Origin of the sequence: Paenibacillus zeirhizosphaerae (genome assembly GCF_030705605.1) — a bacterium.
Classification (GTDB): Bacteria; Bacillota; Bacilli; order Paenibacillales; family Paenibacillaceae; genus Paenibacillus; species Paenibacillus zeirhizosphaerae.
Window position 1 is genome coordinate 115344 of the sequence record NZ_JAPCKK010000034.1, and the last position, 57671, is coordinate 173014.

General features: G+C 50.8%; 53 protein-coding genes and 2 pseudogenes (2 of these 55 cut by a window edge). 13 read left to right on the plus strand and 42 right to left on the minus strand.

Annotated features, from left to right (window positions below):
- Positions 1-2328: the 3' portion of a DEAD/DEAH box helicase gene (locus OIN60_RS21790; RefSeq protein ID WP_305756975.1), read on the plus strand. 618 nt of this gene lie to the left of the window's left edge; the window shows 2328 of its 2946 coding nt (coding positions 619-2946); its start codon lies beyond the left edge, outside the window; the stop codon is at positions 2326-2328.
- Positions 2329-2401: 73 nt separating this feature from the next.
- On the opposite strand, the gene OIN60_RS21795 is transcribed toward OIN60_RS21790, so the two are convergent.
- The 6 genes from OIN60_RS21795 to rfbH all read right to left on the minus strand — a co-directional run bounded on the left by OIN60_RS21795 (position 2402) and on the right by rfbH (position 8816).
- Positions 2402-3043, minus strand: a complete 642-nt coding sequence (locus OIN60_RS21795; protein ID WP_305756976.1) for a hypothetical protein — start codon at positions 3041-3043, stop codon at positions 2402-2404.
- A gap of 219 nt (positions 3044-3262) precedes the next feature.
- Complete coding sequence (locus OIN60_RS21800; RefSeq protein ID WP_305756977.1) at positions 3263-3688, minus strand: hypothetical protein; 426 nt, start codon at positions 3686-3688, stop codon at positions 3263-3265.
- Positions 3689-3808: 120 nt separating this feature from the next.
- Entirely contained in the window at positions 3809-5578 is a 1770-nt protein-coding gene (locus tag OIN60_RS21805) for a thiamine pyrophosphate-binding protein (protein ID WP_305756978.1), read from the minus strand.
- A 30-nt stretch (positions 5579-5608) separates the two neighbouring features.
- On the minus strand, positions 5609-6697 hold the full coding sequence (gene rfbG / locus OIN60_RS21810) for a CDP-glucose 4,6-dehydratase (RefSeq protein WP_305756979.1): 1089 nt from the start codon (positions 6695-6697) through the stop codon (positions 5609-5611).
- Positions 6698-6711: 14 nt separating this feature from the next.
- On the minus strand, positions 6712-7491 hold the full coding sequence (gene rfbF, locus OIN60_RS21815; RefSeq protein WP_305756980.1) for a glucose-1-phosphate cytidylyltransferase: 780 nt from the start codon (positions 7489-7491) through the stop codon (positions 6712-6714).
- Positions 7488-8816 (minus strand): lipopolysaccharide biosynthesis protein RfbH, encoded by a 1329-nt coding sequence (rfbH, locus tag OIN60_RS21820; RefSeq protein WP_305756981.1) that lies wholly within the window; start codon positions 8814-8816, stop codon positions 7488-7490. Before rfbH ends, rfbF begins: the two co-directional genes overlap by 4 nt.
- 453 nt (positions 8817-9269) lie before the next feature.
- Here rfbH and OIN60_RS21825 point away from each other — a divergent pair, with 453 nt between their 5' ends.
- Positions 9270-9785, plus strand: coding sequence for a hypothetical protein (locus OIN60_RS21825; protein WP_305756982.1), 516 nt, complete (start codon positions 9270-9272; stop codon positions 9783-9785).
- 16 nt (positions 9786-9801) lie between these two features.
- On the opposite strand, the gene OIN60_RS21830 is transcribed toward OIN60_RS21825, so the two are convergent.
- From OIN60_RS21830 to OIN60_RS21840, 3 genes are all read right to left on the minus strand, one after another.
- A complete protein-coding gene (locus OIN60_RS21830) occupies positions 9802-10914 on the minus strand; it encodes a glycosyltransferase (protein ID WP_305756983.1) in 1113 nt (370 codons plus the stop codon).
- Between the two features lie 108 nt (positions 10915-11022).
- Positions 11023-11886, minus strand: a complete 864-nt coding sequence (locus OIN60_RS21835) for a glycosyltransferase family 2 protein (RefSeq protein WP_305756984.1) — start codon at positions 11884-11886, stop codon at positions 11023-11025.
- 254 nt (positions 11887-12140) lie between these two features.
- A complete protein-coding gene (locus tag OIN60_RS21840) occupies positions 12141-13256 on the minus strand; it encodes a TPR domain-containing glycosyltransferase (protein WP_305756985.1) in 1116 nt (371 codons plus the stop codon).
- Positions 13257-13792: 536 nt separating this feature from the next.
- On the opposite strand from OIN60_RS21840, the pseudogene OIN60_RS21845 reads away from it, so the two are divergent.
- Positions 13793-14165 (plus strand): annotated as a pseudogene (locus tag OIN60_RS21845) (Rpn family recombination-promoting nuclease/putative transposase); the annotation flags it as partial.
- A 293-nt stretch (positions 14166-14458) separates the two neighbouring features.
- On the opposite strand, the gene OIN60_RS21850 reads toward OIN60_RS21845, so the two are convergent.
- The 3 genes from OIN60_RS21850 to OIN60_RS21860 form a co-directional block, all read right to left on the minus strand.
- Positions 14459-15058, minus strand: coding sequence for a hypothetical protein (locus tag OIN60_RS21850; RefSeq protein WP_305756986.1), 600 nt, complete (start codon positions 15056-15058; stop codon positions 14459-14461).
- A gap of 246 nt (positions 15059-15304) precedes the next feature.
- A complete protein-coding gene (locus tag OIN60_RS21855) occupies positions 15305-16705 on the minus strand; it encodes a helix-turn-helix domain-containing protein (protein ID WP_305756987.1) in 1401 nt (466 codons plus the stop codon).
- A gap of 138 nt (positions 16706-16843) precedes the next feature.
- The gene (locus OIN60_RS21860) at positions 16844-17290 is read right to left on the minus strand and encodes a MerR family transcriptional regulator (RefSeq protein WP_305756988.1); all 447 of its coding nucleotides are present in this window, start codon (positions 17288-17290) and stop codon (positions 16844-16846) included.
- 174 nt (positions 17291-17464) lie between these two features.
- On the opposite strand from OIN60_RS21860, the gene OIN60_RS21865 reads away from it, so the two are divergent.
- Positions 17465-18316: an aldo/keto reductase gene (locus OIN60_RS21865; RefSeq protein ID WP_305756989.1), complete on the plus strand. Its 852-nt coding sequence runs from the start codon at positions 17465-17467 to the stop codon at positions 18314-18316.
- A gap of 141 nt (positions 18317-18457) precedes the next feature.
- On the opposite strand, the gene OIN60_RS21870 is transcribed toward OIN60_RS21865, so the two are convergent.
- From OIN60_RS21870 to OIN60_RS21880, 3 genes are all read right to left on the minus strand, one after another.
- On the minus strand, positions 18458-20014 hold the full coding sequence (locus OIN60_RS21870) for a recombinase family protein (protein WP_305756990.1): 1557 nt from the start codon (positions 20012-20014) through the stop codon (positions 18458-18460).
- Positions 20015-20148: 134 nt separating this feature from the next.
- Positions 20149-20328, minus strand: coding sequence for a hypothetical protein (locus OIN60_RS21875; RefSeq protein ID WP_305756991.1), 180 nt, complete (start codon positions 20326-20328; stop codon positions 20149-20151).
- 334 nt (positions 20329-20662) lie between these two features.
- Positions 20663-22210 carry a recombinase family protein gene (locus OIN60_RS21880; protein ID WP_305756992.1) on the minus strand — a complete coding sequence of 516 codons (1548 nt, stop codon included), beginning with the start codon at positions 22208-22210 and terminating at the stop codon, positions 20663-20665.
- Positions 22211-22628: 418 nt separating this feature from the next.
- Here OIN60_RS21880 and OIN60_RS21885 point away from each other — a divergent pair, with 418 nt between their 5' ends.
- Positions 22629-23015 (plus strand): coiled-coil domain-containing protein, encoded by a 387-nt coding sequence (locus OIN60_RS21885; protein WP_305756993.1) that lies wholly within the window; start codon positions 22629-22631, stop codon positions 23013-23015.
- A 534-nt stretch (positions 23016-23549) separates the two neighbouring features.
- Here the strand turns inward: OIN60_RS21885 and OIN60_RS21890 are convergent.
- A complete protein-coding gene (locus OIN60_RS21890; protein ID WP_305756994.1) occupies positions 23550-23810 on the minus strand; it encodes a hypothetical protein in 261 nt (86 codons plus the stop codon).
- 812 nt (positions 23811-24622) lie between these two features.
- Between OIN60_RS21890 and OIN60_RS21895 the strand changes: the two genes are divergently transcribed.
- Positions 24623-24865, plus strand: a complete 243-nt coding sequence (locus tag OIN60_RS21895; RefSeq protein WP_305756995.1) for a hypothetical protein — start codon at positions 24623-24625, stop codon at positions 24863-24865.
- Complete coding sequence (locus tag OIN60_RS21900; RefSeq protein ID WP_305756996.1) at positions 24862-25278, plus strand: type II toxin-antitoxin system VapC family toxin; 417 nt, start codon at positions 24862-24864, stop codon at positions 25276-25278. The genes OIN60_RS21895 and OIN60_RS21900 overlap by 4 nt, the downstream gene beginning before the upstream one ends.
- A gap of 281 nt (positions 25279-25559) precedes the next feature.
- Here OIN60_RS21900 and OIN60_RS21905 read toward each other — a convergent pair whose 3' ends face one another.
- Entirely contained in the window at positions 25560-25835 is a 276-nt protein-coding gene (locus tag OIN60_RS21905; RefSeq protein WP_305756997.1) for a hypothetical protein, read from the minus strand.
- A gap of 177 nt (positions 25836-26012) precedes the next feature.
- Between OIN60_RS21905 and OIN60_RS21910 the strand changes: the two genes are divergently transcribed.
- On the plus strand, positions 26013-26153 hold the full coding sequence (locus tag OIN60_RS21910; RefSeq protein ID WP_305756998.1) for a hypothetical protein: 141 nt from the start codon (positions 26013-26015) through the stop codon (positions 26151-26153).
- A gap of 1305 nt (positions 26154-27458) precedes the next feature.
- On the opposite strand, the gene OIN60_RS21915 is transcribed toward OIN60_RS21910, so the two are convergent.
- Together OIN60_RS21915 and OIN60_RS21920 are read right to left on the minus strand one after the other, a co-directional pair.
- Positions 27459-27746 (minus strand): hypothetical protein, encoded by a 288-nt coding sequence (locus OIN60_RS21915; protein WP_305756999.1) that lies wholly within the window; start codon positions 27744-27746, stop codon positions 27459-27461.
- A 111-nt stretch (positions 27747-27857) separates the two neighbouring features.
- Positions 27858-28295 (minus strand): hypothetical protein, encoded by a 438-nt coding sequence (locus OIN60_RS21920; RefSeq protein ID WP_305757000.1) that lies wholly within the window; start codon positions 28293-28295, stop codon positions 27858-27860.
- Positions 28296-28482: 187 nt separating this feature from the next.
- On the opposite strand from OIN60_RS21920, the gene OIN60_RS21925 reads away from it, so the two are divergent.
- Positions 28483-28830, plus strand: a complete 348-nt coding sequence (locus OIN60_RS21925) for a helix-turn-helix domain-containing protein (protein ID WP_305757108.1) — start codon at positions 28483-28485, stop codon at positions 28828-28830.
- Between the two features lie 213 nt (positions 28831-29043).
- On the opposite strand, the gene OIN60_RS21930 is transcribed toward OIN60_RS21925, so the two are convergent.
- The 5 genes from OIN60_RS21930 to OIN60_RS21950 form a co-directional block, all read right to left on the minus strand.
- A complete protein-coding gene (locus OIN60_RS21930; protein ID WP_305757001.1) occupies positions 29044-29235 on the minus strand; it encodes a hypothetical protein in 192 nt (63 codons plus the stop codon).
- Positions 29236-29362: 127 nt separating this feature from the next.
- On the minus strand, positions 29363-29608 hold the full coding sequence (locus OIN60_RS21935) for a transposase (RefSeq protein ID WP_305757002.1): 246 nt from the start codon (positions 29606-29608) through the stop codon (positions 29363-29365).
- Positions 29609-29775: 167 nt separating this feature from the next.
- Positions 29776-30201 carry a hypothetical protein gene (locus OIN60_RS21940; RefSeq protein WP_305757003.1) on the minus strand — a complete coding sequence of 142 codons (426 nt, stop codon included), beginning with the start codon at positions 30199-30201 and terminating at the stop codon, positions 29776-29778.
- A 446-nt stretch (positions 30202-30647) separates the two neighbouring features.
- On the minus strand, positions 30648-31061 hold the full coding sequence (locus OIN60_RS21945; protein WP_305757004.1) for a hypothetical protein: 414 nt from the start codon (positions 31059-31061) through the stop codon (positions 30648-30650).
- 673 nt (positions 31062-31734) lie between these two features.
- Entirely contained in the window at positions 31735-32031 is a 297-nt protein-coding gene (locus tag OIN60_RS21950; RefSeq protein ID WP_305757005.1) for a DUF6809 family protein, read from the minus strand.
- A 193-nt stretch (positions 32032-32224) separates the two neighbouring features.
- Between OIN60_RS21950 and OIN60_RS21955 the strand changes: the two genes are divergently transcribed.
- Positions 32225-32449: a helix-turn-helix domain-containing protein gene (locus OIN60_RS21955; protein ID WP_305757006.1), complete on the plus strand. Its 225-nt coding sequence runs from the start codon at positions 32225-32227 to the stop codon at positions 32447-32449.
- A 225-nt stretch (positions 32450-32674) separates the two neighbouring features.
- Here the strand turns inward: OIN60_RS21955 and OIN60_RS21960 are convergent, their stop codons facing one another.
- The 4 genes from OIN60_RS21960 to OIN60_RS21975 all read right to left on the minus strand — a co-directional run bounded on the left by OIN60_RS21960 (position 32675) and on the right by OIN60_RS21975 (position 34820).
- Positions 32675-33151: a hypothetical protein gene (locus OIN60_RS21960; RefSeq protein WP_305757007.1), complete on the minus strand. Its 477-nt coding sequence runs from the start codon at positions 33149-33151 to the stop codon at positions 32675-32677.
- A gap of 671 nt (positions 33152-33822) precedes the next feature.
- Positions 33823-34038 carry a type II toxin-antitoxin system death-on-curing family toxin gene (locus tag OIN60_RS21965; RefSeq protein ID WP_370872592.1) on the minus strand — a complete coding sequence of 72 codons (216 nt, stop codon included), beginning with the start codon at positions 34036-34038 and terminating at the stop codon, positions 33823-33825.
- A 171-nt stretch (positions 34039-34209) separates the two neighbouring features.
- Positions 34210-34338: a hypothetical protein gene (locus tag OIN60_RS21970; protein ID WP_305757009.1), complete on the minus strand. Its 129-nt coding sequence runs from the start codon at positions 34336-34338 to the stop codon at positions 34210-34212.
- A gap of 305 nt (positions 34339-34643) precedes the next feature.
- The gene (locus tag OIN60_RS21975) at positions 34644-34820 is read right to left on the minus strand and encodes a helix-turn-helix domain-containing protein (protein ID WP_305757010.1); all 177 of its coding nucleotides are present in this window, start codon (positions 34818-34820) and stop codon (positions 34644-34646) included.
- A 505-nt stretch (positions 34821-35325) separates the two neighbouring features.
- Between OIN60_RS21975 and OIN60_RS21980 the strand changes: the two genes are divergently transcribed.
- Positions 35326-36671 (plus strand): IS3 family transposase gene (locus OIN60_RS21980; RefSeq protein ID WP_305757011.1). Its coding sequence is split into 2 segments (ribosomal slippage): positions 35326-35767 and positions 35767-36671, totalling 1347 coding nucleotides; the frame shifts between segments, so codons are not numbered across the junction.
- A 312-nt stretch (positions 36672-36983) separates the two neighbouring features.
- Here the strand turns inward: OIN60_RS21980 and OIN60_RS21985 are convergent.
- Positions 36984-38111 (minus strand): glycosyltransferase family 2 protein, encoded by a 1128-nt coding sequence (locus tag OIN60_RS21985; RefSeq protein WP_305757012.1) that lies wholly within the window; start codon positions 38109-38111, stop codon positions 36984-36986.
- Positions 38112-39194: 1083 nt separating this feature from the next.
- A complete protein-coding gene (locus OIN60_RS21990) occupies positions 39195-39491 on the minus strand; it encodes a DUF6809 family protein (protein WP_305757013.1) in 297 nt (98 codons plus the stop codon).
- Positions 39492-39681: 190 nt separating this feature from the next.
- On the opposite strand from OIN60_RS21990, the gene OIN60_RS21995 reads away from it, so the two are divergent.
- A complete protein-coding gene (locus OIN60_RS21995) occupies positions 39682-39906 on the plus strand; it encodes a helix-turn-helix domain-containing protein (RefSeq protein ID WP_305757014.1) in 225 nt (74 codons plus the stop codon).
- Between the two features lie 210 nt (positions 39907-40116).
- On the opposite strand, the gene OIN60_RS22000 is transcribed toward OIN60_RS21995, so the two are convergent.
- From OIN60_RS22000 to OIN60_RS22010, 3 genes and pseudogenes are all read right to left on the minus strand, one after another.
- Complete coding sequence (locus tag OIN60_RS22000) at positions 40117-40566, minus strand: hypothetical protein (RefSeq protein WP_305757015.1); 450 nt, start codon at positions 40564-40566, stop codon at positions 40117-40119.
- A gap of 435 nt (positions 40567-41001) precedes the next feature.
- On the minus strand, positions 41002-41157 hold the full coding sequence (locus OIN60_RS22005; protein ID WP_305757016.1) for a hypothetical protein: 156 nt from the start codon (positions 41155-41157) through the stop codon (positions 41002-41004).
- Positions 41158-41202: 45 nt separating this feature from the next.
- Positions 41203-42489, minus strand: a pseudogene (locus OIN60_RS22010) (alpha-helical endospore appendage domain-containing protein); the annotation flags it as partial.
- Positions 42490-43392: 903 nt separating this feature from the next.
- Here OIN60_RS22010 and OIN60_RS22015 point away from each other — a divergent pair.
- The gene (locus OIN60_RS22015) at positions 43393-43731 is read left to right on the plus strand and encodes a helix-turn-helix domain-containing protein (protein ID WP_305757109.1); all 339 of its coding nucleotides are present in this window, start codon (positions 43393-43395) and stop codon (positions 43729-43731) included.
- Positions 43732-44216: 485 nt separating this feature from the next.
- Here the strand turns inward: OIN60_RS22015 and OIN60_RS22020 are convergent, their stop codons facing one another.
- The 9 genes from OIN60_RS22020 to OIN60_RS22060 form a co-directional block, all read right to left on the minus strand.
- Entirely contained in the window at positions 44217-45362 is a 1146-nt protein-coding gene (locus tag OIN60_RS22020; RefSeq protein ID WP_305757017.1) for a glycosyltransferase family 2 protein, read from the minus strand.
- A gap of 96 nt (positions 45363-45458) precedes the next feature.
- The gene (locus OIN60_RS22025; protein WP_305757018.1) at positions 45459-47573 is read right to left on the minus strand and encodes an alpha-helical endospore appendage domain-containing protein; all 2115 of its coding nucleotides are present in this window, start codon (positions 47571-47573) and stop codon (positions 45459-45461) included.
- A gap of 393 nt (positions 47574-47966) precedes the next feature.
- Positions 47967-50990 carry an alpha-helical endospore appendage domain-containing protein gene (locus tag OIN60_RS22030; protein ID WP_305757019.1) on the minus strand — a complete coding sequence of 1008 codons (3024 nt, stop codon included), beginning with the start codon at positions 50988-50990 and terminating at the stop codon, positions 47967-47969.
- Positions 50991-51167: 177 nt separating this feature from the next.
- Positions 51168-52628 (minus strand): glycosyltransferase, encoded by a 1461-nt coding sequence (locus OIN60_RS22035; protein ID WP_305757020.1) that lies wholly within the window; start codon positions 52626-52628, stop codon positions 51168-51170.
- A gap of 136 nt (positions 52629-52764) precedes the next feature.
- The gene (locus OIN60_RS22040) at positions 52765-53622 is read right to left on the minus strand and encodes a helix-turn-helix domain-containing protein (protein WP_305757021.1); all 858 of its coding nucleotides are present in this window, start codon (positions 53620-53622) and stop codon (positions 52765-52767) included.
- A gap of 34 nt (positions 53623-53656) precedes the next feature.
- The gene (locus OIN60_RS22045) at positions 53657-54826 is read right to left on the minus strand and encodes a hypothetical protein (RefSeq protein ID WP_305757022.1); all 1170 of its coding nucleotides are present in this window, start codon (positions 54824-54826) and stop codon (positions 53657-53659) included.
- Positions 54813-55292, minus strand: a complete 480-nt coding sequence (locus tag OIN60_RS22050; protein ID WP_305757023.1) for an alpha-helical endospore appendage domain-containing protein — start codon at positions 55290-55292, stop codon at positions 54813-54815. The genes OIN60_RS22045 and OIN60_RS22050 overlap by 14 nt, the downstream gene beginning before the upstream one ends.
- Positions 55293-55310: 18 nt before the next feature.
- Entirely contained in the window at positions 55311-56546 is a 1236-nt protein-coding gene (locus OIN60_RS22055; protein ID WP_305757024.1) for a glycosyltransferase, read from the minus strand.
- A 164-nt stretch (positions 56547-56710) separates the two neighbouring features.
- Positions 56711-57671, minus strand: the 3' portion of a protein-coding gene (locus tag OIN60_RS22060) for an alpha-helical endospore appendage domain-containing protein (RefSeq protein WP_305757025.1). 188 nt of this gene lie beyond the right edge of the window; the window shows 961 of its 1149 coding nt (coding positions 189-1149); the start codon falls outside the window, past its right edge; the stop codon is at positions 56711-56713.

The window sequence follows — 57671 nt, forward strand, 5'->3', positions numbered from 1 at the left end:
TTCCGGCCGCTGCTGCAGCTGCTTGAGCCGGATGATGAAGAATGGCAGTGGCGGCTGCGGCTGGTGCTGCAGGACAAGCTTGATCCGGCCAGCCTCGTGCCGATCCAACTGGGCGAAGACGGGCAAGCGGCCGGAGAATGGCCGGACCGTTGGACAGGCCATGTGCGGGACCGCTCGCCAGCCTGGCTGGCCGGCCTGCGCGCCAACCTGGCCGGAGAGCAGCTATCCGGCGGAGGAGACGGCGGGGTCCTCGGCAAGCCGCTATCGGATGAGGCCGCCTGGAGATTCCTGACGGCCGACAGCCGCCGCCTGCTGGAGGCCGGATGGCAGGTGCTGCTCCCAGCCTGGTGGGAGGCCGCCTCCCGCAAGAAGCCCCGGCTGCGGGCCAAGCTGCGCTCCGAAGAGCGCGACAGCCAGGGCAAATCACTCTTCGGCCTGGATTCGATTATCAGCTTCGACTGGCGCATTGCCGTGGGAGATGCGGACCTGACCGAGGAGGAGTTCGCTGAGCTCTCCGCCCGCAACGAGCGCCTGGTCCGCTTCAGGGACCAGTGGATTACGCTGGACCCGGCCCTGCTGGAGCAGATCCGGCGCATCATGGAGGGCGTGGACAGCTCGCAGGGCCTATCCTTCCAGGATGTGCTGCACCTTCACCTGCTGGAGAACGAGGAGCAGCCACGGCGGTACGGACCCAAGAGACAGGAGCCCGACAAGGATGACGAGCCGGTCAAGCTGGAGGTGGAGCTCGACGGGTATTTGCAGCAGCTTCTCAGCCGACTTGAGCGCAGGACCGAAGGGCCGCAGCCGTCCGTTCCGGTTGGCTTGCAGGCCGAGCTGCGTTCCTACCAGCTTGAGGGGTATAGCTGGCTTGCATTCCTGCGGCAGCTTGGATTGGGAGCATGCCTGGCGGATGATATGGGCCTCGGCAAAACGATTCAGTTCATCACCTACCTGCTGCATCTGCGCGAGACGGCGGAGCCGAACACGGCCCTCCCCGCCCTCCTCATCTGCCCCACCTCGGTGCTCGGCAACTGGCAGAAGGAGCTGAGCCGGTTCGCTCCCTCACTTCAGGTGATGCTGCATTACGGAAGCAGGCGGTCCGGCGGAGAAGCATTTGCGGAGCAAATCCGGCAGGCGGACATCGTCCTGACCACCTATGCTACCGCCACGCTGGATCAGGAGCTGCTGCAATCGTTCACCTGGGAGTCGATCTGTCTGGACGAAGCGCAGAATATCAAGAACGCCCAGACCAAGCAGTCCGCCGCCGTGCGCAGCCTGTCCGCCCGCCACCGGATCGCCTTGACGGGCACCCCTGTCGAGAATCGGCTGGCGGAGCTGTGGTCCATTTACGACTTCATCAATCCGGGCTATCTGGGCAGTCTGAAGGGCTTTACGACCCGCTTCATTCAGCCGATTGAGAAGGATCACGACGAACAGCGGACGCAGGACCTGCAGCGGCTGGTCAAGCCGTTCATGCTGCGCCGCAAGAAGAAGGACCCAGCTATACAGCTTGATCTGCCGGACAAAAATGAAATGAAAACCTACATTCATCTGACGCCTGAGCAGAGTGCTCTCTATGACCAGACGGTGCAGCAGCTTATGGAACGGATGAAGGAGCTGGAAGGCATGGAACGGAAAGGGGCAATCCTGTCCGCGCTCACACAGCTCAAGCAGCTCTGTGACCATCCGGTGCTGTTCACCAAGGAAACGGTACAGGAGCAGGAACCTGCCGGTGGCGGCGAGTCCGGGGATACAGCGAGCCTGATCAGCCGCTCCTCCAAGCTGGAGCGCCTTGTGGCTATGGTGAAGGAGCTGCGTGAAGAAGGCGAGCGGTGCCTGATTTTCACACAGTATATCGGGATGGGGGTGATGCTGCAGAGCGTGCTTGGCCAGGAGCTGCAGGAGTCTGTGCTCTATTTGAACGGCGGCACCTCCAAGACCGCCCGCGACCGCATGATTGAGCAGTTCCAATCCCATGACCTGCCAGCGAAGGAGCAGCCGAACGTATTTATCCTGTCTATCAAGGCAGGCGGTGTCGGTCTGAACCTGACTGCAGCCAACCATGTCTTCCACTTCGACCGCTGGTGGAACCCGGCCGTTGAGAATCAGGCGACAGACCGGGCTTACCGGATGGGACAAACCAAGGATGTGCAGGTGTACAAGTTTATTGCGCTGGGCACACTGGAGGAACGGATTGACGAGATGCTGGAGAGCAAGCAGCAGCTCAGCGATCAGGTCATCTCCAGCACGGAAGGCTGGATTACCGAGCTGTCGAATGAGGAGCTGCAGGACCTCTTCACACTCCGCCGGGAGTGGACCGCCGATTGAACAGCAAAAAGAACTCTCCGGACCCGGAGAGTTCTTGCATTTTTTATCCCTACATTTACAGGTAGCTGTCCCTTCACTGGTTCCCTCTATGTAGCCACTTTTTTCGATCAACATAATACTTGTTGGTAACGGTGTAAGCCCATCCTAATGGAGATAAGTGAGTTCCTTTGGAGTAATCCAACAATACCGGATTATTGCAATTTTTACATCCTGATATTTTCTGTAATCGATCTCGGCGGAAATAATACTCGGCTCCACACTTACATTCAACATGGTGTAGGGTGTCGCCCTCTTTTTCTAATTCTTCAGGGTAATCATTGCGAATTCCGTCGACATATTTCGGTGTAATTAATGGAAGAATTTCTTTATTATCCGTCCCTATTAAATAAGAGCTTGTTGAATGGTGTGTGGCAGGGCTTGTCGTTGCAGGCTCTGATTTGACTACTCTCTTATCTGCCTTGAATCCTACCGACTCATAAGCCGCTGCAGCTTCGCCCGTTACAGGAAAAGGCTTAGTGAAGAATTCCGTATGACCATCCCCGACGTGCCAATGAGAAATATTGCTTGGATTTAACCCTACTCTACCATCACTACTTATAAAGTTAGCGGTGCTCTCCCAGCACCTTTTCCAGAGCTCCAGGTCCTCTCTAGATAAGTAAACCGCTTGCTTTACGCCCCCGCCAATATAGATAAACAGTACATTCAAATCGGCCATATACACCTCCTAGTAAGTGCTTGCCACTAAGTGCTTGCCACATCCCATAAACAGCTTCGCCCGCAGTAACCATACAGGAGCTTGCATCCTAATCATAACTTACCTTAGCTCCAAGTCCAGAGTTTCTTTTCTCCAGCTCTTCTACTATTTCGCCTTCCCACACAAAAAAACCAGCCGCCGAAGGATATTCGGCGGCTCGCGTTGATGAAGGAACGTTCATTATCTCTTTTTCATACGATTGCTTGTGAGCTTGCTTCCCAGCTTGCTGGCTGGTTTGCTGGATGTTCTGCTCTTTATTTTTGCTTTGGGATTGCTAACGCTGGCCTTGCGGCTTACAGCGGATGTTTTCTTAGCCTTCTTGTTCCGGTAGCTATTGATGCTGGCGGGTCCAGGGACCCCTACGGGAGGAGTGAAAGTCCCAGGGTTCTGAGGAGCCGCTACTTCTTCTCTTACGGTGTACACATAACAATGCTGATACACAGGGCAGCAATGGGTTTTTTTCACAATCTCAATCGGATGAATGACCTTCACCAATTGTTGCTTGTAAATGTTCTGATACTGAGTTTTCGGTGGATCTATAATCGTCTGGTCCGGGCATTTTCCGTTGCTGCAGTTGTTCGAGCCATGACCGTAGTAACCGGACATGTAATTCACCTCCCCTTTCGTTATACAGCATTATATGTGGGTAAAAGAGGAGGGGCTTGTTTGTTTGTCTATCTATTGCAAAATAGTTGGTAGGCCATTATTCGCTTGCCCGGCGAGGGGTCATTCCTTCGATTCCAGCTTGATCTTCATCAGAGCTCTCAGCTCGCTCCGATCCAGGAACGGATACATATCCTCAATCGGCCGGTTCACGGCCAGCTTCGGGTGTACCTCCGTATCGGTTTCCAGGTTGACCTCCACGAGATAAGGTCCCGGAAGCTCCAACGCTTCGCTAATGATGTCCTTGGCCTCCTCAAACCTCATGATCCGCCTCGCGGGGATGCCATAGGCCTCCGACACCTTCATCAGATCGGGACAGCCGTAGCCTTCGACTGTGGATTGCCGTCGTCCGTCCAGAGCCATATCCTGAAATTGCCGAACCATGCCCAGGTGATGATTATTCATCACGAAAATTTTCAACGGCAGCCGATTTTGCACAATCGTGTGCAGCTCCTGAATGTTCACCTGAAAGCCGCCGTCACCCACAATGACAACCACTCTGCTGTCCGGTTCACACAGCGCGGCTCCGATTCCCGCAGGAAGGGCAAATCCCATGGCCCCCATGCCACCTGCGTTCAGCAGGCGCTGTCCCTGCTTTAATTGAAAGGATTGACTGGCCCACATCTGATGCTGACCGACATCAAGCACAATCAGATCCTTCTCTTCGCAGCAGACAGACAGGAGCTGAACGAACTGATTCGGATCGATGATGCCGGGCTTCATCGGTCTCACGCCGCTTGGGTAGCGCAGCATATAATCCTCAATTGTCCGCCGCCATGCCGCATATTTGCGCTTCGGTGCCTGGGGCACCTGCTTGTTCATCTCCTGCAGAAACAGCTTGACGTCAGCATGAATCACAACATCTGCGCGGACCTTGGCATTCAGCTCGGTTGGATCAATATCGACATGAACCTTCCTCGCTCCACGCGCAAAGGTAGCTGGCTTCGTTCCCGTCTGACGGGTATCCAGCCTGGAGCCGAGAATCAACAACAGGTCACAGGTCGCCACTGCCAAATTGCTGTAGCGGTTCCCGTAGGAGCCGATTAACCCCACGCTTAAGGGATGGCTGCTTGGCAGGGCATCCAATCCGAGTAAGGAGCTGACCACGGGGATAGCGCTCTTATCCACGAACTCCCGCAGCTCGGACGTCGCGTTCCCCACCCGGACGCCTCCCCCGACCAGCACAAGGGGGCGCTTCGCCTCGGCCAGCAGGCCAAGCACCTCCTCCAATTCCGGGATTTCGCCGGCGCTCGCATAATCCTCATATTGGAGGTGCTCCTCACTGCCGAAAAAGCTCTCCAGCTCATCCGGCTCGATCTCCGCACGCTGCACATTCATCGGCAGATCCAGCAGGACTGGACCCGGACGGCCATGCCGCGCGAGGAACACCGCCTTTTCGAGCTCATACCGGATTTTCTTTTCGTCGATCAGGAGCTTCGCGAATTTGGTAATCGGCTTAACGATGCTGACGATATCCGTCTCCTGGAAGCCGATTTGTCGGACAGGCCGATCAAACTTATATTCATACGTATTGACTTGACCGGTAATAAACAGGGTGGGAACAGAATCAAAATAACAGCTTCCGATCCCAGTCAGCAAATTCAGCGCTCCGGGACCTCTGGTCGCCATCGCCACCCCAAGCTTGCCGTTAATCCGCCCGTAGCCTTCGGCCGCGAAGGCGGCGGCCTGCTCATGATGCATCGATACCGTCTGGATGTCGTCGGCATCCATCGTGGAATCGATCAGATGGACGATGGCGCTGCCTGTCATTTCGAAGATATGCTTGACACCTTGACGGCTGATGAAATCGATGACGTAATCGGACAATTTCATCCTAGTCCTCCTCTACACAGATGCCTTACCCTAAATCGCCGCCATATACGCTTCAATCTGATCCACACAGGCCTGCCGCATATTTTCGTGCCGCTGATAGGCTTGGTACCACTCTACCGTATACTTGAGGCCTGTAAGGGTATCCCATCGTGGAGACCAGCCGAGATGCCGTTTCGCCTTCGCACTGTCCAATTTCAGGTTAAGGGCTTCGTGCGGGGCCGCCTCGGTATCGACCTGGTAAAAATTATCCTTGCCCCACAGCCTCCCCATCTCTCTGACCAGCCATTCCACATTCCGTTCGTTGTCTTCGTTCGGACCAAAATTCCACGCGCCACCGTAGGTATTCCCGTGCGTCACCATCGATTGAACGAGCTGCAGATATCCGCTTAACGGTTCAAGCACATGCTGCCATGGGCGAATCGCCGCCGGATTCCGCAGCATGAGTGGATCGTCCCCGGTTAAAGCGCGCACACAATCCGGCACAATGCGATTATCCGACCAATCTCCGCCCCCGATCACATTGCCGGCTCTAGCCGTCGCAACCACCGGCAGCGGAGCCGGATATGTATCGGGATTGAAATAGCTGCTGCGGTAAGCGGCCGTCACCATTTCGGAGCATGCCTTGCTGTTGGAATACGGATCGTAGCCGCCAAGTCTGTCATGCTCACGGTAGCCCCACACCCATTCCTGGTTCTCGTAGCATTTATCCGTGGTCACATTGAGGACGGCGCGCAGCTTTCCATTCAGCTCCGAGGCTTGCCGAACGGCTTCCAGAACGTTCACCGTCCCCATCACATTCACTTCAAATGTCTCAACCGGATACTCGTATGAATATTGCACCAAGGGCTGGGCCGCCATATGAATGACGATATCCGGCTCGGCCGTAAGCATCGTCTCCAGCAGGTGCCCGCGGTTGCGCACATCGCCGGTCACGGACAGACAGATGTCTCCGACCCCGGCCTCCGTGAACAAGTTGGGCTCTCCCTTCGGTTCCAGCGCATAGCCGGTGACCTCTGCCCCCATATGGTGCAGCCACAGAGTGAGCCAACTGCCCTTAAACCCCGTATGCCCGGTAATCAAAACCTTCTTGCCGTTCCAGAAGCTGCTAGATACTGCCATGACGGTGTGCCCCCTTAGTTTTTTTTCCAAGGAGCCTGCCCGCTTTTCCATAGCCCCTCCAGATAATTTTTGTCACGGAGGGTATCCATCGGGTGCCAGAAGCCGGTATGCCGGTATGCCATCAGCTCGCCAGAGGCGGCCAGTGTTTCAAGCGGTTCCTTCTCCCACACCGTCGAATCGCCCTCAATATGATTAAAAACAGCAGGCTCAAGCACAAAAAAACCCGCATTAATCCAGCCGCCATCCCCCTGCGGCTTCTCCTTGAACCCTAGTACCTCCGAATGCTCCCCCATCTCCAGCATCCCGAATCGGCCGGTGGGCTGCGTGGCGGACACGGTTGCGGTTTTTCCATGAGATCGGTGGTATTCGAGCAGCTCGGTGATGTTAATATCAGCAAGGCCGTCCCCATAGGTCAGCATAAAAGTAGAATTGTCCACATATTTCTGAATACGTCTAATTCTTCCCCCGGTCATCGTATCCTGACCTGTATCCACAAGGGTGACCTTCCACGGGTCCAGATACTGATTATGAACTATGATCTCGTTCGTCGTTTGATTGCCGTAATCAATCGTGACATCCGAGCCGTATAAATAATAATGGGCAAAATATTCCTTAATGACGTTGGCCTTGTAGCCAAGACAAATGATAAATTCATTCTGACCGTAATGGGAAAAGATCCGCATAATATGCCACAGCAGCGGCCGATCTCCGATCTCAATCATCGGCTTCGGCTTCAGATGTGTCTCTTCGCTGATCCGGGTGCCGTAGCCGCCTGCCAGAATCACGACCTTCATACGGTTGCACCCCCGCTCTTCAATATTTTTCCAATCGTATCTGCCGTATACTGCAGCATCTCCTGGGTTAATCCCGGATACACGCCGACCCAGAAGGTATTGTTCATGATGATGTCCGTATGGGTCAGCTCACCGACCACACGATGAGGAATGTTCTTGTAAGCAGGCTGACGCAGAATATTGCCCGCGAACAGCAGCCGGGTGCCGATACGGAGCTCCTCAAGCTTCTGCACCAGCACATTTCGGGAGACCGGAGCCTCTTTCCGCAGCGTCATCGGGAAACCGAACCAGCTAGGGTCGCTGTTCGGCGTAGCTTCGGGCAGAATCAGGAATTCCTCAAGCGGCTTCAAGGCCTGCATCAGAAAATTAAAGTTCTCTTTGCGCTGATCGACGAAGCCCGGCAGCTTCTTCAACTGCGCCACCCCGACAGCCGCCTGCATATCCGTCACCTTCAGGTTATATCCGATATGGCTATACGTATATTTATGATCATAGCCGGCTGGAAGATCGCCAAGCTGCCAGTCGAAGCGTTTACCGCAGGTATTGTCTACCCCCGCATTGCACCAGCAGTCTCTGCCCCAATCGCGGAAGGACTCGACAATCTTCTTCAGTCTTGGGGAGGATGTCAGCACCGCGCCGCCTTCGCCCATCGTAATATGATGCGCCGGGTAGAAGCTGACGGTAGCCAGATCGCCGAAGGAGCCGACATTCTGCCCGTTGTAGACCGAGCCTACCGCGTCACAGGTGTCCTCGATTAACCAGAGATTATACTTATCCGCGACCCGCTTCACTTCCTCGAGATTAAACGGATTGCCGAGCGTGTGCGCAATAAAAATAGCCTTCGTCTTCGGGCTGATTGCGTCTTCCAGAAGCGTCGTATCGATGTTATACGTGGGAATATCGACATCCAGAAATACCGGAACCGCCCCGTTCTGGAGAATCGGGTTAATGGTGGTCGGGAAGCCGGCAGCCACGGAGATCACTTCGCTCCCAGGCTCAATTCTTCGGTCCCCGAGACGCGGAGAGGTCAGCGTAGAGAAGGCCAGCAGATTGGCGCTGGATCCCGAGTTGGTCAGCATGGCATACCGGTTATTCATGATACTTGCGAACTCTTTTTCAAAGGCTTGAGCATACCGGTGTGTCGTTAATACAAAATCCAAGGAAGCATCCAGCAGGTTCGCCAGCTCGTCGCTATCAAACACCTTGCCGCTGACCGGGATATAATCCACGCCAGGTCGAAACACCTTCTTAGACCACTTCAGGTCATGGTATTCCGCGCTTAATTCCAGAATTTTATTGCGCAGATCCCTTTCGGATACAGACATCTAAATAATCCTCCCCTATTTACAGCTTTATTGCACTCTTCTACTTATATCTATATGTGCCCGTAGGCAAATGATGTGTCACTGAAATTTATGAGCGCAAGCCGAAGCATAATTTCCCAACTGGCGAATATGATGTAGCAAAGCGGACAGGCGAAGCGAGAATAGACACCGGCTGATCAAAGATTCGGTGAAGATCCCGATTCATTTTGCGTTTCGGGATGAACACCTTTACTATAGATGACCACTGTACGATAGACCGGCGGAAGTCGCGCGCCCTCCGGTATCTGGCGTACAGGTGCTGTCACTTATTCATGCTTGTTGGCTGGAAATAACATGAGCCTGCCGCTCAGGCGGCAGGCTTCGTTGGAATGAAGAAAGGGGTCACATAGCGTGAATATATCAAAGCAGACCGGAACATAATACACCTACTACCTGATCAAGGAGATGGCTATTATGATGCAGTGGCTCAAATTCGTGGTTATGGGGATTCTGTTCTGGCTCATTGCCACAGCCTTCTTCCGGCTGCTCGGTCCGTACGTGCTGCTCGGCCTGCAAGAGACATATTTCATTACATTCCTGCTCCTTCTGCTGTCCGTTATATTGCTGCTCGTCGCCGGGATATCCCTGTTTGTCAGACTGCGAATGTACCGTGACAGAGGCTCCGCCACACGTTTCGGATTCTGGCTGGCTTTGAGCGGACTGGTGATGAACGGCTTCATTTTTATGTATCGGTCTTATGTATTTCCAGCCTTCACTCCCGAGCAGCATGAATCCTATATCATCTGTATTATCTTCGGATGCGCATTGGCGCTGTGGGTCCCTTCCCTGATGGATCGCCTGATTCGTGCGCCTCGTGAGCCCAAGATCACGTTCCAGGCAAACGTCGATCCTGAGACTCATTCCGCTTCCGAGGCCAAACCGGACATTCCCCCACGGGATGCCGATATTTTGGACGAACCGAAGCCGTGAATGAACCCTGGCATGCTCACGAAAGTCCGGATGAAGCATTCGCCTTCTCCCGGAAGCGGACTCCCGCATTGCCGACCATCAGACTCGCCAGTGTAAAATACAGGTCCGTTTCCTGCGGATTTTCGGCAGTGCTGTACGCCGAACCGAGCTCCAGGCACGTTAAAAAAGTACCGTATCCCGCTATGGTCGGATATTCCTCGGCCGGACCGGTGCTCAGCGCTTTCCGCAACAATTGGATGGCCTTGTCGCTTTCCCCCGTTGCCCTGCAGCCGAGCGCCATGAGATGATACAGATCCGTGAATCCGGGATATAGAGCAATGCTTTCTATACTGTGCCGGATCAAGTCGGAATAACGCTTCATTTCGGCCAATGCCAGCAGCCTGTATTTGTGCGCACTCGCCACCAACGGCTTCGGCAAACCGGGGGATCGATTCAGGAATGCATTAAAGTGATTGAGAGCCTCTTCAAAGCTTTGAATTCTGCACAGCTCAATGCCCAGATAATAAGGATATATCGGATAATCAGGGTGCTCCGCCATGGCTTGAAGCAGCAGCGATATATTTCGTTGCGCCTTCTCCTGACGGGTGGCATTCTGGGACAAGTAACCGTAATGATGGATATGTATATCCACCTGCGCCAGTATCAGATTGGGCTTGAATCTCAGCATACTGGGCATAATCTGTTCGTGAACTCTTCCTTCAAAGCGATATTGCGGCCGGTTCCGAACCATGCGATGCAGAACGAGGCATTCCATTCCCCTTTCAAGATGACTGCAGAGGATGAATTGCAGGCCTTCGATCCCCTGCTCCCGGATAGCGTCCCGGGTCAGGAGCTCTTTCAGTTTGTTCGCCCCATTCACATCCAGCTCTTCATCGGCATCCAGCCAGAGAATCCAATCCCCTGTCGCCTCATCCAGCCCACGATTACGGGCGTCCGAAAAGCTGTCCTGCCACGGCATCTGAATCACTTTAGCGCCGAAGGTCTTCGCAATCGCGATCGTATCATCCGTCGATCCGGTATCCACAATAATGATCTCATCCACAATAGGCTGGACGCTGCTGAGGCATCTCGGAAGATTCTTCTCCTCATTCCTGACGATCATACATAACGATATGCTTGGTTGATCCATAACCCACCTCATTTGGCATTGTGTTAGGACCTTAGACTCCACTTGATCGCGGAGTCTGAGATCCTTCAAAGAGCCTTAAGTCTATTTCCAGGCTTAACGGTGGTAAGATTATTGGACATCACCGTCGGCCGCATCCGTGATATCTGTTGCATCTGTTGGGGCCTCAACCTCTACTTCCGTGTCCGCCGGTAATTCTGCAAGCAGGTAAAAATTATGCTCGACATTCTTCTCCACAAAGTCTTCTGCCGTATCCACAAACGTGAGCGCCCCGTAAATACGTCGATTGTCGATATACTGGGGAATCCCGGCATTTCTCAGCCCCTGACTGAAGATAACATACTCAAAGCGAGCGCTATCATCGTCATAACGCGCATAGGGCAGAACTTCCTTGCGGATTAAATACGTACAATGAATGACATCCACCTGAATCAACCCTATGATCGCTCTATAAAGAATCTGAAAGTACGGGTCTGACGGTATATAATAACCGTTGGCATCGGTCAGATGGTGAAAATTGGAGTAGTTGCTTTCCTGGACCTCGGCCACCTTTAACAAGGGCGCTACCGCCGGCAGGCCGGTGTTCATCAAGCTTTCAAGCGTGTCCGGCGCAATGAAATTGTCGCAGTCCACGACTGCATAATGAGTCCCTCTCTCCATCGCCCACTGTATCGATTCCATCCTGATTCTTCCCAGAACCTTAAGCTTGAGAGCATTCCAATCATGAGGGCTGTATTCCTGCACTGGTTCTTCCACATCGCCGTCATCGAAGTAGACCTCATGATAATCGTCTTTTACACGATCGACCCAGTTTTTTAAGATCTCCGCCGTATGATCGTTATTGTTGTTCGTCCGGATATAGAGATTAATACTTGAGGAAGGGTATGTTTGCCGTTCAATCATTTTCAAATACAGAGGTAACACATGCGCTTTGTCCTTAGCCAGTATAGCTAGGGTCAATAATTCCTGGGTCATTCAATGATCTCTCCTTAGTTAAGATACGATAACGCCTGATGGATGGCCGCTCTAAGAGGCTATTATCTTATACAGATTATGCCAAGGATGGATGAATGTTCACGGGATTTAACTCATGGGATCTGTCATCCTATTTTATTTTGGGGAGACTCGTCTCATACCTACATATGACCGCAAATAGCCAAAGATCACGTGTTGCGGATGCCGTGACAACAGCAAAAGGCCACTGCCTCGCCGCAGGGCCCGCATCGTACTTAGTTTTTGCTTTCAGCATTCCATGGCTCTTGAAATCTGATCCCCGCATGGCTAACCATTAAGCTCACCAGGGTAAAATACAGGTCCGCTCCCAGCGGATTTCCGATAGATTCATACAATAAAGCGAGATCCCGGCACGTTAAATAAGTGCCATGCCCCGCCACAGTCGGATATTCCTCCCCAGCCGGACCGACGCTCAGCGCCTGCCGCAGCGAAGAAATAGCTTTATCCGTTGCCCCCAGTTGGTTCCAGCCGATTGCCTCCAAATGGTATAGATCCGGGAAATCCGGAAATTCCGTGATGCTGTCCCTGCTTAGCCGGACCAAGTCAGAATAACGCTTCATGGCGTCCAGTACAATGAGTCTGTATTTGTGGGCACTTGACAGGATCTGCTTGGGAACCTGAACCATATGCTCCAAAGCCCTATTCAAGTTGGAGAGTGCTCCCTCCAAATCATTAATTCTGTATAACTCAATAGCCAGATAGTAAGGATAGTGCGGGAAATCCGGATGCTCCGATATGGCTTGACGAAGCAGCGATATATTTCGCTCGATTTTATCCTGACGGATAATATTTCTGGCCAGGTATCCGTGATGATGGATATGAATATCCACTTGCCCAAGCTGCACATCTGGTCTGGCTTCCACCATGCTTGGCAGAATCTGTTCATGAACCCTGCCTTCAAAGCGGTATTCCGGTCGGTTCCGAACCATTCGGTGGAGACGGTTGTACTCCACGCCTCCCCCTTCCAGATGATTGCAGAACACAAATTGAAGGCCTTCGATCCTCTGCTCCCGGACGGCATCCCGGGTCAGCAAATCCTTGAGCTTGTCGGCTTCATCCACATCCATCTCTTCATCGGCATCCAGCCAGAGAATCCAGTCCCCGGTTGCTTCTTCGAAGCCTCGGTTGCGGGCGTCCGAGAAGCTGTCCTGCCATGGCATCTGAATCACCTTGGCTCCGAAGGCCTTCGCAATCGCAACGGTATCATCCGTTGATCCGGTATCCACAATGATGATCTCATCCACAATGCGCATCACACTGCTGAGACATTTCGGCAGATATTCTGCTTCATTCTTGACAATCATACATAATGAGATGCTTGGTTGATCCATAACCCACCTCTTTATCATTCATGCATACATTTGATACTACATTCTATGAACAGCAATAGGGAAGGTTCCGCCCACCCGTGCTAAATTGACACGCTCAATCCAAAAAGCATGAGTCAAGGGAATTCCGGTATCCTTTTACTCATGCTTATTCATACGCTGCTTCTTACATATTCATACTTTAATCCGCATTCGGACAGGTCCGCTAAAGGAGATTTTTACCGCGTTGGTGATCGTCAACCTTCAGTATACGGTGTTCGACCCTCTTGAATAAACTGATGAAGGCTAGGGCCATTAAGCGATAATTCGGTTCATTCAACTCAACACCGTTTCCCCTCGGTCTGACTACGCTCTTATGCTGTACCGGTTCCCTGTGCTCCCCCATGATGTTGCTCCTTCCCTGCGTTGTCGTACAGTGTATGAGCAGAGACATGTCTGAATTCCCAGGGCCGGCACCTCCTTCATGATTCTTAGAAATGATTTCGTCTTTAAACGCATTTTTGGCAATGAAGAAAATAAAGATGTACTACCCCCCTTTTTTGTGCGATATTGAAGCGCATTTCATGAAATTGTCCAAGCTGGAGGATCGGTCTGTTCCTGAAAGGGGCCGACAAATTGAATTCGGAGGTGCTCAAGATGAATGAACCCACATTGAAAAATGCTATGGATACGCTGGAGTTTCTTAGCCAGGATCAGGAGACGCGCAGACGATATGAGGAGCGGCAGAAGTATTTGCATGCTGAAGCCTCCACGATCGAATGGGCTACGGAAAAAGGGAAAGCGGAAGGAGAACAAAAGAAAACCATGGAAATCGCCAGAAATATGCTCGCTTTGGGCATGGAGGTCCCCATCATCGCCAAAGCAAGCGGACTCTCCGAGGCCGAGGTCCAATCACTTAAGCCCCTTCCCTAATTGCTTCACTCTTATATAGCCCATGCAAATCCTGGATCTATGGTTGACCCGCACCCTCTGAATAAGCCAAGGGTACAACGTGGTATGAACCCGTTGTACCCTTGGCTTTTGTCCCAAATTATGGATGATCCAGCAGAAACACTTTATGGAACAGATTCACTGAAACGTTTACGTTGAACTAAAACATTTCACTGAGGTGGTTTACTCTGGAGGACTGAACTGGCTGCTATCCATCTGTTGAAGTCAACAGCAAAAAAGAACCCTGATAAGCCAAGGTTCTTGGTCTACTTTCCTCAACGGATATAACGTTCTCGACTGATTGATCGTACAGAAGACAATACATCGAACATTCGATCGTGCTGTTCAACCGTTGCTGCGATCTCATTGATGGCCTCGGCGCTTTTTGCTACCTGCTCGAAGATTAGGTCAATTTTATTTTCAATCTTTGCCAAATCTTCTTTAGTAGCCATATTAGCTAAATCTTCTTTGGTAGCCATATTAGCCAAGTCTTCCTTAGTAGCCATACCAGATGCCATATTAGCCAAGTCTTCCTTGGTGGCCATACCGGATGCCATATTAGCCAAGTCTTCCTTGGTAGCCATACCGGATGCCATATTAGCCAGGTCTTCCTTGGTGGCCATACCGGATGCCATATTAGCCAGGTCTTCCTTGGTGGCCATACCGGATGCCATATTAGCCAGGTCTTCCTTAGTGGTCATACCGGATGCCATATTAGCCAGGTCTTCCTTAGTGGTCATACCGGCCAAGTCTTCCTTGGAAGCCATACCAGATGCCATATGAGTCAAGTCTTCCTTGGTGGCCATACCGGCCAAATCTTCTTTTACGACCATCGCAGATTCGAGATACTCCAGCTTCTGGAGTATCTGTGTCAATATCTCCTCGTTCACGGAAACCGCCTCCTGGGTAGAATTATAACATATGCGACAGCGTTGTTGCATTCCAAATCGCTCTGTAATGCGAGGTTAGTTGCAACGAATGGGCTTCAGTCCGCGGCAAAAAAAGACCAGCTAGGATCGCTGGCCCCCAATGAACTATATAGATTCTCTTATGCTCCGCCGTTGTGCTCAAGTGGTTGGATAACCGTTCCCGTACCTTGAATCCCGTTAACTAGAATAAGGCTAGTGACTACTAACAGCAAAGCGATGATTTTTTTCATTTCGATACACCTCTCTAAAAAGAATTTGGTATGCTACCTGTGTTTCGGAAGCTGCATATTCTCTAAAGCTTTCAAACAGACCCACACACTTGATAATAATGGTCTCATTGCTAATGATAGACGACTTTTGCAAACATTCCAATAAATATTTAAAGCCAACCTTATACTGGCCTTGTTGCAAAAAGTACTTCGACAGCTCACTCAGCAAACGAGAATATCGTTCTGCTTTGAATCTCTTGCTGTAGATCACGGTCCCCTCCAATTGCTCGCCCAAGGACTTGATTTCCAATTCAAAGCGCAGAAGAATATCGTCAATGTTCACATTGCTTCTGTTAGCTGCATCCACAATATTCAATAATGACAAAAGAAATTCATCTTTATTGGTTTCAAAGTAGTCCACATAGTCGTAAAGTACACTGAAATCTCCGGAAAATAATGTAGATACATAAAAATTCGCTTTGGCCCACCCTTGAAATAGCCTCTTCCAATGCTCGGTGTCCTCGTCACGCTCCTTGACCCAGCTTAAATCATCATATCTTGAAGCAAACTCTAGAGCCTGCTCATAGTCCCCTCGTTCTTCACAGACAGAGCCGCGCAGCAAATCACTATAGACAATATACACAAACAGCGGTCTACTCAGCTTAGAATAAGGGTCTTCCCCTCTACGATGCTGCCGACGCTCCGCAAAGTAGTGCATTCTTCCCCTGGTCCCCATCAGCTCGGCTATCTTATCCACCTTGTCCCACTCACGCAGGGAACGGTAGACATTGGCCAGATCCTTGAGCGCATCCAGTTGCAGTACTTCGTCCAGCCGTTCTATGTAGGGTTCGAATTGGGCTGCTACCTGCAAGTTGTGCGTCTGATCTTCACCCAGCCTGATCGTGAACAAACGATATTGACAGAGCGCCAGACGTTCGGAATGCTGGGAATGCTCCGTTACCGCCACACCTTCATATAGAATGGCAGCAGCAGCCTTTTTCCCTTCCTGCAGCAGCTCTTCCGCAGCCTCAAACAGCACGGGACAATACACAACACTGTCCAGCAGCCAATCGGTGATCTGTTGAATGTAATCCAGCTTGTTCAATTCCGCGCATCTGAAAATAAAAGGCCTAAGTCTCCTCCAATTCGGCTGGGCTGCAGCTATGTTCTCTTCTATGTATAGCTCGTAGAAATAGCCTTCATGGAGTCCCATGAGCTCGGTGATCCGGTCAAGCTGGCTTACCGCCATGATCCTCCCGCCGGTGATGACCATACTAAGAGTCCCTACATTCAATCCCGTTCTGCGTCCCACATCACTAAGCGTTAGCTTTTCGCTTTCCATGAACTTTTCGACTTCTGAGCGTATCGTGGTTGTCTGACCCAATCTAACCACCCCTTAATCCTTTACTAAACAAAGCTGGAATATTACTCCTGTATGGACTAGTATACTGCTTTCTGGTATGCGTGTATATATTTTTCAGGCATTTTTATCTGAATTTTCGCCAAAAATATCTTAATTAAGTTATTTTTTCGCGTCGGACGAGTAAAATACATCACTATGCATATGCCGGATTTTGTCCCAGTTGCCGGGGTTGGTCGTGTCTGGAGAGCGGTGCTCCAGAATGGCCTGATAGAGCGCGGTTTTTTGTTCCAAATGGGCAACGTGCTGTTTGGCTTCTTCGAGCTTAACGAGCGCCGCTTCTTTGTGCTCCATCATGAGAGCGGAGCGTTGCGGAATGGTCGAATCCCCTTCGAGACAGAGATCGATGTACGTTTTGATGACTTCAATCGGCATCCCGGATTGCTTGAGGCATTTGATGCCATGCAGCCAGTTGATCGATTCTTCGTCGAACATCCGAATGTTGTTGCGATTGCGCTGTACGCTCGGCACCAGACCTTTATCCGTGTAAAAGCGTACAGCGTGTTCAGTGAGTCCCGTTATTTGGGCGGCTTCTTTAACCGTATGCATGTGTAATCCTCCTTGGAAAAAACTTTTTCAAAGACCGCTTGCCTTCGTGTAACACGAAGGAGCTAGACTTATTGTAATGCAAATCGGCCGTAAGCGGAATCCCTGCTGCAGTGCCCAATTCCTGGGACGCGAGGCCGTTTGCCTTTATATATTTGAATCATGGGAGGAATTACGATGCGAACTGTAACCTTGAATAACGGAGTAAAAATGCCGCTCATCGGCTTCGGTGTCTACCAGATTCCCGATGCTGAAGAATGCGAGAACGCCGTATATGAAGCGCTGATGGCCGGTTATCGCCTGATCGACACCGCCGCCGGTTACCTGAACGAGGAAGCGGTCGGACGCGCGATCAAGCGCAGCGGTATTCCGCGTGAAGAGCTGTTCATCACGACCAAGCTCTGGGTTCAGGATGCCGGCTACGAGAGTGCCAAGCTGGCGTTTGCCAAATCCTTGAAGAAGCTACAGCTCGACTATCTCGATCTGTACCTAATTCACCAGCCGTTCGGCGATTACTACGGCGCGTGGCGCGCGATGGAAGACCTGTACCGGGAAGGCAAGATCAAGGCGATTGGCGTCAGCAACTTCCTGCCCGACCGTCTGATGGACCTCATCGTGCATAACGAAATCGTGCCCGCCGTCAACCAGGTCGAAACGCACCCGTTCTACCAGCAGCTCGAGAGCGCTGCTTTTATGAAAGAGCAGGGAGTGCAGCACCAGTCGTGGGCGCCGTTCGCTGAAGGACGCAACAACATGTTCGGCAACGAAGTGCTGGCCTCGATCGCGGAAAAACACAACAAGTCCGTCGCCCAGGTCGTGCTGCGCTGGCTTGTTCAGCGTGAAGTCGTTGTTATTCCAAAATCGGTGAGCAAAGAGCGGATCGTCGAAAACTTCGACATTTTCGATTTTGAGCTGAGCGCGGACGATCTCGAACGGATTTCAGCCCTTGATACGCGGGAAAGTCTTTTCTTATCGTATCACGATCCGAAATTCGTCAAGATGCTGGGCACCTTGAGAGTCGATCTGTAACCTTGGATCAAACCGTAAATTCTTCGCGCATTTATCCTCATATCTATATTAAGAAAGGACAGGGCGGCGCGCCTGTCCTTTCTTATCTATTATTTGTAAACCTTATCATGAGACACGCTTAATTGGAGTCATTCAAGCGGTCTAAAAATATTCGATCGTATAACCGAAGGGATGGGCTTGGCGTTCCTTGTTCTTGGTGGACAGCTTCCGTATGTCTTCCGGCATGATCCTCATATAGTGGATTCGTTTCACGAATTGCTTCAAGGTCTCGTTCTGCTCTTCTACCCTCTGGTCTTGGAATTGTTCGAGCCGTCGGATGATGTGCGACAGGCGATCCGTATGGAATAGGATATCGATATCCTGGATTTTCTTCATCAGCTTGTATTTCATCATGAGCAGCGCCTGACGTTGCTCCGTCAAGGTCTGCTTCTTGAGCTTGAGCTCTTCGTGCGTGTAGATCTCTGCCAGCAGCAGCTCCATCAGGTTCGTCTGCTGCCGCTCATTCTCCTGAAGCTGGGCTTCAATCAAGGTCAGATGCTTCTGAATATTCCTGCATTCGGCCTCCTTCTCTTGCTGCTGGATAAGCTGAAGCTGATCGGCCAGCCGCTGCTTGTGGCCCTGGAGCTTCGATACCACCTCTTCTTCCAGGAACTCCAGCTTCATGCCCCGGTTATCACATCTTGCTGTGCCGTCAGGCAGTAGACTACCGCAAGGATTGATCGTGTACACCCCGTGTTTCTCCCTGCGGATCACAAGCTTTCTTCCACATACGCCGCAGAACAGCAGGTCCTTGAGCATCGTGAGTCCGGTCTTGCGGGCCGGCTTCTCGCGGATGGGTATGGTCTGTACTCTGCGTTCCGCCCGTTCCCGGTTCGCTTGCTCCCACTCGTCTGGCGTAATGATCACCGAGTGAGCGTGCTCCGCTGTGACCGTGTCCAATATCTTATATCTGTACTCCCCGTTCTCCTTGATGCGCTTGCGGTTCTGAAATACCACAGTTCCCTTGTACACCGGATTCTGAATGATTCGCTTGATCGTGGCCGTCTGGAAAGCATTCGCCTGCTTGGGCTTGTAGCCTTCACGATTCAAGATGTCCACAATCTTGCGGCTGCCAAAGCCCTCGTTATACAGCTTGAAAATGTACCGTACCACGGCCGCCTCCGGCTCGTAAATTTCCAGCCTCTTCGTTACCGGGTTCCGCCGATATCCGTAAGCAGGCTTGCCGCCCACATGCTCTCCCCGTCTGGCGCGCTGCATTTTATTGACCTTGTTCCTGCGGCCGATCATCTCATATTCCAGGGAGGCGAATAATGAGCTGACATCATACAAGAGCCGATCCTCCTGCGAGTTGGACAGGTCGAACGTCTGGGAAGGCGTAATGATTGGAATATCGTAATCGATGCAGAGCTGCTTGATCTGCTGCGACACCAGCCCATTCCGGGACAGACGGTCCAGAGACACGGCAAAAATCGCTTGATAGCGTTCGATATGGTCGATGAGCTTCTGCAATTGGGGCCGCTGCTCCAGATCATGCTTGCCCCCACTCACAATTTCTTCGTAGAGATCAAATTTGTATTCGTGTTCACGACAAAATGCCTGCATGAGTTCACGATGGTTCTGCAGTGTGTCTTCGTTCTCTCCCTTATCACGTGAAATACGCAGGTAGGTTGCTCCAAATTTCCCGGTTATGTCGTTCAAGATGGGTGCCTCCTAACTGTAGTGCCTGTATTCCCCCCTATGCAGGGAGTCTTACACGCGCAGTCGAAATGACGCAAAAACGTAATTTCAACTACTCAAGGGATGGCTATACGTTATGCCTGAACACGCTACCGCTAAGGAGGATTTGTATTCTGCTGCTGATCGTCAGCCTCGCGTGTCCGATGCTCATCCTTCTCAAATAACTCCTTGAAAGCCTCGGCCATTAACCGATAATTGGGTTCATTCCGTTCAGCACCATGCCCTTTCGGTCTGATCTCATCTTGATGCGGTCTCGGTCTCCTGTGCTTCATCATACGGCTGCTCCTTCCCTGCGTTATGGTTCAACGTATATCCTCAGAAGGATTCTGGGTTAGGTTACTACTAACTCTATTCATTCAGAATCTGGAAAATGATACCTTTTTATCTTGGGACTGGCTGTAGAATTCAGAAAACATGGCTATGAATGCCCCTTTTGTGGCACACAGGTGTTCTGAGGGGGAGGGACAAAATCTTTTAAATTTTAAAAAGATTTAAGGAAATAAATAGTTTCCTTGCCATCAGACTCTTATTTTACCAAATGAGGGTGAAGGACTCGCCATGCGCAAGAAAAAAGGGAACCGCCCGCTCATGGCTGTCCCCCTCATCCCATCATATATATTCAATCGTGTACTCAAAAGGATATTGCTCCCGTTCCTTGCTCCGCATGGGCTTGGCCCTGATCTCTTCCGGCATGACCCTTGTGTAGTGGATTCGACGGATAAACTGCTTCAAGGTGTCGTTCTGTTCCTCCACCGTCCTGTGCGAGAACCTGTCGAGCATGTCGATGATATAATACAGTTGCTCCCTGCGGGAGATCACCATGGTGTTCTGATTCCGCTGCTGAAGCTCCGTTCGGGTCTGCTGCAGCAGCTCTTGCTGCCGCAGCAAGGCTTGTCTCTTCTTCACAAGCTCCTCATGCGAGAAAATCTCCGTCCATGCCGGGTCCGCCAGTATAAGCTGGTGTCTCTGATTGAGCTCAAGCTCCTGCTCTACATGGGCCAGATGCTCTTGAAGCTCGCTCCAGATATCCTGGAATTCATGCTCTACGAGATGTTCGAGCTCTTGCTGTAGCTGTTGTTTATGTACCTGGAGCCTCCGCAGGATCTCTGCCTCCATATAGCCGAGCTTCATGCCTTGATTATTACACTTCTGCTGGCGGTCGGGCATCACATATTGGCAGGGCTTGATCACATACCCCCCGTTTCGTTCCTTGCGCATGGCGAGCTTCCTTCCGCATATCCCGCAGAAGAGCAGATCCTTCAGCATGGTTGTGCCGGTCTTGCGGGCGGGCTTCTCACGGATCTCGGTCGAAGGGTGCTCCATGTCCTCCTGGTTCACCTGCTCCCATTGATCGGGAGGAATGATTGCAGGGTGAGCGCTCTCGGCAATGATGGTCTCCAGCACCTTCCAGGTGTAATGGCCGTCTTCCTTGAGGCGCTTGCGGTCCCGAAACACCACGCTCCCTTTATAGACCGGATTCTGAAGCATTCGCTTGATGGTGGAGGGTTGAAAGGAAGCCGCTGACTGCGGTCTGTAGCCCTCCTCGTTCAACTGCTCCGCAATCCTGCGGGAGCTCTTGCCTTCACGGTGCAGCTTGAACATGTATCGCACGACTTCAGCTTCGGGCTCGTAAATCTCCAGCCTTTTGCTGTCCGGGTTGCGCCTGTAGCCGTATGCGGGCTTGCCCGCCATATATTCTCCCCGCCGGGCACGCTGTATCTTATTGAGCTTGTTCCGGCTGCCAATCATCTCGTATTCCATCACCGCGAACATGGAGCTTACATCGTACAACAAGCGGTCCTCCTGTGAATTGCACAGGTCGAAGGTCTGGTAAGGTGTGATGATTTTGATATCGTGATCCATGCACAATTGCTTGATCTGCTGCGAGATCATTCCGTTCCGGGACAGACGGTCCAGGGAGACAACCAGGATGGCCCGGTAGCGTTCGATGTTGGCGATTAGCTTCTGCAATTGGGGACGGGCATCCAGATTGTGCTTGCCGCCACTTACAATTTCTTCATAAATTTCATACCTGTAGCCGTTCTGTCGGCCATATTCAAGCATGCTTTCACGGTGGTTCTGCAAGGTGTCTTCATCCTCGCCCTTGTCGCGTGATATTCGCAGGTATAACGCTCCCAGGATTTCAGTTCCCCCCATGAATGATTCCCCCTCTCTACACTGCTCACTACACTTCTTACTACACTGCTCACTACTATCATGTATGTACCACACGGAGGTATAAGAACTGCTGGCTTGCTCTGGCTTGCTCTGGAGTGCGTGAGTTGTTGTTGTAAGGGGGAGCAAAATGTCCAATTGACCGGGGGGAGGTTTTTCGTGCGTGGGTGAGACGCTCCGAGAACGAAGCATTCCTACAATCGCTGTTGACCCTTCGGGCCAAAGGCGACCGCTCCGCTTTTCCGGAATTGCTTCGTCCTCTCCGCTGCTTTTGAGCTTTTGGAAGCCCTCGATCCCTTGCTCCCGGGTCACATCCCGTGTTCGTGGCTCCTTGCGTGTGATTTGAATATGTCGTTGTATGGCTATATATGCGGTGTTATAATAAATTGAGGTGATATGCTTGGACGAAAAGGTACTTGAAATTCTCAGTCAAATGCAAGCACAAATGAGCGGGTTACAGAATCAAATGTCTCAAATGATTGGGCGAATGGACAGCATAGAGTCCAGAATGGGCAACATGGAGTCCAAAATGGAACGTATGGAATCCAGAATGGACAATATGGAGTCTAAAATGGAACGTATGGAAGACGACATTTCGAGTATCAAAGGAACCGTCAGCCGAATTGAAGCGCACCAGCATGACGACCTGGTTGCAACGCTGGAACGAATCGACAAGCGTGTCGAACAGATTTCGGAATGGAAAGAAGAAACCGACAATGTTGTTGATCTACTTGCTCAAAGAACAACAAGACTTCAAGCCAAAATGAAACTAAATTCCTCATATTAACGAGGGATTTTTTGTTTGGCATCCAATCTGCCCACAAGTTATTCAACGTCACAGCAGGATAACAGGGAATTTCTCCTTTCATCCACCGAGACAGCCAATTCACCAACCCTGCACGAGCTCTCGATAGTTCTGGAGCGGATTCCCCACATTTCTGAGGAAACAGCTCCTTTTGATCTTTAACTAGCTTTTGGCTTACTACGTTCAAGTCATTCGCCGTCACGTTCGGACCGGCAGATCCTGTCGTTGTTATACGATGTGTATCAGATACGTTCGCTAGTATACCTAAAGACGGGCGTCCAGTCTGTTCACCGGATTCGTGTAAGGACTGAACGCCGGTAGCTTAATGAGTCGCATACACCTGCATTTTATGTGAATCAATTATGAGTCCTGCTGTTTGAATGAAATCAAAGCCAAGGATACCGTCAATTTCTATGCCATAATCCATAGCGCCGATTTCAATCTTACATTCGGACACTGTCCAATCACCTAAAACCACAACATCGAACCACTTTGTAAAAACAATTTCCGTTCCACCTACACCATGTATAATGGCTGTCCGACCCATTTTTCTTCAATTTTCAAGTCCGGACGTGATGTATGCAAAAAATAAATTTCTTTCCCTGGTTGATCCCTGTGTAATTGCTTGTATCGTTTCATTGCATCTAGCGAGTCTTCATAACGATCAATGACGATCACCGAATCAATGAACCGGAACCCGCCTTCCGAATAAGCTTCGGCAGCCTCGAATACGACCCATTCTTCAGGAAACTTTTCTTGAACCTCTTCCCATTGCATCCCAATCCCTCCCGCCTTGAATTGACAGCCTGAAAACCGCTACCTTAGCACGGCAATGGAAAAAGAAGATGGATTTATCTAAATTCTCTAGGACTGTGCGGTAGAAGCGACTTTGAACGATATTTCGTACAAAATCTTGAGAATGGACGCTTTCGCACTCTTTTTTGTACGACTTTTCATACAATAACCTGGGAATGGACGCTCTCGTGCTCTTTTTTGTACATTTTTTCATACAAAATCCTGGGAATGGACGCTTATGTACACGCTTGAGTTTCTCAGTCAGGACCGAGAGACACGCCGACGCTATGAGGAGCGCAGAAATACTTGCGTCAACAACTCATGACTCAAGTCACGAGCTTGTCTCTGCCTACGCTGTAGACAGTGCTTGCGCTTCGCGCAAGCCTTTTAGACTTATTCCTAACCGGTAGTGCAAGCGCACCTCACGGTGCTCCTACCTTAGCGTGTTGGAACATCAGGACGGTCGACCTCGCCCCTACAACAAGAGCTATACTCCTGCTGTAGCTGCCGCCGGTGAGCCAGCAGCTTCCTTAAGATTTCTTCTTCCACAAACCTCAATCTTATGCCGTGATTCTCGCGCAGCTCAATGGCGTCGAGCTTGGCGTTCGTTAATTCTTGATTTTCCTATAGAGAAATCGTCATTCGTTCTATGGTATGATAAAACTGTGTTTTGGTGCAATACAGAAGCCAATCCGGTGCAAGCCATATCAAACCAACTTAGCCACGAGAAAATTCAATCTTAGCCACTGAGATCAGTAGAATTGAAGAAGAATATGGACTGGAGGTGTTTTATAATGGCTAAAAAGATAGACGAGAGTGTGGTTCGTCAGATAAAGGACATACTCCAATCGGCGGGTTATAGAAATCCAACCAGTGTTGATTTAGAGAACAAGACAGTCTTCGAGAAAAACTCTACAGAAGGAGATTTTTCTCATATTACTGACCCATTTGCCAAAGCTCTTTTGGAACGTTCCGGTATGCTTTCTCCAGAACAAGGAAAAAAGATGTTAGAGGTCATAGAAGAGGGTAGGGAATGATAAAGAGTATGGATAACTTTAAAACAGTCCCTGGATATTTAGTTGATTCTAACGTGATAATAGGAGTTATCACAAGAGATCCCAATTGTGTGAACTTCATTCTTGAGAACCAAAATATTGTAGTCCCTTCCATAGTGGTTGTGGAAGTGCTTAACGGTGCTGAAACAGAAGAAGTTCGCAAAGAGTTCGAGCACATTTTTTCAACAAAACCAAGTTTAGATTTGACTGCAGAGCTGGCACTCTATGCTGGAAAGTTTCTAAACGAACACAGGTTACTTGGAAGACCTTGCAAGAATATCGACGGCATATTGGTGGCTACTTGCTTTCAGTATAACTTTATACTTGTCTCTAAAGATAAACGTCTTTTAAATTTTGCAACTTATGCTGGTGTACGGACTGTAGATCTTAATTAATGAGGGGCCGTCTATTGCCGTTCAGGAGATGATCAAGGCTTTGCTTTATGGCACAATCAGACCGCCTTTTCGACTGCTGTGTTTTCTTAACAGTGACGAAGCTATGCGTCGTCGAGTTGGGGTGCCCCCCAAGACCATTCAGATAGTTCAATGTTACCGTCGCTCCAGTCAGTCCTGTCATGCCCGTGACGCCTGTTTCGCCCGTTGGAGTGTCACATTCACCGCGCGCCATGGGTTGGCGAAGATGTTAAAAAAATCCGGCGCAAAGGCACCGGATCAGATCATTTGATTCTCTTCAATTCAGCTTCTTGTTGAATGGAGCGAGCAGAGAGAAGCTCAATAATTCTGTGCTGGTTCTCCAGAAAACTCTTCATTTCCGCAACCCGTTCACTTGTATCCAGGACAGCTCGTTTAATCTCCTGCTGATCGATCTCCATCTGATCAAGAGCTCGTTTAATCCCATGTTGATCGATCTCCATCTGATCAAGACGCCTATGAACCGGTTTAAGTTCTTCCCGGATTACGGATTGCAGCAATTCCTTTAACTCACTGTTCATGTATCCCGCTCCTCGTACTTTAATGATGTTATTATAACAGATGACTTAATAAAGTGCACCGTATTTCTAATTCAATCCCGCGCAGGATCCGTCCGCGAAGATGTACCTTTTCGTATGTTCTATTCTGTTGTTCTTTGGTAAGTGTTATAATCACCAAAAGGCTTGGGGGGATGTGAAATGGGAAAGGATAAGGAGGAAAAGGATATGGTCTCGCCTCATCAAAAAACAGCTCCCGCAAGCAACGGGGACGTATTGAAACTCGCCAAACAAGGAATGAAGAAGTATCGGAAAACCCTGGATAAGTTGGCGAAAAATTAATGTGCGTAAGATTAAGGCTCAATGGCTATGAGTTGGACGCAGATGCAGAAAAACTGTTTAAAATGGCCATCAGTATGGCAAAAAACGAAATTACTGACGAGCGTTTGGCCTCTCGGCTCTTCTCGGGAAGCTATAGATTTAGTCTTAATAACGGTATTTCCAGAAATTGAACCAACAATCCGTCATGCCCGCGACGCCTGTTGCGCCCGTCGGGGTGTCTGACCGGGGCACTCTTTTCGTGTGTGCTTCGTGCGTGGGGAGACGCTCCGAGAACGAAGCATTCCTCCAATCCCTGTTGACCCTTCGGGCCAAAGGGGACCGCTCCGCTTTTCCGGAATTGCTTCGTTCTCTCCGCTGCTTGTGTGCATCCTCCAACTTAACAAGAACAACCGAAATCGCAATCTTCTGGTTTAACAAAATTGAAAAAGGAGCTGCGCTTCGGTCCAGCAGAGCCGGTCACTCCTGTCATCTCAGTCGCTCGTCTGTGTGGTCTGGAATCTACAACAAGGCCACCCTTCAGGTTCATATATACGTCTGAAGGGCGGCGTATAGGCGCAGCTATGTCCCGTTAGATGGCGAGGCTAACCAGATTAAGCCAGCTTAATGACACTTACAGCCGAGTTACCAATGTTAGATCCTCCCACAAGATTTCTCAATCCTAAGGTACTTGCCGTACACTGCGCAGCACCTGTACCCGCGAGGCTTGTACCGAGGTTCAGCAATCACGTTGCCTGTATAATTTCGATGTGGTAACATAAGAATAGAAATAAGGGAGGACGCTAACCTCCCCCAGAACAACGAGGTGTGCCTCACGGCGCGCATCTGTTACAGTGAACAGCGAAACCCACCGAAGGCGGTCAACCTTTAGCGGTGGGTTTTGCGCTTGTTACGTCTTCTTCTGATCCATCGGTGAACTTTGCGAGAGCTAAACCATAGGCTTAGAATCATTCCGATCACTTTCAAGACCATATATAACGTACCAAGTGCAGTCATGGCGTCAATCACCTCCTTTACAGAAGGCTGCGCCGTGACCCCCACCGTTGTCCAATCCAAATTATAACACAAAGCAAGCCTTGGGTAAGGTCCCCTGAGGCTTTTATTTTTTATGTAATCTTGGTTTCATCCATCTAATCCTTCACGTAAATAAGTCTCTGCCGCACCTCAGCATATGTATTATGCGTATCTTGCTGCTGCCACCGTCGGAGACACTCATGAAGTTGATGATCAGGACAAGTCAAGCCTACAACACGGAAAGAACATGTTGTAGGCTTGCTTGGCTTTTCAGATGGTTGAGCATTCCTGGCTTTATTGCACTTTAACCACACTTACTTGTACATTCGAAAATGTCGCCATACCACCTCCTAAAGTGGTGCCGCCAAACAGCCTTAAGGTAGGGTTTACGCTGCTATCCACCAGTACTGTATTACTTACAAATTGTCGATTGTTTATACCCGGATCGATAGCGACATTAACACCACTACCAGCAACTCCTTGAAAACCTACTCCTACTGCACTTGGTAGTGCACCTCCAACTTCAACAACAGCACTATAACTAGCCTGATAGACCTGATTAGGTGCTAGGCTAATATTCATTGATCCATCATACGTAACATGCTGATGGTCTCCTTGCAGTCGCGAGGCTTGTACCGAGGTTTAGCAATCACATTGCCTGTAGAATTTCGAAAGCCGGTTTCTCCTACTAAGTCAGCAATTTGTAGGACTGGCCTTCTTGAAGTTGTCCACTGTATAGCTTACTCCTGCAATCTTGGTTGACAACAGACTTAGGATCTCATCGGTTCTTCTTAACAAGCGGTTTACGTTTTTCTTCCTCATCTCCGAGACCAGCTCTCTTTCCATATCAGCAACCAAATATTGAACCGTCCCGATAAAAATGACCACATCCAGCGCAGGAAAAGCTTCGGTATGCAGCAGATACAGAAGCTCATCCATGGGAAAAGTTCCCTTCGGGAACGGTTTGTTGTTCTCTTGGATGTACAAAGCTTGCAGCATAGCGGTAAGGGCCTGGTCGCAGAGGATCAGGCTGGAGCGAGGCAGGTTATGATCGCAAAAAATCATGGCAAGCTTCATATGATATTGAGACAGCTTATGATATCCATGTACGGTTGTTAAGTGACGAATCAAATCTTCACCTCATTGACTATACTTGTTCATATCTATTCTATTTATAAAATGATTGTATAGATAAAGTATATGAAGGTCAATATGAATAGTACTTTTATGTACAATTATTTCATTTTCCACTTTGCACATGATAGTCTGTATTGAGCCCTCCTCCTCTTCTAACCTTATACACATGGAGGGGATCATGATGAATTTGCCAGAGCGTGTTGGAAATCGAATACGCGAACTGAGAAAAGCCAAGGGCTGGACTCAAGAGCAACTGGCCGAAGCTGCAGGGCTTCATTACAGCTACATCGGTGGAGTTGAACGGGGAGATCGAAACATCTCATTGGAAACGTTGGAGAAAATCGTTACCGGCTTGAACGTCCCAGCGGCTGAGATTTTCAAGTTCGAGGAAGACACCGAATATCGCAGAGCTATGGATGAACATATGACCTTGATGAACACACTGGAGGCCAAAGACCTACGTGCCCTGACCAGAGCTAATCAAGACATCATCGAGCATTTCATCATCGCCAAAGCGGGCGATACTTAATCGCCTGCTCCACCACGCTACGACGATTCAAGAACAGACGAATTGCATCTATTCCTCATCCCAAGGAAACCTTTCACGAAAACGGTTTACGTTGAACTGAAACGCTTAACTGAAACATTTCACTGAACAGTTGTATTGAAATTTTGCAATTCAACACTTCAAAGCACGAGCTTGGGAACCCGGGTTTCCCTGTGCTCGTGCTTTTTCATACGATCAGGTCTGCTGAGGAGGATCTGGATCGAGCGGGTGACCGTCAGCCTCCAGTGTACGGTGCCGGTCCTTCATGCATAGATCAACGAAGGCTTGCGCCATTAACGGATAATTGGGTTCGTTCAGTTCCACACCGTGTGCTTGCGGTCTGACTCCGCTCTTAGGCTGCACCCCTTCCCTGTGTGTCCCCATCATGCTCTCCTCCCCGGTTCGATTCCCCATCCCCCGTCGTGAGCAGGCTTGCAAGGCTTCATCAAGCATGAGTCTCTGACCACCATTCGGAACCTGCCAAGCCTGCAGGATGGTCAGAGACTGTACAAAATTAGTCTGTGAAAATACCAAGGGTTAGCTCTGCATCATCTGCATCATCTGCAACAATCGTTGTAACAAGCTTCTGTTGCTTCTTGCCCTGTTGATCCATATCCTTGCGATTGAATTCCCTGGCCCAGCGAAGCACCATCTTGGGGTTTAGCCCATGTTGCCTTGCAACAGCGGTCATATTGCCAATCTCTTTTCCCTCGGCGACCACCATTTTTTTGAAATTCAGATCATATGTTTTCTTCTTCATCTTCGTTCCCCTTCGTCTCGATATGAACAGATATCATTCCCCTTCGGATCACAAGCTTTGCTCCACATACCCCGCAGAAGAGCAAGCCGGGAAGGGTTGAACATGAGATTGAAGGATATGGCCATCCTCAGACGTTTTCCCGAAGGGTGGGCGGGATGGTTTTAGACCTAAGCCAGTTTGATCACACTTACGCTTGTGGCGCCAAAAGTAGCGCTACTTCCAGTATTCACTATATTTAAAATATTTGCCCCTGCACCCGTATTGACGATTGTATTTCCAGCAAGTGTAGTGGTAAAAGGGGGATTGGTAAAATCGGCTGTATTTGTCCCAGGTACGATAGTACCATTTAGAAACACGGCCACAGATACTCCCGTTACGGTGGTTGTCCCTACGTTGACCTTATAATCCACGTAATAGGTTTGGTTAGGAGCCAGAGTGATATTACCATTTGTGTTAGTGATCGCTGTGCCGTTTTGAAGAAAAGTATCAAGCGGGACGATCCCCCCAGCGAGGACAAATTCAGGAGTACCAGCACTCGTTATCCCTGCCACCAAGTTATTCGCCGTTACGGTCGGGCCTGTAGGACCGGTCACCCCTGTTACACCTGTAGGGACGTCATAGCTCCTTATTTGATGTGTAATATTTCGAACATATGAATTTCCTGATCTGACGCGGGTTTCCGGTGTTTATGTAATGAAATGTGAACTATTTGGATTGTGCTGGTTTTAAAAAATCCACCTCTTGATGACGACTCCATCATGGGGTGGATTTTAAATTATTAATTTTTTACGTTAGTCGAATTATGCCAGCTTCATCACACTTACACTTGTTGGACCAAAGATAGAAGTTCCCGTAACATTCCTCAATTGTAATAGTCGTCATGACCTGTTATCCACTTGAGAGTTCGTATTTTGAATAAAAGCTCCATTGCTGTACAACGCAGCACCTACATTCCCCGGCCTAGCGCCATTCACTCGATAATCTACATCATAATGCTGATTAGGAGCTATGTTGATCTCGTGGCAGAGGTTCTTTCAGATTACGCCAGCTTAATTACACTTATACTTGAGGCCCCAAATAATTCAGTAGCACCGCTAGTATTTCTCAAAGTTAAAATATCCGCCGTTGAATCCGTAGTGATGATCGTATTTCCGGAAAGTGCAAAGCTGTCATTTACATTCGAACCTACTGTACCAGCAGAATTTGTTCCGGGTATTATAGAACCATTTAGAAACAAGCCAGTACTCACACCCATTGAAACTCCTTGTGACCCTACATTGGCCTTATAAACCACGGAATAAGTCTGGTTAGCAGCCAGAGTGATATTACCATTTGTGTTTGTGATTGCAGTACCGTTTTGTTTAAAAGTATCAATGGAGACAATACCACCGGCAGGGACAATTTCAGGAATAGCAGCACTCGTTATCCCTGCCACCAAATTATTCGCTGTCACGGTCGGTCCCGTAGGGCCTGTCACTCCAGTGGCCCCAGTTGCTCCCGTTGCACCTGTTGCACCCGTCAGACCAGTGGCCCCTGTCGCACCCGTTGCACCCGTAGCCCCGGTGGCTCCCGTTGAGCCTGTTGCGCCGGTGGCACCTGTTGCTCCGGTAGCTCCGGTAGCTCCGGTAGCTCCTGTCTCCCCTGTTGCACCAGTTGCACCCGTGGCTCCTGTCGCTCCAGTTGAGCCCGTTAAGCCTGTCGGGACGCACTTTCTTATTCCACCTGTAATTTTTACATATAACCCAGTTTAGGTGCGTGTATCCGTTATTTGCAGCCGTTAGGAAGGGATTCTGCCACCCCATTGTACGCTCGCCGCGAGCGGCTATTTCATGGATTTCACTGCACTGATCTGAGCTTGTACTTATTGAAATCGCTGCTGCGACGAATGTCGAATGCATCTGTTGTCCCATTTGCTGTACAGCCCCTGTGTCGAAACTTCTGCATGAGACATGCTGATTGTCTCCTCAATCCTCAATCCTCTCCTTTGTCGAAAGCCGCGCCGTGACTCCCATCCGTTGCCCCATCCAAACTGGAACGCAAAACATGTCGCTTGTGTCCATGCGCGGTTTATGAAGTGAACCTTTCGTTTGTGATATGATAACGATGATTAACCTTCAGTCCTACGATCAGGTATTCTGCTGTGGAAAGTGCGGGTTCATTCCTGATAGCACTTCAATCATCAGGGCTGCGCCCAGCTTGAAGCCGTTCGTAAACGAGGATGCCATATCGATTCCCTGAACTTGATGATATAGATCCGTTAAAGCTTCGAGCTCGTTGAAATCTTCTTCGGCAAGCTTCTTTTTCCAATGATTCAGGGACTCGGTGATTTGTTCGTTCAGCCATCTATACTCTGGACTTTGGGAGACACGTTGTTCTTGGGGAACCAGATCACCGTAATAGAGGGATTCCAATACATTTTGCATCTTGCTCCACCTTTCTATGTAGTTTTCTTAAGAAAAGCACAGGCTTTTTTACTTATGTACATGCATACGTTGAGGATCGGGTTGGAGAAATACAGAAGAGTGTTTCTAATATTAGTAACATTTATAGAGTGATTATACGCTACGCATATGTGTACGGTCAAGTTATAAATTCAGCAATGTAGGGGGAATTCAGGTGAATAAGAAAGTGGTTGTAAAGATAAAAGAGCTGACCCAGGTCAATCATATTTCATTAAGGAAATTATCCGAAATTTCAAACATCAGACTTGCTTCATTAAGTGAATTAGCCAACGGCAAAAGAGAAAGCATGAGCTTCAGCCATATTGAAAAAATCGCAGCAGCCCTGAATATTCAGGATATTCGTGAGATCATCGATTTGGTGGATGTGGAGGAAGAGTAGCAGGCACAAGTGTGAAGGAGTGTGACAAGGAGCATTGGGACAGGTTGTCGATTTAAGGTCATGGATAGTCCCCCTTCAGACTCGTTCATGACGTCTAAAGGGGGACCCAAGCATGCTTATGGTTAAGCCAACTTAATCATTCGGATGTTATCGCTGTCGACACGGAGTGTCGCGCTAGTCAGTAGTTGTATTCCCACGGATAATTCTACGTCAGTTTATTTTTGATTAATACGGGCTACATATCTCGTCCGAATATTTGGTTACCGTCACACTCGTTTGAAATCGTTGGACCTGATAACCTGTAGCTCCTCCGGTAGTATTAAGAACACCTACTTCTAATTGTACGATGTTATTGCCAACAGTATCAGATACGCATACCAGGGAACAATTGGTTTGGCCATTGTCATTAGGGAGGGCAACAGTACCTCCAACAAAATTTGTACCTACATTGCTGCCTAGCACGATATTACCTCCTTGTCTTAACAGTGTACCTACTCCCGCCCCAGCACCTGCGGTAGTCCCTCCAAGAACAGCTCCAGAAGTTGTATAACAAACCATATATGTTCCGGTTTCCGGAAGAATAATATCTGTACCATTAACCAGAATAGAACCGTCTCCTACTTTTGTATTGGCCCCAAAATCTATCAGTTGCGAACCACCTGATGGAATCGTCTGAAGACCTACTCCCTGAATTTCCGCCATTATCTGTGGGGTTAGCCCGGTTGGGCCTGTCGCGCCAGTTGCACCTGTTGCTCCGGTAGCTCCCGTCGCTCCAGTGGCACCCGTTGAGCCCGTTAAACCTGTCGGGACGCACTTTCTTATTCCACCTGTAATTTTTACTAATAATTTTTAAGAAAAATGGTGCGTTTATCCGTTATTTGCAACAGATAGGTAAGACTTCCTCCCACCCCATTGGCCACTCGCCGCGAGCGGCTATTTCATGGATTTCACTGCACGGATCTGAGCTTGTTTTCGTTCCCGAATTCTATTCCATACCTTACTAACTGTTCAAAAAATGATGGCGTGTGGTAAGATGGAGTAAAGATAACAAAAGCTAGCCTATTGGCACTCCGTGAGCTGCAAGATGCACTGAGCAAAGATTCCAAAGAGCAAGATATTTCTGAACAGGATGTGTTGGATGAATTGAAGCAGGTACGGGAGGAACTTTGGAATGAGCGGCAAGGGAAATAAGGAATTACGGACAAGTTTCTCACTTCACTGGAATTTGAGTTGACGTCAGAAAGTGAGTATATAGAGCCACCCTTCAGGAGCAATGTAAACGCCTGAAGGGCCTTTTGGCTTGAACAGCATTCAACTAGAAATGGACTCGCGGTCCAATCGCCAGCATCTCTACCCGCCACCAGATTATTTGCTTATAGCATCACTTTTGATTTGCTCTCAAGCCACTCAGCTAGCTCTTGAAGAGTTATCTTCTTATTGGCAACATCCAATGTTGTATCATATAACTCATCGTCTGTAACCTTCAGGTAATAACCATTCAGCATGAGGAACGCTTTGGCACTCATATAACCCGTTCGCTTGTTACCGTCAGAGAATAGCTGATGGGTTGCGAATCCTTCCATATACACGGCTGCCTTCAAAAACAAACCGGGGTAATATTCCTCATCGCCAAAACCTTGAAAAGGTTTATCAGCTATGAAGTCTATTTAACCCCGGCTCATTCTCACCCGGAAGGCCATTGTAGCGCTCCAAGGCGTAATCATGCAGTTCACGGATATCATCTGGAGTTAGGCGTTCAATCAATTTTTAGACAACCTCCTAAGTCCAGCATCGTTGTCATCGCAGATCTGTTTTGCAAGCGAGCGGATCAGATTCTTGCGGTCGATTTTAGCCTGTGCGTCTTTAAGCTCTTCTTTGCGTACTGCCATGCGTTGTTCCTCCTCTTGCTCTGACATGCAGGCATCCCCTCCGTATCACAATGTTATGTGTTACAAGCTATGCCCGTTTGACCCTAGAATATGCCATCCGCTGCGATTTGTCCAATTTGAGTTATACATGGATCATTGGATGTATAGCCCCCCAGGACGGTGATCCATTCCTGAAGGGTGGCGGGGTCGGAATGTCCCCATGGGGAACAGAAAATCTATGACGGTTGTTATTCAGAAAACTTCGTAAAGCCCGAGGAAACTTTGGAACCTTGGACAGGCTACAGGAATAGCCATGCTTGAAGATTCTAAAGGACTCGGTTCCTGTCACTGGGCGAAATATACTCAATGATATCCTGAACCTCACAGTCCAAAGCCTCGCATATCCTGTTCAATGTATCGAACTTCACACCATCTGTTTCTTCGTTGTACAGCTTGGCAATCCCATTTCTATGTAATCCGGTTACTTCCGAGCTATTCGCCAAGCAGTACCCGACAAGCTAAACCATACGATATTTCTTTACGAAGACGCCCAGCTATCCGTGCAGGCCCTCCTGGAAAGAGAAATCTATTTGCAAGGCTTCCGGGACGGCAGTCAAGCATTGCCCGGCAAATGAAATTCTGCTGTTGAAACATAAGACTAACCCACTTTCCCCACACTACATTCAAATCATTCGCCGTAACACAGAACAAGCCTTGGACAGGTCCAAAGGCTTGTATTTTTTTATGTAATCTTACTTTCATCCATCTGATCCTTCACGTGAATAAGCAACTGACCAGCGAGGCTTATACCGAGGTTTAGCAATCACGTTGCCTGTATAATTTCGATGTGGTAACATAAGAATAGAAATAAGGGAGGTCGCAACCCTCCCCCAGAACAACGAGGTGTGCCTCACGGCGCGCACTGTTTTAAGTCACAGCAAAACCCACCGAAGGTGAACTGCACCCCAATTGTTAGACACCATCTAACATTGGAGGTGCAGTTTTTCTATGGCTAAGTTTAGTCCGGACGAAAAATTACAAGCAGTTATGCGTTATCAAAATGGATCGGAAAGCATGGGATCGATTGCGAAATCGATAGGACTCCATCATACTGTCCTATTAAATTGGATTAGACAATATGAGTATCATGGTGAAGAGGTCTTTAAAAAGCGCTATACATCGTATTCTGTACAGGATAAACTAGACGTACTTAATCATATGAAACAATATGGAACGTCCATTCGAGAGACGGCTGCGATATTTAATATTGCGAGTCATAGTACCCTTTTAAGCTGGCAAAGAAGCTTAGAATTACATGGAATAGACGCCCTACAACCAAAGAAAGAAAGGCGCTCATCCATGAAAAAGGACCCTGAACAACTGAAGGATACAAAGCCTGTAGAGGCTTTGCAAAAAGAGGTAGAACGTTTGCGTATGGAGAACGCTTATCTAAAAAAGTTGAATGCCTTAGTTCAAAACAAGGAAAAATCACCAAACAAGACAAAGCGCAAGTAGTCTATGAACTAAGGAACGAATTTTCGGTGAAAGCACTCCTACAGCTCGCAGATATCCCACGTAGCACGTACTACTACTGGGTGAATACATTAAATATGCCGGACAAAGACTCTGAGTTAAAAGACATGATTCAAGCGATTTACGAGGAGCATCAGGGGCGTTACGGCTATCGCCGTATTCAAGATGAGTTAGTGAATCGCGGTCATCGTGTTAATCATAAGAAGGTGCAACGTTTGATGAAGGTATTAGGCTTAAAAAGCCTGGTACGCATGAAGAAGTATCGTTCATATAAAGGCTCGATTGGCAAGGTTGCACCAAACATTTTAGAACGTAACTTCCACGCTGAAAAGCCAAATGAAAAGTGGGTTACCGATATAACTGAGTTTAAATTATTTGGAGAAAAACTATATTTATCTCCTATGTTAGATCTGTATAATGGGGAAATCATTACGTATACGATCGGCTCAAGACCAGTCTATTCCCTTGTTTCAACGATGTTAGATCAATCATTCCATCGACTAAAGGATGAAGATACGCCCCTGATTCATTCCGATCAAGGCTGGCATTATCAGATGAAACAGTATCGCCATACCCTCAAAGAACGGGGTCTCAAGCAAAGTATGTCCCGTAAAGGTAACTGCTACGACAATGCCGTCATCGAGAACTTTTTCGGCATCCTGAAATCTGAATTTCTGTATTTAATGGAATTCGAAAGTATCGCACATTTTAAACAAGAGTTATCCATATACATCGATTATTACAATAACAAGCGAATTAAGGCAAAACTAAAAGGCATGAGTCCGGTACAGTACCGAACTCATGCCCAACAAGTTGCCTAATGATATAACCTGTCTAACTTTATGGGGTCACTTCAAGGAGACGAACCTTTAGCGGTGGGTTTTGCGCTTGTTACGTCAAGCCTTGGGTAAGGTCCCCCGAGGCTTTTATTTTTTATGTAATCTTGCTTTCATCCATCTGATCCTTCACGTGGATAAGGCGCTGCCGATCGCAATTCCTCACACGACTAAAGTCGCTTGTGTCCATGCGCGGTTTATGAAGTGGACCTTTCAAGTGCGTCATACTGAACTGGTTATGGTGAATGAAACCCGTCTCAGGCCACTAGCTAAATGCAAGTGGCCTGATGATCCGCTTCACCCCTGCCGAAACGCCAAACTTGAAATATCCGGTTGTCCTTGGAATCGGATTCTCGGATAGCCGACCATTAAACTCGCCACCGTTAAATACAGATCAGAATCTTTCACATTTCCGGCAGACGCGTACAATATTCCAAGGTCCCGACAGGTCAAATAGGTTCCGATTCCTGTCATGGACGGATATTCCTCCGGTGCTGGCCCGAGGCTCAGCGCTTGGCGCATCGAATGAATGGCCTTGTCTATGTGCCCCAGACCCTGCCAGCCGACTGCCCTGAGGTGATGCAGGTCCGTAAAGTCCGGGAACTGTTCAATGCTTTCCATGCTGTACCGGACCATATCATCATAACGCCCCATGGATTCCAATAGAGCCAGTCTGTATTTGTGCGCACTGGCCAGCACTACCGGCAGAAAACCCTCCGGATTGGCCAGAGCTATATTAAACTGCTCAAGCGCGCTCTCCAATTCATTCAATCGATATAGCTCAACCCCCAGGTAATAGTGATACTGCCGATACTTTGGATACTCCTCAAGTGACTGCAGGAGCAGCGATTGATTTCGTCTGATTTTGTCCTGACGCACAATGTTTTTGATCAGATTGCCCTCATGATAGATATGGATACCGACCTGCCCGATTTGCATTCCGGGGTTGGCCTTCAGCATACTCGGTAAAATCTGTTCATGTACCCTTCCTTCAAACCGGTATTCCGGCCGGTTCCGCACCATGCGCTGGAGACAGATATACTCCGTTCCACCTCCCTCCAGATAGGTGCAAAAACAAAACTGGATGCCTTCGATATTCTGCTCCCGGATCGCATCCCGGGCCAGCAGCTCCTTAAGTTTGTCGGCCTCGGCCACATCCATCTCTTCATCGGCATCCAGCCAGAGAATCCAGTCCCCTGTCGCTTCATCCAACCCCCGATTGCGAGCAGCCGAGAAGCTGTCCTCCCATGGCATCTCAATCACTTTAGCCCCAAAGGCCCTGGCTATCGCCACGGTATCATCTGTGGATCCGGTATCCACAATAATGATTTCATCCACAATGCACTGGACACTCCTCAGGCATTTCGGAAGATATTCTTCTTCGTTCTTCACAATCATACATAGCGAGATGCTTGGTTTATCCATGCAACCCACCTCTTTACTATAAGTACGAATAATCCCTCGTTAAATATAAAAGGATAGAAGACACCCTTCGGAACGGTATAAACGTCCGAAGGGCAACCGAACTGATACTTGACTAAGCCAGCTTAACCACGTTTATATCAGCATTATTAAATGTCGCGGCCCCTTGTGCTGTAATGTTAACTAAAGTTAAGGTACTGGCCGTTGTGGTGTTAAGAATAGTAGAACCAGCTAAAGAAAAAACACTGCCGATGGTAGCTGCAGGAGTCAGAAAAGAAACTGCTGAACCACCAGGGATGAATGCGCCGTTTAACTGAAGTGATGCTGCCAGACCTAGACTATCATTCGCAGCGGTTGGTTGACCCGAAGCTGTGTAACTAACTGAATAGGTTTGATTCGCTGCCAGGGTGATTACCCCACCCGCATTGGCGATGGCCGTGCCATTTACGACAAACGTTCCTGGTACCGATATAACCCCGCCTGGTGCGACAAACTGTGGTGTAGCTGTGAACGCTGTAAGGTTATTCGCCGTGACGGTTGGACCAGTTGGGCCGGTCGCTCCTGTTGCTCCGGTGGCTCCTGTCGCTCCAGTGGCCCCTGTCGCTCCCGTTGCGCCCGTAGCTCCTGTCTCCCCTGTTGCACCCGTCGCTCCGGTGGCACCCGTGGCTCCTGTCGCTCCCGTTGAGCCCGTTAAACCTGTCGGGACGCACTTTCTTATTCTACCTGTAATTTTTACTAATAACCCATAAAAAGTGCATGTATCCGTTATTTGCAGCCGTTATAAAAGGCTTCTGTTACCCCATTGTACGCTCGCTGCAAGCGGTTATTTCATGGATTTCACTGCACTGATCTGAGCTTGTACTCATTGAAATCGCTGCTGCGGCGAATGCCGAATGCATCTGTTGGCCCATTTGCTGTACAGCCCCTGTGTCGAAACTTCTGCATGAGACATGCTAATTGTCTCCTCAATTCTCTCTTTTATCGAAAGCTGCGCCGTGACTCCCATCCAAATTGGAACGCAAAACATGTCGCTTGTGTCCATGCGCGGTTTATGAAGTGGACCTTTCGTTTGTGGTATGATAACGATCAGGTACCCTGCTGTGGAACGGGCGGGTTCATTCCCGACAGCACTTCAATCATCAGGGCTGCTCCAAGCTTAAAGCCGTTCGTAAACGAGGAGGCCATATCGATTCCCTGAACTTGATGATATAGATCCGTTAAAGCTTCAAGCTCGTTGAAATCTTCTTCGGCAAGCTTCTTTTTCCAATGATTCAGGGACTCGGTGATTTGTTCGTTCAGCCCTCTATACTCTGGACTTTGGGAGACACGTTGTTCTTGGGGAACCAGATCACCGTAATAGAGGGATTCCAATATACTTTGCATTCTACTCCACCTTTACCGGATATTTTCCTTAGAAAAACACCTAGGTTATTTTATACAGCCTTGGTTCGGGGGTTAATTGGACAATTACATAAGCGTTGGTACTCATGAAAGTACCACTTGCATTGTGATTATACGGTACTCTAAAGCGTATCGTCAAGTTGTTTTATAATGATATGCGAGGGGATTTTACATGGGCAAGCAAGTGATTGTAAAAATAGCGAAGTTGGCCAAAGCTCATCATATTTCATTAAGGGAACTATCCAGAATTTCCGATGTCAGACATGCAGCTTTAAGTGAGTTGTCTAACGGCAAACGAGAAAGTATCAACTTCGGCCACATTGAAAGAATAGCTGCAGCCCTGAATATTCACGATATTCGTGAGATCATCGATTTGGTGGATGTGGAGGAAGAGTAACAGGCACAAGTGTGAAGGAGTGTGACAAGGAGCATTTGGACAGGTTGTCGATTTAAGGGCATGGATAGTCCCCCTTCAGACTCGTGCATGACGTCTGAAGGGGGACCCAAGCATGCTTATGGTTAAGCCAGCTTAATAGCAGTTACACGGGAAACATTAAAGGTAGCGATTCTTGATGGTACAGCCGCTTACAGATTCCCGTTACCCCGCTTATACAATCTTTACAACCCTCATATTGGAATTGTCCAACTCTATTGATCTGCCGGCAGGGGTGGTTAAGAGTTGAAGTCGGATCGTATTCAATCCCCCACCTGTAGTTATAATACCGGAGCCAGTGAACGTCCCTTCCGTGGGTGCCGTGTTATTGAAAGTATCCACGTTCGATGCAGTACTAAAAAGCGGATTACCGTTGTGATATATGGCCATCCCATAGTCTGTATTTGTCTGCTGCAAAGTCCCCGTAACCGTGTAATCAACCATGTAGGTTTGATTAGGAGCCAGAACGATCGTAGGGTCAGTAGCCTTTCGGATGGCCGTGCCACTTACATTTTCAAAAGCAAAAGGTACCGCCTCCCCATCGTTCATTTGTTGAGCAGGGTTATAGCCATCGTAGAAAACACCCCAATTCACCAGAACGTTCGGAGCTGTAGGGCCTGTCACCCCCGTCGCTCCAGTGGCCCCTGTTGCACCTGTCGCTCCAGTCGCTCCCGTTGAGCCCGTTAAACCTGTCGGGACGCACTTTCTTATTCCACCTGTAATTTTTACAAATAATTCAAAAAAAAAAAAAATGGTGCATTTGTTCGTTATTTACAGAAGTTAGGAAGGACTTCTTCCCACCCCATTGACCGCTCGCCGTGAGCGGCTACTTCATGGATTTCACTGCACTGATCTGGGCTTGTACTCATTGAAATCGCAGCCGCGGCGAATGTCGAATACATCCGTTGCCCAATTCACTGCACAGCACCTGTGTCGAAACTTCCACCTGGGACATGCTGATTGTCTCCTTACATACCGTAAAAATCGCTTGGTATTTCTCAATGTTCTCCAGCAATCGCTGCAACTGGGGTCTGTCCTCAAGTTCGCGCCCCACTCCGCTTACAATTTCTTCATAAATTTCATATTTGAAGCCATTTTATTGGTGAATTCCGCTATCATTTCGCGATGATTCTGCAAGGTATCCTCGTTCTCGCCTGTATCTCTCGAAATTCGCAGGTAGGTTGCCCCGAAAAGATTGGAGGTTGCATCCTTCATAAGTGATGTTCGCCTCCCCATTTACTTCCAATAATATGATAACAATGGACCCGTCGCTCCTGTCGCCCCAGTTGCGCCCGTTGCCCCTGTGGCTCCTGTCGCTCCTGTTGGGCCGGTGGCTCCCGTCGCTCCGGTGGCACCTGTCGCTCCAGTGGCTCCCGTTGCTCCGGTAGCTCCTGTTGGGCCGGTTGCACCTGTTGCTCCGGTGGCTCCTGTTGCTCCGGTAGCTCCCGTTGCTCCAGTGGCTCCGGTTTCGCCTGTTGGACCTGTCGGACCAGTGGCTCCTGTTGCACCTGTTGCTCCGGTTGCTCCGGTTGCTCCGGTTGCTCCTGTTGGGCCGGTTGGACCCGTCGCTCCTGTTGCTCCGGTTGCACCTGTTGCTCCGGTTGCTCCTGTGGCACCTGTTGGGCCGGTTGGACCTGTCGCTCCGGTTGCTCCTGTTGCACCTGTTGCTCCGGTGGCTCCCGTTTGACCTGTTGGGCCGGTTGGACCTGTCGGGCCGGTGGCTCCTGTTGCTCCGGTTGCTCCGGTGGCTCCTGTTTGACCGGTTGGGCCGGTTGCACCTGTTGCTCCCGTGGCTCCTGTTGCTCCCGTGGCTCCTGTTGCTCCGGTTGCACCTGTTGCTCCGGTAGCTCCCGTCACTCCGGTGGCTCCGGTCGGACCGCTTGCTCCTGTCGCACCGCTTGCGCCTGTTGCGCCTGTTGCACCAGGGTCACCTGACGCTCCAGTTGCACCTGTCGCTCCAGTTGCACCTGCGCCAGTTGGACCGGTAGCACCTGATGCACCCGCTGCTCCACTAGGTCCGGTTGGACCGGTAGCACCTGATGCGCCTGATGCACCCGCTGCTCCACTAGGGCCAGTTGGACCGGTAGCACCTGATGCACCTGCTGCTCCACTAGGGCCAGTTGGGCCGGTAGCACCTGCGCCGGTTGCACCTGTTGCTCCTGCTGCTCCACTAGGGCCAGTTGGGCCGGTTGGTCCCGGTGGCCCTCCGGATGGGCCGGTTGGTCCCGCTGGGCCAGTTGGACCCACAAGGTTATCTGCATCCAAGACCAATTCCAGCTTGTTGCTGAGGACCCAGTCTTTGTTGATCGTTTCGGCAAGAGTTTTCCGAATGCTTTCATTCACGGCCAGCAAATCACTGATGGATGCGACCGGTGCCGTTACACCCGGCAAGGTCCCCAGTACATATTGAAGCTTCTCGCCCTCCGCATTCAAAATATGACTGAGACCCAGTTCCTCCAGTGCGATCGAGGCTATTATTAAAGAAATGGCGTCGTCTCTTGTGATCGTGATTGTGGGGGTGATATTTGGCAGATTTGATTGAGACAAGAACAATCTCTCCTTTCAATTGGATTAGTCTAATCTATGCCCCCAGGAGATACGTAGTGTTAGGACAGTCGCCTTTCTTATTGAATCATTAGAAGAAATAGGCAATTAGCGAGGTTGATCTAAAGCAAACTGGTATAATACATGCGCAAAAAAATAAACCTCGGAAGGTTCTCCGGGGCTTATTGGGATTGGACAACAGGTGGGAGTCACGGCGCGGCCTTCTATATAAGGAGGTGATTGACGCCTTGAGCGCCTTCGGTGGGTTTGTGCTATTAGATGAAGCAAATGCGCGCCGTGATGCACACCTCGTTGTTCTGGGGGCACTTGAATTTTCCCCATTTAATGCAATGGAATAGAGGATACTGTATCTTTTTTGCTTATCCCGCCAATAGGATTTCCTTTCAGAATTCCACTAAACGAGGTTCGATTCAAAAACAAAGTTCTAAACGGGCGTATTTAACAAGTTGCATGTATGTATGTATGTAAGTGAAGTTTTTCAGAAAATGGATGGATAGCGCTTTGACGAGTCATCTGTAATCTTAGTTGATAAGAGATACAGAATCTCATCGGTTCTTCTTAACAAGCGGTTTACGTTTTTTTTCTTCATTTTAGATATCCATTCTCTTTCCTTTGGAGAAGCCAAATATTGAACCGTTCCGATAAAAATGACCACCTCCAACGCGGGAGAAGCTTCCGTATGCAGGAGATGCAGAAGATCCTCCATCGAGAAGGAGCTCTTGGGAAAAGGTTTGCTGTTTTTCTTGGTGTATAATGCTTTAAGCATGGAGTCAAGGGCCCGCTCGCAGAGGATCAGGCTGGGTAGAGATTGGTTATGATCATAGAAAATCATGGCAAGTTGGATATGGTATTGAGATAACTTATGGAACCGGGAGAGGTGTAATGATGTCTGAAATTTTGGAATTAGTTGGTGCACGAATTAGAGATCTAAGAAAAGCAAAGGGATACTCCCAAGAGGCGTTAGCCGAATTGTCTGGTTTTAATCCTAGTTATATAGGATTTATAGAACGTGCGGAGAGAAATATTTCTTTAAGGAATTTGGAGAAAATCGCCAAAGCACTGGACATTGGGGTGTACCAACTTTTTACATATGAAAAAGAGAAAGAACAACTTTTCGACGACGATATCATCATTCAGGAAATCGTGTTCATGCTGAGAGAACGTGGGCCAAAAGATGCCAGAATGCTAAGAAATATTATGCTTGAAATCTTCAATCCATCGTAGCCACAAAACCTGCACAAAGAGCTAACGCGGATTTGCTTTTCAGCGACCAGGTTTCAATAAATGCGTGACCATCAATATTTTAATATACACCGATTGCCCTTCAGCAGAGTTGTACTCCGTAACTAAAGGGCAATCGGAAATTGAATAGGTGGAGCAGATCATCAATTCGTTCTCGATCTGTCTTAATTCTATGGATAGAGCGACAAGAGCATTCTGCGGTCCCATATGTTTATTCCATTTTTTCCATATACGTTAAGGTTATGACTCAAGTAAAAGACACAAAAAAGGGAACAGCCCGCTAACGACTGTTCCCCGATGCCCTTCTCCATGTGATCAAGCTAGTTTGATCACCTTTCCATCTTATTAAAAAACTCTCAAGTTTTCTTTATACTCAGCTTTGATGGTATGGCCACCCTTCGGGAAAACGTCTGAAGGGCCGCCGGGATTAATAATATTTCCTATGATAACAAGCCACAAGGTATTCGTTAACGATCCGGTTGTAACATTGTTCCTCCCTCTCGTTCTTCTGCTATATCCGTTAACCCGAGATCCGAATTCTTCGCACCGCTCCCCATCAGGCTCGCCAGGGTCCAATAAAGGTCCGCTTCCTTCAGATTTCCGGCAGACGCGTACAATATTCCGAGTTCCCGGCAAGTCACATAAGTTCCGAATCCGGCTTCAGAGGAATATTCCTCCGGAGCTGGTCCGAGGCTCAGCGCCTGCTGCAAGCAATCAACGGCCTTGTCCGTTTGCCCCAAAGCCTTCCATCCAGCCGCTTTGAGATGATACAGATCCGTGAAGTCTGGAAACAAAGCCGTACTTTCCTCGCTATACTGCACCATGTCACGAAAACGACCCATCGTTTCCAATGTAATCAGCCGGTTTTTATGGGCAGTGGACAACATCGTCTTCGAAAAACCGGTCGGAGCCGACAGCACGGAATTAAAACAGCGGAGGGCACCCTCCAATTCATTGAGCCGGTAAAGCTCCACCCCTAGGTAATAGTGATACTGCCGATAGTTCGGATATTCCTGGATAGATTGAAGCAGCAACGATATATTTCGTCTGAGTTTGTCCTGCCGCACCATATTGGGGACGAGATTGCCATAATGATGGACATGGATATCGACCTGCCCGATGGCCATGCCGGGGTTGGCCTTCAGCATACTTGGCAGAATCTGTTCATGTACTCTTCCTTCAAACCGGTATTCCGGCCGGTTCCTCACCATGCGTTGGAGACAGTTATGTTCCACCACCCCGGCTTTCATATGGTGGATAAAATAAAATTGCAACCCTTCGACACACTGCTCCTGGATCGCATCCCGGGTCAGCAGTTCTTTGAGTTTGCCGGCTTCAGCCACATCCATCACTTCATCGGCATCCAGCCAGAGAATCCAGTCCCCTGTCGCTTCCTCCAAACCCCGGTTGCGGGCAGCCGAGAAACTGTCCCCCCATGGCATCTGAATCACGTTGGCCCCGAACGCCTTCGCAATCGCTACGGTATCATCCGTTGACCCGGTATCCACAATAATGATTTCATCTACCATGCGCATGACACTGCCGAGACATTTCGGAAGATATTCTGCCTCATTCCTGACTATCATGCACAACGAGATACTTGGTTGATCCATAACTCCCCCTTCTCCCCAACCTCTGCCCCCTCCAGGGCCATATCCGTCTGAAGGGGGGAGAGTTCTTGAGCCGCGTACCGATTCTCGCAACCGCTCTTATACTATCTTGACAATCCTAAGGTTGGAATTGTCCAAGCTTACGCTACGACCCGTAGGATTAGTTTGTATGTGCAGTCGGAGCGTACCAGGCACAGCTCCGGTAGTTATAATCGTGGAGTTAGCGAAAGTCGTTTCCGTTGGAGGTGGATTATCGAAAGTATCCACGTTAGATAGGCTGCTGTTAATCGTTGTACCGTTTAAAACGAGTACCGATCCATAGTCTGTATTAGTTTGCAGTAAAGTCGCCGTAAGAACGTAATCCACCATGTATTGTTGATTAGGAGCCAGAACGAAATCTGTGGGCACAGGATGCTGGATGGCCGTACCATTAATATTGTCAAACGTAAAAGGTATTGCCTGCCCATCTACAATAGTTATACCAGCCCCATAACCATCGAAGGCAACAAGATTGTTCGCCAACGCGTTCGGACCCGTAGGGCCTGTAAGGCCCGTCGCCCCAGTTACGCCCGTTGCCCCGGTTGCTCCTGTTGCTCCCGTGGCTCCTGTCGCTCCTGTTGCTCCTGTGGCACCTGTTGCTCCTGTGGCTCCTGTGGCTCCAGTGGCTCCTGTTGCTCCTGTGGCACCTGTTGCTCCCGTGGCTCCCGTTGCTCCTGTCGCTCCTGTTGCTCCTGTTGCTCCTGTTGCTCCTGTTGCTCCTGTTGGTCCCGTTGCTCCTGTCGCTCCTGTTGCTCCCGTTGCTCCTGTCGCTCCTGTTGCTCCGGTGTTACCTGTCGGACCGGTGGCTCCTGTTGCTCCCGTTGCTCCTGTGGCTCCCGTTGCTCCGGTGTTACCTGTCGGACCGGTGGCTCCTGTTGCTCCCGTTGCTCCTGTGGCTCCCGTTGCTCCGGTGTTACCTGTCGGACCGGTGGCTCCTGTTGCTCCCGTTGCTCCTGTGGCTCCTGTTGCTCCCGTTGCTCCTGTGTTACCTGTCGGACCGGTGGCTCCTGTTGCTCCTGTGGCTCCCGTTGCTCCGGTGTTACCTGTCGGACCGGTGGCTCCTGTTGCTCCTGTGGCTCCCGTTGCTCCTGTTGCTCCCGTTACGCCTACTCCGGTGGCTCCTGTTGCTCCTGTGGCTCCCGTTGCTCCTGTTGCTCCCGTTACGCCTACTCCGGTGGCTCCTGTTGCTCCCGTGGCTCCCGTTACGCCTACTCCTGTTGGACCTGTCGGGCCGGTTACTCCCGGATCGCCGGTTGCTCCGGTCGCTCCTGCCGATCCCGTTGCACCGGTTGCTCCTACTCCTGTTGGACCTGTTGGGCCGGTTACTCCCGGATCGCCGGTTGCTCCAGTCGCTCCTGCCGATCCCGTTGCACCGGTTGCACCTACTCCCGTTGGACCTGTCGGGCCGGTTGCTCCGTTGTTACCTGTCGCTCCCGTTGCACCTACTCCTGTTGGACCTGTTGGGCCGGTAACACCTATCCCCGTTGCACCTGCTGGACCAGTTGCACCTGCCGGGCCAGTTGCTCCTGCTGAGCCTGTCGCACCTGCTGGGCCAGTTGCACCTGCTGAGCCTGTCGCACCTGCTGGGCCTGTCGCACCTGCTGGGCCAGTTGCACCTGCTGAGCCTGTCGCACCTGCTGGGCCAGTTGCACCTGCTGGGCCAGTTGCACCTGCTGAGCCTGTCGCACCTGCTGGGCCTGTCGCACCTGCTGGGCCAGTTGCTCCTGCTGGACCGGTTGCACCTGCCGGGCCAGTTGCACCTGCCGGGCCTGTCGCACCTGCTGGGCCAGTTGCACCTGCTGGGCCGGTTGCACCTGCTGGGCCGGTTGCGCCTGGTGCTCCTCCAGATGGTCCTGTTGGGCCGGTTGGGCCCTGAAGCGTAGTCGCCGCCAAAACGGTTTCCAGCTTGTTGTTGAGTATCCATTCTTTTTTCATTGTTTCCTGCAGGGTTTTACGAATGCTTTCATTTACGTTCAGCAGATCACTTATCGTTGCAATCGGTGCCGTCACACCAGGCAAGGTCCCCAGTACATATTGAAGCTTCTCACCTTCAGCGTTCAAGATATGACTAAGCCCCAGCTCCTCCATCGCTATGGAAGAAATAATTAAGGATATCGCATCTTCTCTTGTGATCGTGATTGTTGGTGTAATATTAGGCAAATTGGATTGAGACAATCAAAATCTCTCCTCTCGTTTGGGTTAATCCAATCTATTGCCTCTGGGGCTTTGTAGTGCCAGGACACCAGCCCATTTCATCAAACCGAGCGAAAAGATAGGCGCATGCCTAGCAACATTAATTTGTTCGTTATTAAATTGGATTTTTTAGAAAAAAAATCTATTCTATTGAAGAAATACGCTTTCCAATAATGTCATAGATAGTAACCCAAAGAGGCGGGGAGCGGCTATACACAAACAAAAAGGACGATAAGGGATATAAACCCTTTACCGTCCTTTTAGATAAAGTCTACCCATGCAATGCTTTGTGAAGTACCTCTTAACGCAGCGGGATGGTTAGCCGCCGTCACCCGAGGAGCCCCGTAGGGCCCATCGGAAGGTCGCTCGCGTGGATCAGACAGTGGCTCCCGTCGCTCCTGTGTCGCCCGTGGCTCCCGTTGCTCCTGTGTCACCCGTGGCTCCCGTTGCTCCTGTGTCACCCGTAGCTCCCGTTGCTCCTGTGTCGCCCGTGGCTCCCGTTGCTCCTGTGTCACCCGTGGCTCCCGTTGCTCCTGTGTCACCCGTAGCTCCCGTTGCTCCTGTGTCACCCGTAGCTCCCGTTGCCCCTGTGTCGCCTGTTGCTCCCGTTGCTCCAGTGTCGCCTGTTGCTCCCGTTGCTCCAGTGTCGCCTGTTGCTCCCGTTGCTCCAGTGTCGCCTGTTGCTCCCGTTGCTCCAGTGTCGCCTGTTGCTCCCGTCGCTCCAGTGTCGCCTGTTGCTCCCGTTGCTCCAGTGTCGCCTGTTGCTCCCGTCGCTCCAGTGTCGCCTGTTGCTCCCGTCGCTCCAGTGTCGCCCGTAGCTCCCGTTGCGCTTGTGGCTCCTGTCGCCCCCGTTGCGCTTGTGGCTCCTGTCGCTCCTGTTGCGCTTGTGGCTCCTGTTGCCCCCGTGGCGCTTGTGGCTCCTGTCGCTCCCGTGGCGCTAGTCGCTCCCGTGGCTCCCGTCGCGCTTGTGGCTCCTGTCGCTCCTGTTGCGCTAGTCGCTCCTGTCGCTCCCGTTGCGCTTGTGGCTCCGGTTGCTCCCGTTGCGCTTGTGGCTCCTGTCGCTCCTGTTGCGCTTGTGGCTCCGGTTGCTCCCGTTGCGCTTGTGGCTCCGGTTGCCCCCGTGGCGCTTGTGGCTCCGGTTGCTCCCGTTGCACTTGTGGCTCCGGTTGCTCCCGTTGCACTTGTGGCTCCGGTTGCTCCCGTTGCACTTGTGGCTCCGGTTGCTCCTGTTGCGCTTGTGGCTCCTGTCGCTCCCGTTGCGCTTGTGGCTCCTGTCGCTCCTGTTGCGCTAGTCGCTCCTGTCGCTCCTGTCGCTCCCGTTGCACTAGTGGCTCCTGTCGCTCCTGTTGCGCTTGTGGCTCCTGTTGCCCCCGTGGCGCTTGTGGCCCCTGTCGCTCCCGTGGCGCTTGTGGCTCCTGTCGCTCCCGTTGCGCTTGTGGCTCCCGTGGCTCCCGTTGCGCTTGTGGCTCCGGTTGCTCCTGTTGCACTAGTGGCTCCTGTCGCTCCCGTTGCGCTAGTCGCTCCCGTGGCTCCCGTCGCGCTAGTCGCTCCTGTCGCTCCTGTTGCGCTAGTCGCTCCTGTGGCTCCTGTTGCGCTAGTCGCTCCTGTCGCTCCCGTTGCGCTAGTCGCTCCCGTTGCGCTAGTCGCTCCTGTGGCTCCTGTTGCGCTAGTCGCTCCTGTCGCTCCCGTTGCACTAGTGGCTCCGGTTGCTCCCGTTGCACTAGTGGCTCCTGTCGCTCCCGTTGCGCTTGTGGCTCCGGTTGCTCCCGTTGCGCTTGTGGCTCCGGTTGCTCCCGTTGCGCTTGTGGCTCCTGTCGCTCCGGTAGCACCAGTGTCGCCCGTGGCTCCTCCGGTAGCACCAGTGTCACCCGTAGCTCCGGTATCTCCTGTTGCTCCCGTCGCTCCAGTGTCACCCGTAGCTCCAGTGTCGCCCGTAGCTCCCGTTGCGCCTGTTGCTCCGGTTGCTCCGGTTGCTCCAGTAGCACCCGTAGCTCCGGTATCTCCTGTTGCTCCAGTAGCACCAGTGTCACCCGTAGCCCCGGTATCTCCTGTGGCTCCCGTTGCACCTGTTGCTCCCGTCGCTCCAGTGTCGCCCGTGGCTCCGGTTGCACCTGTTGCTCCCGTTGCCCCAGTGTCGCCTGTGGCTCCGGTTGCACCTGTTGCTCCCGTTGCCCCAGTGTCGCCTGTGGCTCCGGTTGCACCTGTGGCTCCCGTTGCCCCAGTGTCGCCTGTGGCTCCGGTTGCACCTGTGGCTCCCGTTGCCCCAGTGTCGCCCGTAGCTCCCGTTGCGCCTGTGGCTCCCGTCGCCCCAGTGTCGCCCGTGGCTCCCGTTGCGCCTGTGGCTCCCGTTGCTCCAGTGTCGCCCGTGGCTCCAGTTGCGCCTGTGGCTCCCGTCGCCCCAGTGTCGCCCGTGGCTCCAGTTGCGCCTGTGGCTCCCGTCGCGCCAGTGTCGCCTGTAGCTCCGGTATCACCTGTGGCTCCCGTCGCGCCAGTGTCGCCTGTAGCTCCGGTTGCACCTGTGGCTCCCGTCGCGCCAGTGTCGCCCGTAACTCCGGTCGCTCCGGTGACTCCTGTCGATCCAGTGAAGCCTGTGGCTCCGGTTGCGCTTGTGGCTCCGGTCGCACCTGTTGCTCCAGTAGCACCTGTTGCTCCGGTTGCACCTGTCGCTCCGGTTGCGCTTGTGGCTCCAGTAGCACCTGTTGCTCCGGTTGCACCTGTCGCTCCGGTTGCGCTTGTGGCTCCAGTTGCACCTGTCGCTCCGGTTGCACCTGTTGCTCCGGTTGCACCTGAACCTGTCGCTCCGCTTGCTCCTGTCGCTCCTGTGGCTCCGGTTGCCCCGGTGGCGCCGGTTGCTCCTGAGCCCGTTGCCCCGCTAGCTCCTGTCGCCCCTGTCGCTCCAGTTGCGCCTGCTGCCCCTGAACCTGTTGGGCCTGTCGGACCTGTCGGGCCTACGACTCTCAAGCTGTTAATGAAATCCTGCGTCGTTCCTGTGTTACCAAGGGTGAGCCAGATTTCATATGCCGATAGACCGGCTGCGCCGGTGGGTCCTGGTGCCCCTCCGGATGGGCCGGTTACGCCTGTTGCCCCTGTCGGTCCTTGAAGTGTCGGTGCCGCCAACACGGATTCCAGCTTGTTGCTGAGCACCCAGTCTTTCTTCATTGTTTCTGCAAGAGTCTTCCGTACACTTTCATTCACAGCCAACAGATCACTGATCGTTGCGATCGGTGCTGTTGCGCCAGGCAAAGTGCCCAATACGTATTGCAGCTTCTCCCCTTCGGCATTAAGTATGTGGCTGAGCCCCAACTCTTCCATAGCTATGGATGAAATAATTAAAGATATTGCATCTTCTCTGGTTATGGTGATAGAGGGTGTAATGTTAGGTAAATTCGCTTGAGACAAGGATTTCACTCCCTTACATTTTGGATAGTGTACTCTATGCGGGGGCCCATCAATAAGTGTCTTAGCAGACTATTTTTCTGTAATATCCATTTACATTAGCAAAATTATATTATGTTAAAAAAAATAGAGGATTTCTCCAATTAAATTGAAGAAATCCTCTATGCCTTCCCAGCTCGTTCATTCCGCGCTGCGAATCCCCTCCAGCAGCTCCTGATAATAGGGCTCATCCTTGTAATACTCTGTGAACACCTCTTCGAAGCCGGCTGTATTCTCCGGGGCAAAATGACGACGGTTCCAATGATACGCCGGCATCAGGAAGCTTCGCATCAGCCGCTCCTTATCCCGCTTGATCGCTTCCTCACTCAGCCCTCTGCCCTCAAAATGCCCCAAGATGTCCAGATAGCCCCGGACAAAAACCTCACCCATATTATAGTCGTTCGGCGGATTGCCCGCATAGGTGAACATGGAGGAGTTGATAATGGCATACTTCGGATTGATATCACATAGGATGGCGAATTGTAAATAGAACTGATTGAGTGAGGAGTCGATAAAGCGCGTCTTATCCTCAAGCCTATGCCAATCCTCGCGCCGCAGAATCATGGCTGTCATGAAGGTGGCGGCATAGCTGATCTGTCCCAGATACGACTCGGCACCCTCACCGCCGATAATCCTGCCGTCTCCGTTCAGGACATTAATATGGATCACTCCGCAATCGGAGTGCAGTTGGATTGCGGATAGCAATGGCGAAATGGTGCCCGGAACAAAATAATCGTCGTCTCCCTGCAGCTTGATGAACGATCCACGCGCCCCATCCAGCACCTTCAATACGTTGCGGTCCGCCCCCAGGTTCGTATCATTGCGGGAATAGCGCAAGTTGGAGTACTTCTCCAAATACCGCTGCACCACGTCAGGTGTCCCATCGGTTGAGGCGTTATCTGATACATCCACCTGGATAAACGGAGTTTCTCCGATCTGGGAGAAGATCGACAGCAGGCATTGATCCAAGTTAGCTGCGCGGTTATAGGTAGGGATACAGATCGACAGGAGGGGATGGTTGCTGCGCTGCTCCAGCAGCTTCTTCGCCTCCTCTTCATCGGCGGCAAAGGCCCAATTGTTGAGATGCGGCATGAAGACCTTAATGACTCTGGCCGGACTGCCCAGCACCTCACAGTAATCGGGGACATCCTGGAGCACCACACTGTTCGGCCGGATGATGCAGCCTCTGCCTATACGTAGATTGCCTTCCACGACGGCTCCGCTATCGACGAGCGTGCCTTCGCCGATGATCAGCTCGCCCGCTGCTCGTTCCTTGTACCCCATTTGCAGCGGGTCATCGCCCACCTCATACGGAATTTTGTCCGTGATGTACACGTTCTTGCCGATCATGACTTTACTCTCCAGCTTCACGGAATTGGAAGCGTCAATGGTCAGACCGGGGCCGATTCTGCAGCCGTCTCCAATCGAGAGCACCGGCGGTGAAGCCTCGTCTATGCCGACGCCGGGCTGCACGTTGATCCAATGAGGAGCGGGGAGCACGACCTGGCGGCCTACGGATATATAGTCCGTTCCTTCCACAACCCCGCCGGGGTGCACGTAAGAGCCTTCTCCAAGCTGCTTGAAGCCTGGTTGTATACTCACATATATTCCTCCTTCAGCGTTTACTAGTAAACGCGATGTTCAATAAAAAAGTGATTTTTGCCAGAGGCAAAATATCTTTCTATTGCGGACCATAAGACTGCTGGATAGCGCATGAACCAGACTGCAGTCAGCATGCTTATGTATAGGGGGGCTCCAGATTGGGCGTGTAAGGAGGCAGAAAGATGAGCGTTAAGCGCGGATTTTTACGCAGATAGGGTTCCAAATCGTTCACATGCTCCAATCGGTGATAGCTCATCACAATGAACAGAGCTCCCTGGGGATGATCACGTAATGCATCCTTCAGGAAACGGATGCCATCCAGAAAGCTCAGCTTCCCTTGATGCTTGAATACGTTCCAACTGTCCGATTCCTCAAGATACCAGCCATGCTGCAGGAGATGATAAGGGAGGACTAAGGATTGATCTTCGTACAGGACGCGGCTGTTTTTGATGCTTTTGATCCTCCTCTTGAGCTCGGGATACAGCACTCTTGTATAACGTATATCCGTGGTCGGATCGGCGGAAGCCAGCATATAATTCGCTTTGGTAAACTGGAAGCCCAAACGCAAAATAAGCTTGCTTATGCCCCGTTTGCTAAAGGACTGGCCGTACTCTCTCATAATCCACTGCTTCATGAGATTGATGCTCCATGAATAGTGATCGCCTAGCCCCACATCCAGCGGACGCTTGTGTATTAGCACATCCTTCAGTCTGGCCTCCTGCGGGGGGCTAAGCTTGCGGGAAAGCCTATCATAGTAGGCTGCATCCAGCCCTGCAATTCCATCGCGTTGGTAAATATTAATATAGCTCCTGATCGTCTGTCTTGTACGTCCCAGCGACCTAGCTATGGACGTGAAAGTGTTGCCCTCAAGATAAAGCTTGACAGCCTCATAGCGCTCGTGGAGCCGATGATGATCCGTATCCCTCATCGCTTTGATCAATGCTTGCAGTTCATTCTCTTGGTGATCCACGTTGTCGACAACCTTCCGCTGCATAAATAGGTCTATCCCTGGGTCAGGGGCCGTCTTGTTACTTGAAGGAAATGCGAAGATTCGGAGAACATACAATCCCTTTCTCGTTCTCGTACTCGTTCCGTCTGGCACTCCCCTCACCGGGTGCAATTCTTCGCTCCGGGGGAGATGAGGACAGCTTCTGTGAATGGACTGTATTCTTGTCGTCCTTGCGATACAGCTTGACACTCTTGGCGCTGACCTGAACAGGCAGCTTGGATGGCTCCTTCTTCGACTTCAACGGCTGCTTGGCCTTGGGGCTCGTCGGGTCGCCGGCGTGCTCGGATCGGGCCGGGAGGATCAAGGGAGGAGCCGACGGCTTGTTGATGACAGGCTGGACCACAACCCGTATGGACTCGCTCGCGGCAAGCGTGGACAGGGTGTCAGCCGGATTGACTGTCTGAGCGGCGGTGTGAACATTCGCCTGAACGGTTGCTTGAACGGCTGTCTGATCAGCTACGGCATCGACGGCTGCGGCTTCTGCCTGAGCGGCTATCGAATCGATGGTGGCTGTATCGATGGCCGGACCGGCTACAGCATCGATGGCCGCAGCGGCTACCGGCTCGCTCATCGGATCGTCTGCCAGCTCGACTACCGGAGGGGAAGTCTGATCCTGATCGATGACTGGATCTTCTGTCTGCCCCTCTAGCTGCTCTTCTAACGGATCTTCCTGCTGGTCTTCCTGCGGCTCTTCCAATAGCTCTTCTGTCTGATCGCATGCTGGCTCGCTCGCGGCGGATTGGGATTGGACCGGGACATCGAGCTGTGTGTTGACAAGCTCGTCAAGCGCAGCCTCCAGCCATTCGCCTACAGGCTCGCTGATTCCGACGACCACACCCGCCAAGGCAAGATCGCTTAACGGCTCCCACATGGCCGGCAGCACCGGGCCAGCCAGAGACTCGGCAGGAGGAGCCTGGCTGGGCATCGAGCTGAACGTTACCCCTATGATCTGGGTGATCAGGTCATCGAGCTGCTCCATTTTATTGTTAACCACGATGTCTGCCTTGGCACATTCCAGCATTTCCGCGGTTGCAACCGATAGGTGGCTGACCGCCTGAAGGAATTCAGTCGGCCAACCGGCACAGCTTCCTTCCAGATCCTTGATGCGGCTCAGTGTCTGCTGAGACGCATCCAGAATCGCTTCCTTCTCAAATTCCGCTATAGGGTGCCATTTCTCAAAAGTCCCCATCGCCATCCCCCTCGCTCAGAATACGACGGCTCATCTCCACCATGCGGATCAGCAGCTTCTGCTTCTCCACCAACGCTTCGACCACACGGGCTGTCGATTGCTGAAAATCATTGATGTGCTGATTGGTCGGCATGGTGGGGAAGTCTCCGGCGGCGCCCGTAAAGGCCTTGATTTTGTTCGCCTCCGCCTCGATGAGGTAGGATATGGAGGTCTGTTCCATCGCTACGGAGGTCAGAATATCCTTCATTACCTCTCGGCTGGAGCGCTTGCTGCCGCTCTTCACTTTGTCCCCGATGAACTTAAGCTGATTCTCCAGCCCGGCTTCGGGTCTCCCCTTGCTGCTGCTGGTGTTGAACAGCTCCATTTCCTCCTGCGCAATGCTGCTCAGAAGCTCTTCCTGACTGACGTCCTCCTGCTCTCCTTCCTTCATGGAGTTAGCAGATAACTCCGGGTCCCGTTTGGTCATAGATTTCAACTCCCTACTCTACCCATACTGTTTCATCCTACCGGTTTCATGAAGGTGTGCAGCCATCAAAGCCTGGAGTTCCCCCCGATCCATAGGCAATTTATCATTCCAGAAATATGTAAGCTCATGGAACGTGGCGTCCTCTCCCAAGCGTCGGATCAGCGCCTCTAATGGAGGCTTGAAGGTACTTAAGTAAGACAGGGATTCAACAAAGGCCCCGAGGGAGGCATCATCCTGCTCCAATTTATCCAGACATAAGCCTTTGTAATAAGCGGCCTGATAACTGCCGGCCCCCTTGCGAATCAGGTATTTACCGAATGACGGCTCTCCCAGCTCCAGACAGCGGTTGAAGTGGTGCAGCGCTTCTTCATACATTTTCTTCTTATAATGAACAATACCGGAATAAAACTGGAGATCGACATAATCGGGATACATCCGGAGCGCCAGCTTGAGGCCATGCTCAATCTCTTCGGAGCTGACTTCATCCAGCACCACCGAGTACTTTAGCTTATAGACGATATACGGCGGAAGCAGCTTCTCATCCAGATAATGCTGGACGGCGATATTCAACTGGTTGAAGCCGGGACGATACATCTGCAGACGGTAATATTCGCAGGCCAGGTGGTACGCATACCATTGGCCGCGGATGCCGAGCGTCAAGGACTGTCTGCTCAGATGGTCCAGCTCACGCAGCACGTTCGTCTTGTTCTTGAGCGGGTTCTTCTCCAGCCTGTGGTCATGAATTTTCACCGGGAATATACCGACACGCTCCTGATCCCGCGTTTTGCCCTTCAATTGGTTGTAATTCAACAGCTCCTGGTATTCGGTAAAATACTGAAAACGGAAATGTCTGCGGAACAATCGCGGGGCAGCCATGTCAAGGATGCGTATGCGCCCGTTCCCTGTCATGCCATACTGCAGCACGTTCAGGAATATGAGATCGTATTGGTTCTGGTACAGCAGGTCACGGACCCGGTAACGATCGATCTCATCAAGCTGTTCATCCTCATGCATCCATAGAACCCAATCTCCGGTCGCCTGACTCAGGGCGAAGTTGCCCGCTTCCTGGTAGCTTCCCTCATCATAGAAATCAAACACCTTAGCGTCATAGGACTGCGCAAGCTTCGGAATGCGCTCCGTAGGCTCCATGTTCACGATAATCATCTCGTCGACCAGCCCATATGCGCTCTCCAGACAACGTCTGAGCTGCGCATCACTTCCCGTAGCGACCATGCAAAGTGACAATCGATTCATTTACGTTCACTCCCTGTATCCGAGTACCTGTCTTGATCCAACACGAAATGAATATTCTTCTGACACATACCTATGCGGCAGACAAGGGAGTTATAACCGAAAAAAAGACTATTGAGGAGTCCTCAATAGTCTTGGGCCTGGATGAAATCCGTCTTACGACTACCTTATTCGCTGAGCAAGAAGACAGACAGGTGACCTGCTGTGTTCCCTGCGACTGCACTCTGCAGGTAGCGCTCCGAGTCAGAGCCGTTCGCGATGCTGATCCGGTCTCCCGAGTTCAGATAGCCAACTCTGCTGGAGGAGATGGTGCCAGAGCTTGCATAGGTGGACGCTCCGCTGTAAGGCTGGTCATTGATCAGCAGCGAGAACATCGATGGTGTAGGCTGGTTCGGCCCCAGCGACACAACCCATTCAATAAAGTACAGTCCAGGAGTTTGGACGATGACCTCTGTGCCATTGTAGCCCATTCCTGAGGCATCGCTTCCTGTCGGCAGATTGAGATACACTTTGCCGTGGCATGGAACGCACTGATGGCAAATACAGCAGTTGCAATGGCATTTTTTGCAGCATTTCTTACAATCGTTGCAATCGCATTTTCCTGGAGGGCCTTGTGGACCTCGCGGACCCTCTGGACCTCGTGGGCCTTGATCACCTTTCGGGCCTACTGGACCTACTGGACCTACTGGACCTACAGGACCGATCGGGCCTATAGGACCTACCGGTCCGATTGGACCTGTTGGGCCTGGTGTGCCGGTGCCTGCTGGGCCTGTCGGGCCTGTTGGGCCTGGTGTACCGCTGCCTCCTGGCCCCGTCGGTCCGATCGGACCTTGATCTCCTTTCGGACCTGTTGGACCTGTCGGACCTGGTATACCTGTACCACCGCCCGCTGGTCCCGTTGGACCAATTGGGCCTGTCGCGCCAGTCGGACCGATTGGACCGCCGCTCGGACCTGTCGGACCGATTGGGCCTGTTGGGCCAGTAGGTCCTGGACCACCCGTGGTGCCCGTCGCTTTCTTCACAAAATTCTTCAATGAATCCATTTTGTTCTGAAGGACTACTTCTGTCTTCATCACCTCGGTGAGCGTCTCGCGGACATTACAGTTCAGCTCTGCAATTTCGTCCAGC

What these genes read in the sequence shown, in the direction of transcription:
- OIN60_RS21880 (WP_305756992.1), bottom strand. Translation starts at nt 22,210, where the DNA reads ATGGGGGGAACTGAAATCCTGGGAGCGTTATACCTGCGAATATCACGC.
- OIN60_RS21905 (WP_305756997.1), bottom strand. Translation starts at nt 25,835, where the DNA reads ATGAACAGTGAGTTAAAGGAATTGCTGCAATCCGTAATCCGGGAAGAA.
- OIN60_RS22020 (WP_305757017.1), bottom strand. Translation starts at nt 45,362, where the DNA reads ATGGATCAACCAAGTATCTCGTTGTGCATGATAGTCAGGAATGAGGCA.
- OIN60_RS21840 (WP_305756985.1), bottom strand. Translation starts at nt 13,256, where the DNA reads ATGGATCAACCAAGCATCTCATTATGTATGATTGTCAAGAATGAAGCA.
- OIN60_RS21985 (WP_305757012.1), bottom strand. Translation starts at nt 38,111, where the DNA reads ATGGATAAACCAAGCATCTCGCTATGTATGATTGTGAAGAACGAAGAA.
- OIN60_RS22055 (WP_305757024.1), bottom strand. Translation starts at nt 56,546, where the DNA reads ATGAATCGATTGTCACTTTGCATGGTCGCTACGGGAAGTGATGCGCAG.
- rfbF (WP_305756980.1), bottom strand. Translation starts at nt 7,491, where the DNA reads ATGAAGGTCGTGATTCTGGCAGGCGGCTACGGCACCCGGATCAGCGAA.
- OIN60_RS21995 (WP_305757014.1), top strand. Translation starts at nt 39,682, where the DNA reads ATGGGCAAGCAAGTGATTGTAAAAATAGCGAAGTTGGCCAAAGCTCAT.
- OIN60_RS21825 (WP_305756982.1), top strand. Translation starts at nt 9,270, where the DNA reads ATGATGCAGTGGCTCAAATTCGTGGTTATGGGGATTCTGTTCTGGCTC.
- OIN60_RS22015 (WP_305757109.1), top strand. Translation starts at nt 43,393, where the DNA reads ATGTCTGAAATTTTGGAATTAGTTGGTGCACGAATTAGAGATCTAAGA.
- OIN60_RS21960 (WP_305757007.1), bottom strand. Translation starts at nt 33,151, where the DNA reads ATGGCGGAAATTCAGGGAGTAGGTCTTCAGACGATTCCATCAGGTGGT.
- OIN60_RS21935 (WP_305757002.1), bottom strand. Translation starts at nt 29,608, where the DNA reads ATGAAGAAGAAAACATATGATCTGAATTTCAAAAAAATGGTGGTCGCC.
- rfbH (WP_305756981.1), bottom strand. Translation starts at nt 8,816, where the DNA reads ATGTCTGTATCCGAAAGGGATCTGCGCAATAAAATTCTGGAATTAAGC.
- OIN60_RS21900 (WP_305756996.1), top strand. Translation starts at nt 24,862, where the DNA reads ATGATAAAGAGTATGGATAACTTTAAAACAGTCCCTGGATATTTAGTT.
- OIN60_RS21830 (WP_305756983.1), bottom strand. Translation starts at nt 10,914, where the DNA reads ATGGATCAACCAAGCATATCGTTATGTATGATCGTCAGGAATGAGGAG.
- OIN60_RS21925 (WP_305757108.1), top strand. Translation starts at nt 28,483, where the DNA reads ATGAATTTGCCAGAGCGTGTTGGAAATCGAATACGCGAACTGAGAAAA.
- OIN60_RS21860 (WP_305756988.1), bottom strand. Translation starts at nt 17,290, where the DNA reads ATGCATACGGTTAAAGAAGCCGCCCAAATAACGGGACTCACTGAACAC.
- OIN60_RS21915 (WP_305756999.1), bottom strand. Translation starts at nt 27,746, where the DNA reads ATGAATATTAGCCTAGCACCTAATCAGGTCTATCAGGCTAGTTATAGT.
- OIN60_RS21795 (WP_305756976.1), bottom strand. Translation starts at nt 3,043, where the DNA reads ATGGCCGATTTGAATGTACTGTTTATCTATATTGGCGGGGGCGTAAAG.
- OIN60_RS21910 (WP_305756998.1), top strand. Translation starts at nt 26,013, where the DNA reads ATGGGAAAGGATAAGGAGGAAAAGGATATGGTCTCGCCTCATCAAAAA.
- OIN60_RS22040 (WP_305757021.1), bottom strand. Translation starts at nt 53,622, where the DNA reads ATGCAGCGGAAGGTTGTCGACAACGTGGATCACCAAGAGAATGAACTG.
- OIN60_RS22045 (WP_305757022.1), bottom strand. Translation starts at nt 54,826, where the DNA reads ATGGGGACTTTTGAGAAATGGCACCCTATAGCGGAATTTGAGAAGGAA.
- OIN60_RS21800 (WP_305756977.1), bottom strand. Translation starts at nt 3,688, where the DNA reads ATGTCCGGTTACTACGGTCATGGCTCGAACAACTGCAGCAACGGAAAA.
- OIN60_RS22005 (WP_305757016.1), bottom strand. Translation starts at nt 41,157, where the DNA reads ATGAAGGATGCAACCTCCAATCTTTTCGGGGCAACCTACCTGCGAATT.
- OIN60_RS21865 (WP_305756989.1), top strand. Translation starts at nt 17,465, where the DNA reads ATGCGAACTGTAACCTTGAATAACGGAGTAAAAATGCCGCTCATCGGC.
- OIN60_RS21805 (WP_305756978.1), bottom strand. Translation starts at nt 5,578, where the DNA reads ATGAAATTGTCCGATTACGTCATCGATTTCATCAGCCGTCAAGGTGTC.
- OIN60_RS21970 (WP_305757009.1), bottom strand. Translation starts at nt 34,338, where the DNA reads ATGGCAGTACGCAAAGAAGAGCTTAAAGACGCACAGGCTAAAATCGAC.
- OIN60_RS21930 (WP_305757001.1), bottom strand. Translation starts at nt 29,235, where the DNA reads ATGATGGGGACACACAGGGAAGGGGTGCAGCCTAAGAGCGGAGTCAGA.
- OIN60_RS21835 (WP_305756984.1), bottom strand. Translation starts at nt 11,886, where the DNA reads ATGACCCAGGAATTATTGACCCTAGCTATACTGGCTAAGGACAAAGCG.
- OIN60_RS21890 (WP_305756994.1), bottom strand. Translation starts at nt 23,810, where the DNA reads ATGCAATGGGAAGAGGTTCAAGAAAAGTTTCCTGAAGAATGGGTCGTA.
- OIN60_RS21875 (WP_305756991.1), bottom strand. Translation starts at nt 20,328, where the DNA reads ATGATGAAGCACAGGAGACCGAGACCGCATCAAGATGAGATCAGACCG.
- OIN60_RS21895 (WP_305756995.1), top strand. Translation starts at nt 24,623, where the DNA reads ATGGCTAAAAAGATAGACGAGAGTGTGGTTCGTCAGATAAAGGACATA.
- OIN60_RS21950 (WP_305757005.1), bottom strand. Translation starts at nt 32,031, where the DNA reads ATGCAAAATGTATTGGAATCCCTCTATTACGGTGATCTGGTTCCCCAA.
- OIN60_RS22050 (WP_305757023.1), bottom strand. Translation starts at nt 55,292, where the DNA reads ATGACCAAACGGGACCCGGAGTTATCTGCTAACTCCATGAAGGAAGGA.
- rfbG (WP_305756979.1), bottom strand. Translation starts at nt 6,697, where the DNA reads ATGGCAGTATCTAGCAGCTTCTGGAACGGCAAGAAGGTTTTGATTACC.
- OIN60_RS21990 (WP_305757013.1), bottom strand. Translation starts at nt 39,491, where the DNA reads ATGCAAAGTATATTGGAATCCCTCTATTACGGTGATCTGGTTCCCCAA.